This window comes from Streptomyces sp. NPDC101776, assembly GCF_044766845.1.
Classification (GTDB): Bacteria; Actinomycetota; Actinomycetes; order Streptomycetales; family Streptomycetaceae; genus Streptomyces.
On sequence record NZ_JBIWMV010000039.1, the window covers coordinates 1 to 44,420 of the forward strand.

The window sequence follows — 44,420 nt, forward strand, 5'->3', positions numbered from 1 at the left end:
ATGAATGCCTTCGACCTGGCCTTCGACGGCCGCCTCACCACAGGCCAACTCTAGCCACACCGAACCCAGTTACACCGCTCGCTTTACAGACCCCGACCCGGACGTGGGCAAGAGCAGCTACGGCTACGACGACGCCGGCAACCTCGTGTCCACCACCGACGATGCAAAGCAGATCGAACTCGACTACACCTACGACCTCCTGGGCCGCAAACTCACCGCCAGCGACAAGTCGAAGTCCAACTTCCAGTTCGCCTCCTGGCTGTACGACACGAAGCGCATCGGCCTGCCAACCTCATCGACCCGCTACGTCCAGGGCACCACTGGTGGCTACACGATCGCCGCCACCGGCTACACCGCCCTCGGCCAGCCCACCGGCACGACGGTCACCCTGCCGACCTCCGAGACGCCGCTGCCCTCGACCTACACGACGACCTACACCTACACCATCAACGACCAGTTGCCGGCGACACAGACCGATCCGTCGACCAAGGGGCTGAGCAGCGAGGTCATCGACTACGACCGCGACGCGCTGGGCAACCCCACGGCCAGCAGCAGCGGCAGCGTCAGCAGCTATGTCAGCTCGACCGTCTACACGGACTTCGGCGCACCGTCGCGGGTGGTCCAGGGTGCCTCGACCAACAGGCCCCGCCCGCCCGGCTCGCCCAACTTGTCCGCGGGCACTGGACGGTCGAGGCCCTGGACCACGTCAGAGACGTCACCTTCGCCGAGGACGCCTCCCAGTTACGGACCGGGAACGCACCTCAAGCGATGGCGACTTACAGAAACCTCGCGATCGGAGCCCTCCGTCTCGCCGGCGTCCGCAACATCGCCGCCGGCCTCCGCCGGACAGCCAGGGACCAAACCCGCATCCTCACCCATCTCGGGCTCACATGATCAAAAAGGACGAGGCCCGACTACGCCGAAGCCCTGGGTGCCGGCCCGTTCCGTTGCTCCCCGTTTCCCCTCACCCCAGGAGGCTGTTCGTGACGTCCCCGGAGATGACCGTCGGTGATCTCATCGACCTGTTGTCCGCCTGCGACCGGAGTGCTCCGGTCCGCCAGGCCATGAACCCCTTCTTTCCGATGGCACACCGCTTGGCGCAGGTCGTGCAGTCCGTGGACGAGACAGGCCGGACCGTCGTCTACCTCGCCGAAGGGCGGGAAGAGGACGCACAACTCGGCCATCTGCCGCCCGAGGTCGCCGTCGACCTGACGTGGCAGGGCCCCGTCCAGGCACCCCCGCGCCGCCCCCGCCGCCGTGCCGGCGGCAACTAGACCTGCACCGAGCCCTTGGAGGCGCCCCTGCACCCCGACTTCCCGCTCGACTCGTCCACTCCGCGCGGCGGCCAGCCCGCGTTCTGGGTCGGGCCCCGGCACCTGGCCGGCGACGATGGGCGCCTCTACGACGCCGTCGCCGACACGCTCTCCGGCCTGGGCTGGACGAGCCTGACGATCGTCCGCGGACGGCACGAGCCGGACGAAGCAGCGGGGACCGCCAGGTCCTGCGCAGCACCGTCCTGCACATCAGCCCCGACGCCCTCCGCTGGGCGCAGTGGAGTCTGCCGGACGAGCCGTTCCATCTGGGCGACCTACCGATCGCCTGGCAGATCTCAGCCCGCACGGACACGAGCAGCCCGCTCGCGTCGTGGTCGGCCTACTTCACCCCCGACGTCCCCGGCGAGGCCGTGGCCGACTTCCTCGTCGCGCTCGACGCCCGCGACCCACCCGCCGCGCCGCTCGCCGGCCCCGAGCTGGTCCTCGACGCCGTCGCAGCACACGGCTGGCTCCGCGACATTGACCAGCCGCAGGCGGCGGCAACGGACCCGACGTTCACCTCGCACGTCAGCCTTGGCGAGGTGCCGCCCCTCATCCAGGACGCCGACCCGCGCGCCCTGACCATCGAGGCCGACGAGGCGGGACCGGCCGGATGGCAGGCATGGGCCGAGCCCGCGCTCGGCGCCCCCTGCCTGTGGGCGGCCTCCTTCAGGGCCAGCGTCCCGCACGACCTCGTGGCCGCCTTCGCCGCATCCCTCAGCTCGACCGCACCTGTCCTGCGCCGAGTGCTGCCCAAGGCCACCCAGGAACGCCTCGTGCGCGCGCCGGCCATCTACCGGTAGTTCGTTAGATCCGGTGGTGGTGTGGGTTGACGGTAGGTCGGGTTGGTCGTAGGCCGGTGGTAGGAGTCAACTGGTTTGTTGGGGGCTGAAGATGACTGCTCGCCGTCCGTGTCCGCTTGCGCCGGGGCCGTTGGAGGAGTACGCGGTCCGGTTCGACGACCTGTTCTTCAGCCTGGCCCAGCGGCGGGGTTTTCGTGAGTATCTGACCGGGCTGCTGGCGCCGTGGGAGCGGAACAAGACGATCACTTGCCTGGCGGGGGCGGGGGCGGAGTCGGTGCGCGGTGCGGGGATGCCGGGGGTGCAGCGGTTGCAGTTCTTCCTGTCCGAGTCACCCTGGGAGGGCGAGCTGGTCAACGACCGGCGGCTTGAGCTGCTGCGTGCGGATTCGGCGACGGCTCCGCACAGCGGCGGGGTGATCGTGATCGACGATTCCGGGGACCGCAAGGCCGGCACGGCGACCGCCAACGTGGGCCGGCAGTGGCTGGGCCGGCTGGGCAAGACGGACAACGGCGTCGTGACGGTGACCACGGTGTGGACCGACGGCCGCCTGTACTACCCGCTGCACGCGACTCCCTACACGCCTGCCCACCACTTCGCGCGCGGCCGCTCCGATCCGGCCTTCCGTACGAAACCGCAGCTGTCCGCTGCTCTCGCGGCCCGCGGGAAGGAGGCGGGCTTCGGCTGCCGGGCGGTGGTCGCCGACTGCGCCTACTCCGTCAGCGACACCTGGTATCTCGCTCTGCGTGAGGCCGGCCTGGCCTATGTGGTCGCGCTCAAGCCGCACCGCGGCACCTGGGCACCGGCCGACCAGCCGCACACCCCCATCGCCGCCGCCCACGCCCTGACCTGGCGGAACACTGGTCATCCCGGCGACTGGACGCCCGTGGAGCGTCACTTCCGCGACGGGCACACCGAGACCTGGTGGGCCGCTGACGCCCGTCTCGGCGGCTACGGCCCAAACTCCCCGTGCCGGCTGGTCGTGGCCACCACCGACCCGGCCACTCTGCCGGAGAAGGCCACCTGGTACCTGGCCACCAACCTGCCCCACCCCGACGCACCCCACGCCACCACCGGCCCGCACCCGCCGGCCGACCTCGCCGAGATCGTCCGCCTCTACGGCCTGCGGCCGTGGATCGAGCAGAGCTACAAGCAGGTCAAGGACGAACTCGGCTGGGCCGACTTCCAGGTCCGCTCCGACCGCGCCATCCGCCGCCACCAGACCCTGGTCAACTGCGCCTTCTCCTTCTGCTGGGACCAGTGGTTCACCCCACCTGGACCCCTGGACGCCACCGCGCCGGACCCGTGCCCCGCCGAGGGGCCAGAGAGGGGGACCAGGCATACCCCACCAGGCCCAACAGCCCTGCTGGCCCAGGGCCTTACGCGCCATCCGGTCCTGGCTCACTCCCGCCATCACCCTCACCCGATGGTGGCAAGCATGGACAGACACGGATCCACCCCATGAGCTCCAGGCCCTGATCGACGAGGTCACCACCGGACACGACATCGACCTCTACCTCCGGATCTAACGAACTACCGGTAGACACTCCCCCCACAGACAACCCATCAGCGAAGTTCAAAGACGGGTTCTCAGGGGTGGGAATGTCGGGGTGGAGGGTGTGTCCTTCCTCGGCAGGTTGCGGCCGCAGATGACGGCCATCGTGAAGAGTCAGGGCATCGATGCGGCCGTACCGACGAACTGCCAGACCGAGCCAGGGCGCTGGAGCGCTCCGCAGAGGTACTGACTCATGGGCCGGGGAAGGAGCGGGCCGCGCTGGAGGCCGCGTACCTCACTGGCCAGAAGTGGAGTGCCACCGTGGACCGAACCACGCCGGCACGCGCCGTAGCACTCGTTGCGTCCCCCCACTGGCCCACCCTGCGCGCGCAGGCCCCGGCCTGCTGGCATTTCCCTCCGCCGCCCGACCCTCAGGTCCCGGCCTCCTGACCGGCCCACTGCTGGCTGATCTTGGCTGTGCCAGTGTCCGGGTTGCCGAGGTACAGCAGTGATCGAGGACGCGGCGGTTGGCTGGCGACGAAGGGCGCGTTGCCGTCGACAGCCACCGGATCGAGGGAGGCCGGTTCCGTGGCTGAGCTCGCTTCGCGTGCGGCACCGTGAACTCGCGTGGGCAGTGGAGAGCAGTAGCGGCTCTGAGTGCAGGTTGTTCACGGTCGCGACCTTGATCCGGCGGATCTCACAGCGGCCGTGGCCGACGCCCTTGATGCGGCCCTGCAGGGGCGCGCGCGGTCCGGCTCCTGGGCGTGACCGCGGTGACCGCCGCCTCCTGCCCGCTCGACCCGGTCGCCGACCTCGGCCTGGGGGTGCCGCATTTCCCCGAGCCCGAGGTCGTCGTCGGCGGCGGCGGGGGCGCGGGGGAGTCGGACCGGCTGCTGCGCGAGCGCTGCGAGGCCGGGCTCATCCAGCGCGGCCTTGAGCAAGATCCCGCCGTACGCCAGCGGTTGGAGGAGGAGCTCGCGGCCATCGGCCAACTCGGCGGCCGCACCGGTTGACACCGACGCCGCCCCGGACCCCGCGCCACACACAAGTGGCTGACCAGATCGGTCGACCTGGACCCCGAGAAGGTCAACGCCCAGGCGTTCGACCAGGCCATCGCCTGCGACCTCGCCTGCCAGCGCGACTGGATCGTCCTGGTCGACGGCGCACGCCACCAACTCGACCTTGTCCAGACCGAAGCAGCCCGTCGCGGCGTCGCGGTGCGCATCGTCCTGGACATCGTGCACGTGCTGGGGAAACTCTGGGCCGCCGGCCGCCTGCTGTCTCCACACCCCACCGCCCCGGACGCCGAAGACTGGGTCGCCGCCCACGCCGCCCACGCCGCCCACGCCGCCCACGCCGCCCACGCCGCCCACGCCGCCCACGCAGCCCACGCCGCCCGCCTCCTGGCCGGGGCCACCGACGACACGATCGCCGTCCTGCGCGACCAGGCCGACCACCGCGATCTGACCGGCGAAAAACGCACCGCCGTAGGCAAGGCCGTCAGCTACCTGGAGAACAGCCGCGACTTCCTCCACTACGACCAGGCCCTCGCCCAGGGCTGGCCGATCGGCAGCGGCGCGATCGAGGCGGCAGCCAGGCACCGCGTCGCCGACCGCCTCGCGATCACTGGCAGCCGATGGAGCGTCCCCGGCGCCGAAGCACTCCTCCAACTCCCGCGCGATCATCAGCAACGGCGATTTCGACACCTACTGGCAACACCGCGTCCGCCAGGAACACACACGCCTCCATCGCCACCCCGACCAGGCCACTTACCACTGACGCCCTGAACGATCTCGCTCCCGTCGTTCTTCGGCGAACGACGCGTCCGGCCCGCGCCTCGGGCGGTAGTCGGCTCGGAACCGCACCGCTGGCGCGCGCCGGCCGGATCCAGAGGATTCATCGCGGGAACAGTTGAGTGAATCCTCACCGCCCGCGTCGACAAGGGGTAGTTTCAGGCCAACTGCCTTAAGAAGTAAGATCGTTAAAGCAATGTTCTCGGAATGAACGCAGGGAGATTCCGCGGGCTGAAGGCTGGCCGCTTACCGTCTCGTCCGGGAGAGTGATGAAGCCATGAATGGCGCGAACGTCAGGGACCTGCGTGCGCCGCGCGTCGACGATGTCGCCATCGTCGGCCTCGCCTGTCGGCTGCCCGGCGGGATCTCGTCGCCCGAGGAGCTGTGGACGGCGCTGCTCGACGGACGGGACCTCGTGGGACAGGTGCCGGCCGACCGTTTCGACGTGGCACGGTTCGTCGATCCGAACCAGCACCGGCCGGGTAAGTCGTACACGGCCGCCGGTGGATTCCTCGACAACATCAGCGGGTTCGACGCGCCGTTCTTCGGGCTGTCGCCGCGTGAGGCGAGCCGCATGGATCCACAGCAGCGGCTCCTGCTGGAGATGACCCGCGAGGCGCTCGATGACGCGGGCGTCGACCCGGCCACGCTCGCGGGTTCCGACTGCGGAGTCTACGTCGGGGTGAGCAACGGCAATTACGGCCACCTCCAGTACGCCCGGGCCGAGACGATCAGCGCGTACACCATGGCCGGGGCAGCCCTCTGCAACACGGCCAACCGGATCTCGCACCTGTTCGACCTGCGCGGACCGTCCATGGCGGTGGACACCGCCTGCTCCTCCTCCCTCGTGGCCCTGCACCAGGCGTGCGAGCAACTGCGTACCCACAGCAGCCGTGTGACTCTGGCATGCGGCATCAACCTGCTGCTCAACCCGGGCGATTTCATCGGCTTCTCGAAGGCGTCCATGCTGTCCCCGACCGGCCGCTGCCGCGCCTTCTCCGCTGCGGCCGACGGATACGTGCGGGCCGAGGGAGGCGGGGTGGCTGTTCTCAAACGACTGGCGGACGCCATCGCGGACGGTGACACGGTGCACGCGGTGATCCTCGCGAGCGGTGTCGGAGCCGACGGCCGCACGCCGGGGTTGTCCCTGCCGAGCGCGGAGGCCCAGGAGGCGCTGGTGCGACAGGTACACCGGCGAGCGGGAGTGGGCGCCGAGGACGTGGCCTATGTCGAGGCGCACGGAACCGGCACCCAGGCCGGTGATCCCATCGAGTGCACGGCGCTGGGTCGGGCGCTGGGGACCGGAAGGCGCGACGGCTCCCCACTGCCGATCGGCTCGGTCAAGACGAACGTCGGGCATCTGGAGTCCGGCGCGGGCATGGCGGGGCTACTCAAGAGCGTGCTCGTGCTACGGCATGGTGTGATCCCGGAGTCCCTGCACGCCGAACCGCTCAACCCGGCCATCGACTTCGGCGCCCTCGGCTTGGAGCCGGTCACCGCCGCCAGACCGCTCGCGCCCGGTGGCCGCGGCGCCGTCGCGATCAACTCCTTCGGCTTCGGCGGAGCCAACGCCCACGCCGTACTCGGCCCGGCTCCGGCTGGTAGGACGCCGGAAGCGCGGCCGGGCGGTCGGCACGGCGCCCGGCCCGACCGTGAGGGGCTCCCGCTGGTCGTCTCGGCCGGCACCCCGAAGGCCCTCACCCATGCCACGACCCGCATGGCCCGACACCTTCGGACGCTTGAGGAGGGCTCCGGCGGCTACGACTTCCACGACGTTGCCTACACGTCCTGCCGACGGCGCGGTCATCATCATGAACGTGCGGCGGTGGTGGCGGCCACCGCCGCGGAGGCCGCGGCCATGCTGGAGGACCTGGGCGAAGGCCGCTCCGCGCCGGGCGCCGCGTTGCGGAAGGCAACGCCGGGGCCGGTTGCCTTCGTCTACTCCGGCAACGGCGCGCAGTGGGCCGGCATGGGCGCGGAACTCCTCCGGACCGAACCGGTGTTCCTGCGCGCGGTCAACGAGGTCGACACCGAACTCGCGGGGCGCCTCGGCTGGTCGGTCCTCGCAGCGTTGCGCGATCCGGCACCGCGGCTGGACCGGACCGAGATCGCCCAGCCGCTCCTTTTCGCCGTCCAGGTCGGTCTGACGGCAGTACTGCGGAGCTTCGGCATCCGGCCCGCAGCCGTGGCTGGCCACTCGGTCGGCGAGGTGGCCGCCGCTCACGCCTGCGGCGCCCTGGACCTGGCCGCCGCCTGCCGGGTGATCGCCGAGCGGAGCCGCGCCCAGGCCGCCACCGCGGGCCGGGGGCGTATGGCAGCCGTAGGTCTGCCGCGCGAGGAGGTGGAGGCGTTGCTCGCCGCACCGGGGTGCGGGCTGGAACTCGCCGGGGTCAACAGCCCGACCGATGTGACCGTGGCCGGGAATGCCGTCGAGTTGTCCGCACTCGGGGACAAGCTTGTCGGACGCGGTGTGTTCTTCCGCGAACTGAGCCTCGACTACGCCTTCCACACGCGCTCGATGGATACCATCCGGAGCGAACTGCGGCGGTCCCTGGACGGTTTGGCGCCCGCCGAGGGCACGACCGCATTCGTGTCCACCGTCACGGGCAAAACCGTGCGTGGCACGGAACTCGACGCCGACTACTGGTGGCGCAATGTCCGTGAGCCGGTGATGTTCGGGCCCGCCGTCGCCGCTTTGGTGGAGCAGCACGGCTGCGGCACCGTCGTGGAGGTCGGCCCCAGTCCGGTTCTCGCCGGCTACCTGCGGAGGCAGTGCGCGGACGCCAACCGGGACGTGGCCGTCGTCGTCTCCCTGTCCCGCGAGGCGGCCGGCTCGGACGCGCTACGCACCGCGTGCGCGGCGGTCGTAGCGGCGGGGGCGAGTATCGACTGGGAGTCCTGGTTCCCGAGCGCCGGGCGGGTGGCGCCCCTGCCGTCCTACCCGTGGCAACGCGAACGCCACTTCAACGGCTCCGCCGACTGGTGGTCGGCCGGGGCAGGGCGGTTCAGCGCGGGCCCGGCGGTCCGCCACCCGCTGCTCGGCGATCGACTGCCGTCCGCTCAGCCCGTCTGGCAGACACCCGTGGAGCCCACTCGCCTGGGCTGGGTCGGCGACCACGTCGTCGGGGGCGCGGTGGTGATGCCGGGTGCCGCGTATGTGGAGATGGCACTGGCTGCCGGGCGCGCCGTGCACACCACCGCGCTGGAGATCACCGGCCTGGACATCGCCAAGGCTCTGGTGCTGCCTTGGGACGATCCGGCGATGGACCTCACCGTGCAGACCTCTCTGTCCGACGATGTGGTGCGTATCGCTTCCCGCGGCGACGACCAGGAGGACTGGCAGCAGCACGCCGGCTGCCGGGTGCGCAGACTGATGGGCGAAGCGCCCGCCGCGCCGGACATCGACGTCCTGCGCGCCCAGGCCACGACCGCTGTGTCCGGCGAGCGGCACTACGAGCAGATGGCCCGGATCGGCTTCCAGTACGGCGCCGCGTTCCGTGGCGTGGAACACCTGTCGGTCCTCGACGGCACCGTGCTCGTGGACTACGTCAACCCGTGCGGCGGCGATGGTCTGCTGGCCCATCCGGCGCTGGTGGACTGTGCCCTGCAGTCCACCTGGCCCATCCTGGCGCAGGCGGCCGACGGACAAGCACGCCAGTTCCTGCCCGCGTCCTTCGAGCGGGTCCGCCTGTGGCGTACCCCGGCCGCCCGCGGAACGGCAGTGATACACGCGCGCACGGTGTCCCTGCGCGAGGCGGTCTTCGACGTCACTCTCGTCGACCCTGACGGAACCGTCGTCATGGAGCTGGAAGGTGTCACAGGACGCCGTTTCGAGGGCGCTACGACGGCCGTGTCGCGGCAGGTCACAACGTTGCGGGCCGCCCCGCTGCCGGGGACGCGGGGCGAACGGCTTGACCTGCCCGCCGCGGACGAACTGCTCGCCACGCGCACCACCCGTGTCGAGGGTCTGGTCGACGCGTTCCAGGACCACGACTGCCGGACCTTCATCGGCCACGTCAAGGAACTGCTCGCCCACTTCGTGGCCGACGCGTTGCGGGAACTGGCGCCGGAGCGGGACGCGTACACAGTGACGGCGCTCACGGCGGCCGGGGTGCGGCCACAGCAGCGAGCGCTGCTGTCCGGTCTCGTCGAAGCGGCGGTACGGCAGGGCGTCCTGCAAGAAGTACCCGGCAGCCGGTCCGGCGGTGAGCCGGCCTGGCGGACGACACGGGCGCCCGAACCGGATCGGCTGATGGCCGATCTGCTGGACCGCTTCCCTGCCCTGGCGCCCGAGCTGCTGATGTACGCGCGGTGCGGCCCGCGACTGGCGGGGGTGCTGAGCGGGACCGTGGATCCAATGCAGTTGCTGTTCTCCGACACCGAGCGCCTCGCCGAACTGCACTACACCGCGTCGGTGGCGAACCAGTTCCTGAACCGGCTGGCCCGGGAGATGGTGGAGGCCATCGTCGATGCCTGGCCGGAGGACCGGCCGCTGCGGATCCTCGAAGTCGGCGCCGGCACCGGAGCGACGACCGCCTGGCTGCTCCCGTCCTTGCCGCCCGACCGGACCGCCTATACCTACACCGACATCTCCAGTGCGTTCTTCCCCCGTGCCGCCGCCCTGTTCGCCGACTTTGGCTTCGTGGACTACCGAACGCTCGATCTCGACCAGGACCCCACCGAGCAGGGCTTCACCGCCGGGGCCTTCGATCTCGTCGTGGCCGCCGACGTCCTGCACGCCACGCGCGATGTGCGGGGCGCCCTGGGGCGCGTCGCCGATCTGCTCTGCGAAGGCGGCCGACTGCTCGCCGTCGAGTTCCACGACAACGACCTGTTCACCCCGTGCTACGGACTGCTGGACTCCGCGTCGGCATTCACCGACACCGACCTGCGCAGGAACATCCTGCTGTCCCGACAGCAGTGGCCCAAGGTGCTGCGCGAGTGCGGTTTCACCGACGTGGCGCAACTGGGCGACCGTGAGGGCCCCGTACTCGAGATGTGCTCTGTCATGCTGGCGGCCCGCGGTCCTGCCTCTTCGAACGCGCCGTATGACGCGGAACCGAGCGGGCAGGCGGCGGACGCCGCCGCTCCCGGTCACTTCGTCATCGCGGCCGACGGACCCGGCGAACTCGGCGACACGCTGGCAGTTGTACTGCGCGCCGCCGGACGCCGGGTCACCTGCATCGAAGCCGGAGCCGAGCCGCACCGCTGGGCCGAGGCACTGAGCCAGGGCGCCGCCCGCCGCACCGGCGTCGTAGTGATACTCGACCGCCCAGGGGATCCGACCGCACCGATCGTCGATCTCGTGGTGGCCCAGGCCGCCACGCTCCGGGCGCTGGCCACCGCGTGCCATCGACTGCCCGAGGACAGGGAGGTGACAGCATGGGTCGTCACCAGGGGCGATCTCCTCCCGGTACCCGGCAGTCCCGCACCGGCCGCCGCCTGGGCACAGGCCAGGACCCTCACCTGTGAGAACCCCCTCGTGCCGGTACGCCGTGTGTCCATCGCATCGCGGTCCCCGCAGGCAGACATCGCCCGCCGCCTCGCCGACGAACTGCTCACCGCCACCGACGAGGACGAGGTCGTCCTCACCGCCGGCGGGCGTTTCGTCCCACGGATCACCGACCTGCCCCCGGTGCCCAGCCGTGTCGTGGCCGGCCCCGGGCAGCCCTTCGCGCTGGCCGTACCCGACCCGGGGACCAGCCACCGACTGGCGTGGACGGCGATGAGGCGACCGGAGCCCGGCCCCGGCGACGTCGTCATCGAAGTCCACGCGGCCGCACTGAACTACGCGGACATCATGGTCTCTCTGGGACTGGTGCCGCCGATGGCGGAGGCCCCGACGACAGGGATACCGCTCCTCGGCAATGAATGCGCCGGTGTGGTGGTCGGCGTGGGCGAGACGGTGACCGATCGCGCCGTCGGCGACCGGGTCATGGTCTCCCATCCAGGCAGCCTGACGTCGCACCTGCGGGTGCGGGCCGACCTGACCATGAAGATCCCCAAGAACATGTCCTTCACCCAGGCCGCGACCCTGCCCACGGTCTTCTCCACCGTCCACTACAGCCTCGACCACCTGGCCCGCCTCCGCGGCGGAGAGACCGTCCTGGTCCACGGCGCCGCCGGCGGCGTGGGTCTTGCCGCGTTGCAGTACGCGAAGCACACCGGGGCGGCCGTCATCGCCACCGCCGGCAGCCCGGCCAAACGCCAACTGCTGCGTCTGCTCGGCTACGACCATGTCCTGGACTCCCGCAGCCTCGCCTTCGCCGACCAGGTCCGCGAGATCACCAACGGACGCGGGGTGGACGTCGTGCTCAACTCGGTGGCCGGCGAGGCGATGACACGCAGCCTCGAACTGCTGCGTCCGCACGGCAGGTTCATCGAACTCGGCAAGCGCGACATCCTTGCCGACAACTCCCTCACCCTGCGGCCGTTCTCCCGCAATCTGGCCTACTTCGGCGTCGACATCACCGCCCTGACCCACAGCGGCGGCGAGGTGACCGACGAGCTGGTGTCCGGGCTGGCAGCCCGGATCGACTCGGGCATCTACCGGCCCCTGCCGCACATGACCTACCCGGCAGGCCGGATCACCGAGGCGATGGCGCTGCTGCGCGAGTCACGCCACATCGGCAAGATCGTCATCACCTTCGACCCGCAGGAGCGGCTGCGCGTAGAATTCCCCGTCGCACCGACCGTCCTGGACCCGGACGCCAGCTACCTGGTCACCGGCGGCCTCGGCGGATTCGGCGCGGCCACGGCACTGTGGCTGGCGCAGCGCGGCGCACGCCACCTGGCCCTCGCCTCGCGCCGGGGCGCACAGCACCCCGAGGCCGCGGCCCTACTGGAACGCCTCGCCCGCGAGGGCGTCACCGCCACCCCGTATGCTACCGACATCACCGATGCCACGGCGGCTCGCGAACTGCTGGCGGCCATCCACGCCACCGGCCACGAGTTGCGCGGCGTCATCCACGCGGCCATGGTGCTCGACGACGTCCTCGATGACGCCTCGGTCATCGAACTCACCGACCAGCGCACCCGCGCGGTGGTAAGCCCGAAGCTCGTCGGAACCGCCCTGCTCGACGAGCTCACCCGGGATCGCCCCCTGGACTTCTTTGTCTTCTACAGCTCCATCTCCGCGCTCGTGGGCAATCTCAAGCAGAGCGTCTACGCGGCAGGCAACCTCGCCGGTGAAGCGTTGGTCCGCCGACGGAGGGCGGCCGGGTTTCCGGGACTCGCCGTGCAGTGGTGCGCCATCTCCGACACCGGCTACGCGGACCGTGCCGGCATGGTCGACACCATGCGGCGGGCGGGCTTCGGCGAACTCACCTCCGCCCACGCCACCCGCATACTGGGTGAGGTGATCGGCGATCACGGCCTCGACGTCGTCACCGTGGGCAACACGAACTGGACCCAGACGAAGAAGCTCCTGTCGACCGTGGCCGCACCCCGCTTCACCGAAATACTGCCGACCGAGTCCCCTGGCGTGTCCGCGGACTCCGCCGACAGCCTGGCGCGCACGCTGCGCTCCACCGATGAAGCCGAGTCGCTCGCGATTCTCCGCGACGTTCTCACCTCGGCGTTGGCGACCGTGCTGCATACCACGCCGGAACGCATCGCCCCCGACCGCCGGTTCGACCAACTGGGCCTGGAATCACTGATGGCCGCCGAGCTGAGCGCGATCCTCCAACGCCGCCTGGACTGCGTGATCCCCGCCATGGAGCTGGCCACCGCGGCAGGTGTCGACCAACTCGCACCCCGTGTCCTCGGACGCATCAGGCGCACAGCATGACGACGACACCGGCTCCGTCCACCGCCCCGGGAGTCGACAGCCGCCGATGGCCGACCGTGAGGCTGACCCGCCTCACCGACCGACCCGAGCGGCGGGTCCTCTTGTACTGCGTTCCTCCCACCGGGGCCGGCCCCGAGTTCTTCCGACCGTGGGTCCCGCTCTGCGCCGGCTTCATCGATCTGACCGCCGCCGAGCTGCCCGGCCGAGGCGCCCGCACCGGCGAGCCCTCCATCACCGACATACAGGTGGGGGCAGCCGCACTCGCGGACGCCATAGCGGCCGACCTACGCCGCGACCCCGATGGCCTCTACGCCCTGTTCGGCCACAGCTTCGGCGGTCTCCTGGCCTTCGAGACCATCCGTCGGCTACGCCGCTTCCACCACACCGCGCCGAAGCTGCTAGCCATATCGGCCAGCCCGGCTCCCCAACTGAACGCACTGCGGCAATACGTCGCCACCCATCTGGGCAGCGGCATCGGGACGCTGGCCACTGTCATGGGCTGGACCGATCCCGTCGACGGCGAGTGGGATCCTTCACTCGTCGAGACCGTCTACACGCCCTTCCTGGCCGACGCTCTGGCGCTGCTGCAGCACACCCACCGCGACGAGCCGCCCCTCGACACACGCATCAGAGCCTTCGGAGGCCGTGACGACCCGATCGTCCCACCCGAATCACTGACTGGTTGGGACGTCCATTCCACCACCGAGGTGTCGGTCCGCCCCTTCCCGGGCGGACACCACTATCTGCACACCCAGCTTCCGGCGTTCCTCTCACAGCTGACCCACGACCTCTTGCAGGCATGTCGTGGGGCATAGGAGACCAGCTGGATGCTGATCGGACCGGCATCAGGACGGGTGAGTTCAGAGGACGTTAAGTCCGTTTCTCGTATTGGCCGCGTCCGGGCTGGGTGAGGATGCCTTGGCGGACGAGTTGTCCGAGGCGGGAGCGGGTGACGTTCACCGTGGCCTCGTCGGTGGGCAGGCCGAGCAGTTCGTGGAGCTCGCGGGCGCGAAATGACTGTTCGTGGTGCTCGTGGAGGAGTTCGAGGAGGTCGGTGACGTTCACGCGGCTACCTCGAAGTCGTTCCGCCAGGCGGGGGCGGGGATGGTGAGACGGCGGAGCATGCCGGCGGTGGAGGCCCAGTAGACGCGGGAGGCGGAGTTGTCGGGCCGGTGGTCGTATTCGCGGGCGAGGCGGCGGTGCAGCATGAGGGTGCCGTTGACCTGTTCGACCCGCCACCGGATGGGCTGTGGCACGAAGCCTCTGCCCTGGTCGTCGGGGTTGCGTCGGACCGCTTCGACGGTGATGTCGTTCACGACGCCGTGGATGATCACGGCGTCCTTGAATCCCTGGTCGACCAGGGCCTTCTCCAGGCGCATCCCGCACCGTTCGGCCGCCTGGTCGAGCAGGGCGATGCCTGCCTCGTTGTCGTGCGCACTGGCCGGCAGGACGACCACGCCGATGATCAGGCCCAGCACGTCTACGGCGAGTTCCCGCTTCCTGCCGGCGTTTTCTTGTTCGCGTCCAGTCCCGTCGTCGCCTTCGGCACCCCGGCCGCCGCGCGGACGGACTGGGTGTCGATGATCACCAGGGACGGGTCCTCTACTGACCTTTTCGAATTGGTTTCGGGTGGTCTGCAGTGAGGGCCAGTCCGGTCTCGGCGAGGCAGTTGTCGATGAGCTCGGGATGGCGCTGAAGCTGGGCGAGTCCTTGGCGGAGGGTGCTGGTGAGGTGGTCAGCAGGGCTTCGGCGTAGTCGCAGGATGTCCGGTTCGCGATGAAGTGTCAGTTCGGTGGGTTCCGGGAACGTGACAGGCGCGGGCTTCCAAGATCATGGAGTTCTACGCCCCGTAACCTGTGTGGAAGACTGTGCCTGTCGATGCATCACCGCCGACGGGCACGCTACGAGGACCGCATCCGAGGCGCCCGCGACACCGGTCTGCGCAATCTGCCCCTGCACGACGCGGCTCAGAACCGGATCTTGCTGGAGATCGTCTCGCTCACACTCGACCTCCTCGTCGGGATGTCGATGCTCGCCCTGACCGGCAAGACCCGCCGCTGGGAACCCAAACGGCTTCGCCTGCGGCTGTTCTCCGCAGCCGCTCAGCTGGTGCACACCGGCCGCCGCCACTGGCTGCGCTTCACGGCCCGATGGCCCTGGACTGACGTCATCGCTCACGCGATCGCCAGGCTCCACATCCTCGCTAAACGGACTGCGCGCAGCGCGGTCAAGTAGTTAGACATATGTTCCAGGTGCCGAAGAGCGATACGCATCTCATGCCTGGGAAGGGGCAGCAGCACATGTTGTCCACGCTGCAGAATCCTTCGCCCGGACCACAGCAGTGTGTGCCGTCCGGGCATGTTGTGCCGCCGCATCTGTCGCCGCAACAGGTGCTGCCAGCTGGGCAACATCCGTTACCGCAGCATGTGCTGCCCGGTGCGCAACAGGTGCCATTGCAGCAGGCGCTGCCCGGTGGACAAGTGGTTCCGCAACCACCGCAGTGGTTTGGATCGCTGCTCGTGTCAACACATGTCGTGCCGCACAGCCGCTCGCCGGGTGCGCACGTGGGGTTGCAGCCAGGGCCTCCACACTTCATGTCATATTGATCGCAATCGCCTTCAGGCCCGCGTCGTGTCCAACAGGTCTTGGAACAGCCGGTCGGTGAGGTCTCGTCCGGCAGACATAGGCCACAGCTGCCGCAAGGATGCCCCGCGAGCGACGTGGTCTGAGTAGTCCGGCCGGCAGCGACGTTCAATGCCGGCCATGGGCCGGTCGCCGCCGTCGAGTAAGAGAAGTGTGGCATTTGCACAGCTGCGCCCGCTTGAGCCCAGCCGGGAAGCACAGTTAGCATTACCGCTCCACTTGTCAGTAAACGCGCTCGATTCCGGCGAGGAGAAAGGGAAACGAGGGCTCGGTGACGTCATCCAACACTTGCAGCCGCTCGGTGATGTGTGTATGTGGATCGCGGAAAGTAGCGCGTACCGCCACGACCATTCGATCGGTGGAATGGGTGTGGTGGGCGTCGATGGCCATCAGAAGCTTGCCGTCACGTCGCTGTTGCCACACCATACGGTGAAATGCAGGATATTCAACCGCGATGTGATTGCAGGCGATATCCTCGGGTGAAAGACCGCGGTTTCCCGCTCGGCGTGTCAGCCGTAAGAATACGTCATGAACCACCGATTCGAAACCGCCCCGATCGCCACGGTCGTTTTCCGTGCCTGGTTGCTCATCAACGGACTGCTCGCCTTCGGGCATGGCTGCGGCAAGCTCCGCGAGCGTAAACGCCAGTACCCGATCAGCCTGCACGACGGGCAACCCAGGAGTGACGTGCTGCCCGTCGCTGGGGAACGGGACTGTCTTACCCACGACGACATGCACCACATCACCGACCGCTGGCGGCAGCACCTCAGCCAGTCGCGCCACCTCGGCGTCGTTCTGCGGTATCACGGTGAAGGCTTCCAGCCCACCGGTGGAGAAGTTCCAGCACAGATAACGACCGAGATAGGCGGTGTCCGGGTTACGCAGAACGCTCTGCAGCAACTCGGCATCAACTCGATCGCCATAGTGCGGTCGTCCCGTCAGTTGAGCGAACCCTGCAGCGACACCGATCGTGGGGATCTGCGGGCTTAGCACGCCTACCGCATACACGGCGCTACTCGGTGTGCTAGGCACCGGATTCGTCCCGCCGCAGGTCTGGCAGTCGGCAGACCCGGACAGGTCCGCGATGCTCCGGCCGATCACGGCGGTACTACTGCCCAGCGGATCTTTTTTATCGCCATTGTCATGAACTATTTCATCAACCACACTTCCTCCTTTACGGACCAATCATCGGACCCTTCACTGACGCGGCTCGATCCGCATCCAGTGATCCAATCGGGCTGCACGTTGCTCGCATGCGGCACAGGGTTTCAGGCCGATTGCTCGGGTCATACGCTTTACCATCTGGCCCGCACCTACCGGGGTGTGCACGATAAAGTGCGGAAGACTAAGGCGGTGCCGAGTGTCGAAATCCTCGCCAATTACCCCGTTCGCGCCGTCAGCCTCATTTTCGGTTCCTTCTCCCCATACCATGCCTTCCACTATGGGCGATGCCGCAGGCCTAGCGCTAGTAGGGGAGGCCAAGCTTTCGAATGGATCATGCTATCCGGGCGTGAGAGGTTGGACGCATGCTGAGCTATACGGTGATCTTCGCTCCGATTGTTATTGCTGTGCTACTCGTTCGTGCGATCATTAGGGCCGCGCGGTACGACGGACAGCCAAGTTCATCGTAGATTCGCAGACATCCTGATGGTCATCAATTCTGTTGGTTGTGGATATCGTTTTGGCGGGCGAGTCCCAGGGCTTCGGCGTAGTCGTGTGGCAGGGCTGATGCGTTCTCATGTTGTGGACAGCAGCGGCGGGACCTGTCAACGTGATCAAGGCAGGTAGTTCGATCTATTGCTGTGCCGGGATCGTTTGATCGTCGTGTCGGAGGTCGACCGGCTTGTTGATCCAGGCAGCCTCGGGCAGTTTCGGGGGCTCGGGTGGTCTGCGGACGAACCGTTCGGGGTGTTGTTGGTAGACGCTCGCGAGGACGTCGGCGCGCATCTCCCGGAGCTGGTCAGCGAGACCGAAGTGCACGTCGAAGGGGGCGTGCATCGCTATCCCGGAGTGTCGGTGGGTGAGGTTGTACCAGTCGAAGAAGCCGGTGCACCAGGTGCGGGCGTCCTCGATGCAGCCGAACCGGTCGGGGAAATCGTGCCGGTATTTTAGGGTTTTGTACTGACTTTCCGAGTACGGGTTGTCATTCGACGTCTTCGGTCTCGAATGAGACTTGGTGACGCCCATATTGCTGAGCATCTGCGCGACGTTGTGGGCGATCATCGGCGATCCCCGGTCGGAGTGGATCGTCAACTGCCCCTGTTCAACGGGGTACTTGGAGATAGTGGAGGACAGAAACTGCTCGGCGAGCTCCTTGTTCTCGGATGCAGCGATCATCCAGCCGACGGTGTAGCGGCTGTAGATATCAATGATCGTGTAGAGGCAGAAATAGCTGCCCGGATACGGGCCCTTCAACTTCGTGATGTCCCACGACCACACCCGGTTCGGCGCGGTCGCGATCAACTCGGGCTTCTTGCGCGGCGGATGGACGGCCTGGCGCCGACGCTCACGGACCTCGCCGTGCCGGCGCAGGATCCGGTACATCGTCGACTCCGAACACAGATAGGTGCCCCGGTCCAGCAGGACCGCGTAGATCTCGGCCGGTGCCATGTCGACGAACTCCCCCGACCGCAACACCGCCCGTACCTCCGCTTCCTCGGCCTCGCTCAGGGCCCGCGGATCGCGCTTGCGCTCCCGCGTCGGCTTCACCGGCGGCGGGGACTTGCGGTGGTGGCGGTACCAGGTCGCCCGGCTCAGGCCGAGCGCCGCGCACGCCTTGACCCGGCCGACCAGGTGGGACAGCTTGTCCAGGGCAGCCGCGCGGGCCGCCTCGAAGACCGACTCGCCCTGGTCGCCGGGCACCTCAGCCGCCGCCGCTTCCACCGGGGTCACTTGTTCTCGCCGTTGTTCGTCGTGGCGCTGTCCGTGGCGAACTGGTCGAGCAGCGCGGAGAGTTTTGACTGCACCTCGATGACGGTGCGGGCCTTGCCCAACTCGGCTTGCAGCTTGGCGTTTTCGGCCTCGAGCCGGGCGATCTCCTTGTCCCGCGGATCGGCCTTCGGCCGGCCCGTCGGCGCGGCCAGCGCCGCCTTCGCGCCCTTGTCCCGCTGCTGGCGCCAGGTTGTGATCAGTGACGAGTACAGGCCCTCGCGCCGCAGCAATGCGCCCTTGGCCTGCTTGTCGAGCCCCTCATACTCGGCCAGGATCCTCGCCTTGTACGCCGCCGAGTACCGGCGATGACCAGCCGAGCGGGGTGTCACCTGCGGATCCGGGGTCCCGTGGTCGTTGGTGCTGGCCACCAGGCACTTCTCCTTCTCCACCCTCGACTCAATGAATCATCCAGTATGGCTGACTCGACCTACGTTGCCAGAGAGGGCTTCTCCTGGGTGGGATTCTCCTGCGACGGCAGGAGCGTGGCGGCTCAGAGCGAGATCTGCGGGCAGAGTTCGGCCATGCAGCCGAACAGTTGTGGGCCGTCCAGCGGCGGAAGACCGGGGTCGAGCTCGCGATAGACCGTGTGGACGTTCACGGCGAGTCGTTCGTGCTCGGCGAGACTCGCGAACCGGCCGAGGTTGATGTCGTGAGCCGCCTCCTGCGGTGTCATTCCGCGGGCGTGGCGGATGCTCGCCTGGTCGTGCACGTACTCCAGGTAGGCGCGGGTCGCATGCAGCATGGTTTGGGTGGTCACCGGCCCGTGGCCGGGGACGATGGTCTCGACGCCGAGGCCGAAGATCAGCTCGCAGGCGGCGATCCAGTTGTCGAAAGGCCCGTGCCAGACGACCGGTGTCGCTCCGGCGAAGACGATGTCCCCGGTGTAGACGACCCGGGCGTCCGGCACGTGCACGATGGTGTCTCCCGCAGTGTGCGCGGGGCCCACGTCGATGAGCCGGACGCAGACGCCGCCGATGTCGAGAGTGAGGTCTCCGGTGAAGGTCCGGCCGGGGAGAGCGGGGCGGATGCCCGTGAAGTCGAAGCGGCCGAAGATCTGCCGGGCGAACTGCCCGGCTGGTGTGCCCGCGGACAGGAGGCGGGTCATGTCCCGCGGCTGAACCGCCCGCATATCGGCGAGTGACGCCTGCGCGGCGATGATCTCGGCGTCGCCGACGAGTTGGTTGCCGAACCAGTGGTCGCCGTTGCCGTGGGTGTTGACCACTGTCGACACCGGGGCGCGTGCCGTCACGGGGGCGAACCCGTCGAGCATGCGGCGGGTGAGGCGGAGATCGTAGAGCGTGTCGATCAGCAGGGATTCGCCGCGGCCGGAGACGAGTCCCGCGTTGCTCATCCTCCAGCCGCCGGGTTGCTGCCACACATGGCAGCCGTGCCGCAGGCGTAGGTACTGGGCGGGCGAAGAGCTGATGTCGGAAGCCACACTGCCTCCTTCTGCGAGCGCACAGCGAATGTGCGACTTGAATTCAAAGTTATACTGGAGTCCATGTATGGTCTGGAATCTAGTGAGCGACCCGTCCGAGGGTCAAGGCCTGTGCGGAGCGTGATATCTCTGAAGTCATGACGAACTCGGACGTGGACTCCGCGGGCCTTGGGCGCAGGGAACGGAAGCGGAGGCAGGTCCGTGACCAGCTCTACGTCGCTGCCATCGATCTGTTTGCCGCGCAGGGCTACGAGGCGACGACGATGGACCACATCGCGGAGCGTGCCGACGTGGCGCGGGCCACGGTGTTCAACTACTTCGCGCAGAAGACGGGTTTCCTGGAGGAGTGGGGGGCGCGGCGGCGGGCGAAGGTGCTGGGGATCCTCAGGCAGGAGCACGCCGAAGAACTGACGGTGGGGGAGCGGCTGAGGCGCTATGTCGGCGAACTGGCCTGCCTCAACATCGAGTCACGGGCCGAGACCGCCGTTCTGATCGAGGCGTCCGCGCGGTTCGGGCAGCTGCTCCGCGACCCCATGCCCGAGAAGGAGCTCGCCGACATCATCGACGAAGGGATCCGCCGGGGTGAAGTGCGCACGACCGTGGATCCAGGTGAGGCCGGATCACTGATCGCGGCCGGCTACTTCGCGGCCCTCATGCGCTGGACGGGGGAGGAGCCCGAGCCGTTCGATCTTCGGCAGAGACTGGAACGGATGCTGGACATCGTGCTGGAGGGCATCCTGCTCCGATGACGTGCCACCGGGGATGCCGGCCCGGACAAGAAGGCTGTCAATCCGCTCGTGGCGTGGAGACGATCTATGCGGGCCAGTCCCTCGGTGAGGGGATCCCGGGCGCCGCAGGGCTCGCGTGCGACGGCCCAGGAAAACGAGGCGGATCCGCCGGGCGGCCGTGGCCGTCAGGGTCTCGGCTCTGGTGCAGCGACCGCCGGACCGGCCCCACCACGGGGGGCCGTTGTCCGCGCTGAGGCAGTGGCGCCTGTGCCGCGCAGAACGCGTGGCGCGGCGCCCAGTTCGCGGCGGCAGGCTTTGTTGAAGCCCTGGAGGTCGGGGATTCCGACCGAGGCGGCGATCGCGGGGATGGACAGCGTGGAGGCGCGCAGAAGGTGGTGCGCGCGCTCCATCCTGCGGCCACGGATGTGGGCGACGACGGTGGTCCCGGTCTCGCTCCGGAAGAGCCTGGTCAGGTGGTTGTGGGACACACCGACGACGCGAGCGATGTCGGGCACCACCAGTGGGGCGGCCAGGTGCGCCTCAATATAGGCGATCGCATCCTCCACCGCCGGGTGCCGGTCCCGGTGCGGGGCCGGTCCCAGCTGCGAGATGCGCCACAGAGCCGTCCACAACTCGGCACGGGTGTGATCGGGTTCCCTCGGAGCCACGGCGATTCCCTGTGACAGTAGGCCGGTCAGCACAGGGAATTCGGGGCCGGCGTCCTGTACGACGGCGACCTTGCGCGCCGGTCCGACGACCTCGATGCGCAGGTGGGCGTAGAGATGCTCGGAGCGGCCCTGGTAGCGGTAGCGGACCGTCGCGCCCGGCGGGACCAGGCTCACGCGGCCGGGTCTGACGAGGTGCGACGTGCCCTCGACCGTCAGCTCCGCCTCGTACCGGTAGAGATGCAGCTGCCACAGCTGCGGGAGCCTGAAGACATCCGTCCGTGAGGCGACTCCGTGTACCCCTACTCCGATGTTGACCACGACGGGCGGTTGGCCGAGATGGATCTCGGTATCGTGCATGGTGAGAAATTACCAGTAGTGGTGAGCGGTGCCAACGCCGTGATGGCGGGCCCGGTCCTACGTTGGGATCCATGACCGAAACGAAGCTCCTGAGTTCCGTGCAGATGGCGCACTTCGTCGCGCACGGCTCATTGCGGCTGGACGCCGTGGTGCCGCCCGACCTGAACGCCGTGGGTATCGAGACACTGCGCGAGGGCATCCCCGGTGTCCCTTACGGCAGTGCCGTGCCGGACGCCTACCCGGAGGGGTCCTTCGCCCGCCGCCTGCTGGAGATACCCGATGTGGCAGGGGCGTTGTACAGCCTCGTCGGACCGGACCCCGGTGTCGATCACCATGCCGTGCACATCAGGGAACCGCGCGAGGGCCACGCCCAGCCGCTGCACGGCGACGCGATCATCGACGTACGCACCGACGCGTTCGACGTGCAGTTGATGTACTACCCGCAGGACGTCACGCTCGACATGGGCGGGACGCTCAGTGTGCCGGGCAGTCATCTGCGCCGCACGAACGAGTCGGACACCGGCCGTTACCAGAACCTTCTGGGGCAGAGCCGACTGGTGTGCCCCGCCGGCACGGTGGTGATTCTGCACCATGGTCTGTGGCACGGGGGACGGCGCAACGACAGCGATGCCGTCCGCTACATGTTCAAGATCCGTTTCAATCCCACCGTGCGTCAGCTCCGGCTGTGGGACACGTCCGACCTGACGGATCCCCGCGTGCACGCGGAACTGTCGACGACGTTTCCGTGGTTCGAACACGCCACCGGGCGGCTGGAGATCTACAACCGCGTTCTGCTGTGGCGCTCGCTCACCGGGGACGACTCCTTCGATCTCGACCACTGGGTGTCCCGCGTCTCCAACCGCCCCGAGAGGAAAGCCGCATGAGCGTGCGTCAGCAGGTTCTGGTGCTCTACCTGGCCACTTCGGCGCTGGACTCGGACGTCGTGGGCTGGTCCGTGTACGACGGCACGGGTCGCACGGCACCCACGACAGGTGACAGCGACAAACCCCCCTACACGTCGGGCGTCCACGCTCTGGAGGACGGCTGGCGACTGTTCCAGGCGGCTCAGCTCATCCCGCCGTATCCGGGGCACGAGTACGACGTCTCGTTCCTCAAGCACGAGTTCTTCTTCGAGAAACTCACCGACGAGTGCGTCGCCTGAGCCCCTGGGTCCGGGGTGACCAGGCGACGGGGCCTGCCGGAGGGCAGAGACCTGTGGCTGCGGACCGCGGTGGACGCGTCGGGACGGTCGAGCTTCGAGCTTCGGCTGAGCCTCTCGGTAGGCGTGGCAGGCGTGGTGGTGTCCTTCGCTGACGACCGGAACACCCGCTTGTGCAGTCGGGCACATGCGAGGCGTTCCGGCCGTCGGAGGTCCAGGGAGTTCAGCTCGGCGTGCAGGAGAGCGACGGCACGCTGAGGGCACCGGTCGCGCCGGCCTGGAACCCGAAGGCGGTTACTGCGTAGGCGGCCAGGGAACCGTTATACGACAGGTTGCCGGCTGTCACGGCGGAGCCGTTCTGAACGACGGTCGCGTTCCAGCCCGTGGTCACCTGCTGACTGCCCGGCCAGGCCCAGTGGATCGTCCAGCCGGTGATGCCGGACGGTCAGGCGGTCACAGTCACGGTCGCCGTGAAGCCGGTGCTCCACTGGCTGTCGACGCGCATGGTGGCCGTGCAGGTTCGCGTGGTCGGTGTTCCCGCGTACTGCGCGGCGACGTTCGCCAGGTCCGTTCCCGTACCCCGCATGTAGGCCTGGTTGACCCAGGAGGTGAAGGCGGCCCGGGTGGGGGTCGACGAGGTGCCCGACCACTGCTCCTCCTTGTCCTGGTCGAAGTAGACGACGAGTTTCAGGTCGGGGTAGCGCCCGGATTGAAGGTCGGTGGACATGGCGTTGATCCACTGGGCCTTGTTCCCGCCGTCCTCGCTGGATCCGATCTCGCCGATCATCACCGGACGGTTCGGCGCGATGGCGCGGGCCTTGGCGTAGGCGTTCGCGAACATCGAGTCGAAGGTTGTCCAGTGGTTGCCCGTGGGATCCCAGGAGGGTCCCTGGCCCGATGCGAGCCGTGAGGTGGTTGGCGACCAGGTCCAGGCGTTTCGCGCACTCTGCGGCCGTGGAACCGGTGACGACCCAGTGGGCAAGGCGGTCGTCGATGCTGGCGTGCGGTGGCGCGGCAACCTGCGTACCGACGTCGCGCGTGAGGACAAGCCGTTCCAGCCACAGCTGGTCGCGTACAGAACCGAGCACGTCGAGCTGTTGGATGTGGCCAGCGTGCTGGGGGTAGAGGAAGCCGATCGCGGCGGCCTCCGCGCGGGTCGGGGCCAGGTCGGGCTTCTCGCCGGCGGCGAGGGCTGCCAGTGCCTGGGGCAGGTTGACGCCGGTCGCGCGCTCGACAAGAAGCGGGATGAGGTCTCCCGCGGGCCGGCCGTTGACCTCGATCACCCGCGGACCGGTAGCTGTCAGCCGCAGTTCGACGTGCATCACACCCCAGGTGACTCCGAGAGCCTTTGCTGCCGCGGCCACCACATCGGCGAGGGCGGGGTCGGTGAGCAGTGGGTCCCCTGCATCGACTATGTGGGCGATCTCCTGGAATTGCGGTTCGGGGCCGAGGGTCTTGCGGGTGACCGCCACGATCTGCACCTGCTCGGGGCCGAGGACAACGGTCTCCGCACTGATTTCGGGTCCTCGTAGGTACTCCTCGACCAGGACGCCGGGCACGGACCAGTCCTCCAGGCCCAGGACGCTGTCGACCAAGGCCCGGTGGAACGCCGCGCGTACATCCCCGTCGCTGTCGGCCCGCAGGACCCCCGCGCTTCCTGCCCGGCCTCGCGGCTTGACGACGACGGGGTAACCCAGCCCGCGACCGATCTCCACCGCCCCCTCGGCGTTCTGCGCAAGATAGGAGCGCGCCGAGGGAACATAGTGCTCGGACAGGAGGCGCCTCGTGATGGCTTTGTTGTGCAAGACTCACTGTCAGTTCGAGGCTACCCATCGCGACGCGAGGGGGTACCGGTCCGTGGAACGATCGGTGCACTCGATTCGACCCCGTAAGTACCGCCAGAGCGTTTCAGTGCTCTGACCAGGGAAGATGGGGTGCAGTAGAGGCTACTGGCCTTTATCGCCAGTAGTCGGAGGTAGCCTCGATCACGACCAGGGTGACTCCGGCGGCGAGCAGGTGCTCGCGCAGGGCGAGCACCGCGTTCGTCGTCGATCCCCAGGTCGTTGTCCCGGTGGTGAACGACTCCCGTCGTTTGGTGTTCGGGGTGCGGACGCACGCCTTGGCGTCCTTCTTGCTGATGTCCAGACCCGCGCAGCGTTCGTGCAGCACGTCCATGGTCCCGCTCCCTCCCGGACGGACGGCCGAGCAGTACGCCGTTCCGGGAGGACCAAGGTGAATCAGGAATTCTGACACACATGCTCGCAGCAACACTCCATGGTTCCCGTGGACGGCCCTCGGCACCATGCTGACCTGCGAGCTCACCGGCATCACAGAGCTATCGGTTTCGGCTGGAACGAACATCTCCAGCGTCCCGGACCGGCATCAATCCCGTCAGGGCAGACAGAAGCACCCCTGGCGCGCGCTACGAGATTTACCACGCCCCCGGCGCGCACCGAAGGTGCGCTGGATCGCTGACCTGCATGGACGCGGGTGGGCGTGCTGTCCCAGTGGTGTTCTGCCCGGCTCTGCCGGAGCAGGAGCGTGCACTGAGGCCGTCCGGAGGCCGGGGGTACCGGTGGAGCGCCACGGAGGACTCCCCGACGAGTCGTCCAACTATGGCACAGGGCGGTTCAGGTGAGTGCCGACTGGGGTCGCAGCTCCATGAGGAGTGGGTCTGGCGAGGGTCCCGAGGAGCTCAGGAAACTGTCCCAACAGAAAACGTCCCTGAGGACGCTCGACCTCTCTTGTAACGCCTGAGTTCGATTCGGTCGGTGCGCCGTTGAGGCGCTCGATGTTCAGGGCGATGCCATGGAGCGTGACAGCAGTTCTGCATGACGGTGCCGTAGGGATCTGCACGGCGGTTCCGACCGATGCAGGATGCTGAGTCTGTAGCCTGGCCCCGCACCGCCGTCACCGACTTCGAGAGGGAAGCCCCGGTACTCCGCCAGACAGCTTCCGGGCCCCGAAGGCTGCCGTGCGTGATCCACCCGGGCAGGAGCCGCTACCAGCTCGCGGACCCGACTCCGGATCGTCGCCCTCATGAATCGAATTGCGGACCAAGGAAACGGCACTCTCACCCGTTGAAGTTGGTCCGGCTGCGCCGCAGTTCCTCGGCAGCCTCGTTCTGCCGGCGCTTGTCGGTGCCTTCGTCGACCGCGGCGGAGAAACCAGGTGTGTGTGAGGCGAAGTGGTTGTATGCCTCCGGGCCGAAGATGGCGTAGGCGGCCGCCGCCTCACCGGGAGCGTACGGCTCGGTCCGCTTCGCCGGGTCCAGATGCGTGTGACGTGCCCGTGCCTGACGGACCGCCTGATCGCCGCGCTCCGTCAGCACGGGCAGCCGCAGCGCGGCGGGCTCTCCGTCCAGCATGGTGAGTCCCCAGGCGACCACCACCATCGCGATCGCCGTCCACATCGCCACTATCGCGTACCGCCAGTGCAGGAAGAGGAACATCATCAGCGCGGCGAGCGGCAGGGTCAGTGCGGCAACCGTCCAGCACCACACCGGGCGAGGCGCCTTGAAGTCGATGAACGCTCCTCTGCCCCGTAAGTACCCCTCCGCGAGCAGGCTTTGGGCTATCGGGTACGTGACGCTATGCGGGGCCACGGAAGCGGGGTTCCGGTAGCTCGCGAGGGACGAGATCTTCCGCTCCGTGTCCGAGGCGTCGGGCGCGGGTGTCCGAGGCGTCGGGCGCGGGTGTCCGATGGGCGGCCGAGTGCCGCAGGGTCGCCTTCCCGTCGTACGTCGTGCCCGGCTCCAGGACCCCGCGTGCCACCATGTCGATGATCACTGTCCAGAACGCGCGATGGGTGTCGCCGTCCCCCTGGAGGAGGACGGCGACACCGGCGATCCCCAGCCGGAGGTCGTCGTCCGGTACGGCGTCGGCGGGATCCGGTTTCGCAGCCTCGTAGCGGGCCAGCGCCTCCGCGACGGCCTTGGTCCTGACCCTGTTGTCGCGCGCCATGGCTCCCGCCACGAGGGCCGCATAGCCCAGGACGTAACCGGCCCACGCAAACCAAGCGATCATCCCGACAGTCTCAAGCACATGACCGGGGAGCGGCAAGAGACAGGCACCGCGCCTCGTTTGCGGCCCGGGCGGTGGGCGACACGGTCCGGGGCGTCGGCCACTGGAACTGCGGCCGACGGTCTGCGCCGACAGCCATGCCCGCCTGCCGGTATGACGGCAAGTACCCGCTTCAGGCTCGGTTCCAGATGTGCGAGACCCGTACGTCATGCAGCGTGCGCAGTCGCCGCAGTTCCCACCGGGCGAGCAGCATCAGGCTTACCGGGCCCGTGAGTTGGACCAGCAGGCGCACCGCGAGGGGGACCCGGTCGTACGTGGGGTCCACGAAGGCGAGCGGGAGGGTCATGGGCAGGATCGGCACGAGGGACACAAGCGTCGGCAGAGCGTCATTGACGTCGGCGGTGCGGCATCCGTTGGAGAGGAGCAGAAGTCCGCCGGACCCGCAGAAGAGCAGGAGCCACAGTGCGCAGGCGGCGCTCAGGGGTGAGGTCGGTGGCCAGTGGGAGCCGGTGTTCCGGAACAGCACGACGGCGGCTTCGACCAGGACGAAGGCAAGGAAGGCGCCGCGCCACCGGGACGTCGCCGCCCGTCTGCGTCCCCTGGGTGCCATGGAGACAGCTGCGAGGGCCAACAGGAAGAGCAGTTCGAGGATGAGGAGGCCGAGGGAGAAACTCTCGTACAGCTGTCCGGGTATCTCGCGCAGGGGAACTAGGCGGAGGGCCAGCCAGACGCAGACGGTCAGCGTGATCGCCAGCACCGTGCGCCAGAAACGGACTCGCTCGATCAGGGGGTCGACGACCCGGCCTGGACGGGTCGGTGTGCACAGCCGGTGGGCGGCGATCACCGGAATGAGCCAGCCGAGCCACCACCGCACCCCGCGCCCTGCTGGCGGGACTGGCCCGAACAGGGTCGGCGGTGCCGTCGGTGCGACGCTTGGCCGCCCTGTGCCCTGAGACATCACATCGACCTCGCTGTCGCACCGACGGAATCCACGATCATGGCGGTTAGCAGGCCTGCGCGTCGGCGGAACCAGTGGTTCCGATCCGGGACAACGTCACGACCACCCGGCGAGACGCCCGACAGGCGGTCCTGCGGCGGGCCCAGCAACTCCGCGGCCGCGTAGTCGGAGAGATGCCACTCGCGGTGACGGGAGAAGCCGTGACCGACCAGCGCGCCGAGCATGATCCGGTGTACCTGGGGCTGGTAGCCGGGCCCGCTCGGACGGTTCCTGCTCCTGTGCGGCGGCAGGCGGCAGCACCCGTGTCCGGCATACCTGGCGATGGCGGTGATCCGAGTCCAGCAGGGCGAGTGCCGGCAGCCGCTCGGTCTCCTCGGAGGACCATCCGCAGGTGTGCTGAGTCGGAGCCGCCTTCGGACAGATGTTCTTCGTCCCGTGGGGATCGGTGAGCAACGCCAGGCCCAGCCGTCGGCGGTCACGGGTTCGAGAGCGGCGGCAGAACGGTGGCTGTGGCTCCGGCGGACGGGGTTCCGGGGTGCCTTCAAGAAGACACTGAGCGGAACACCCGAGTCGAGCGACGGGACAATCCCGAAGCCGCGCCGACGGGCCCGGGCCGCGGCTCTGCGCAGGGCCGCGGGCAGCGGTCGCACCACCGTACCCGGTCGCCTCCGACAGGGAAGACGATCCCCCCGCCCACCAATGCCGCATTCGCCCCAGCCCCACACCGGATCCATCCCCAACTCGCCCCTCCCTAGAACCAATTGCGGCGGCAGGCAGACGGGTTGACGGCACAATGGTCGTGTGCGGCACGTTGACGTCACACTTGCCGGGAGGCTCCGATGAGCTGGTCGATGTTCGTTTTCCGTGATCACTGGGCAGACGCCCACGACCGGCAGCAAGCGGCGTTCATGGCCTTCAGCACGTTGTACGCCGAGGCCGCCCCGGCCTACCGGGAGACCGAGTGGCTACGGCACTGGCAGTCTTCCTGGCCGGAGACCGCCGACACCCAGGCGAACGGGCTCAGTGACCTGAACCCCGAGGAACATCTCACCGACGACGAACGCGTCGCATGGTTCAGGGAGTTCCTTCGCGACTACCGGTTGTGGGTGGCATCCACCGCGGACACGATCCGCCTGCTCACTGGGTACGAGCCGGACAACCTCGTCGCCTTCGCGATGACGATGGAGGCAGTGATCACCGGGGACGTCAGCCATCCGAACGTCCGGAGAAGGGGTTCCGAGATACGCGCCAAAGGGGCAACGGGATGATCTTGAAGCCCTGATCCGCTCGGATTTATGTGCCGCGCCGCGCGACGCGGTTGGAGGCGGCACTCAAGAACGGCGGCAACACCCTTACGACGAAGGGGAAACCGCGCACGGCCATTGACCGGGTGGGAGGCGCCTAACGGGCGGCCCGCAGCGCGGAGCGACGCCCTCGTCGTACGGTCAGTCGACGCGGTCGGCTTCCTGGTGGCGTCCCTGGTCGCGGAGCAGGCCTGTCAGAGTGTCGCGGCTGGCGGCGGTGTCGGGGTGCGCAGTGCCCAGGACGCGGGTGCGGCTCTCCAGTGCGATGCGCGCCTGGGTCTCCGCTTCCTCGAACAGGTCCATTTCCCCGAGCGAAACGGCGAGATTGGCATGGCTGCGGAGCGTCTCGGGGTGGTCGGGGCCCTGTAGCCGGCTTCGGGCCTCGAGTACGTGGCGGTGTTCGGCTACTGCCTCTTCGAAGCGGCCCATGCCGGACAGCGCGACGGCCCGGTTGTTGCGGCTGGACAGGGTGAGCGTGTGGTCGGGACCCAGCAGGCGTGAGCGGAACTCCAGCACTGCGGCGTGCTCCGCCTCCGCCTCCTCGTAACGTCCCAGTCTGCGCAGCAGAATGCCCAGGTCGCTGCGGCTTTCAAGGTTGTCGGCGTCGTCGAGTCCCAGGGCTCGAGTCTGGATGTCGAGTGCGGCGCGCGCCTGCGTCTCCGCCTCCTCCAGCCTCCCCAGGCTGACGAGTACATCGGCGTGCTGACTGCGGGCGGCGTTGGTGCTCGGATGCTCGGGGCCCCAGGCGCGGGCGTAGCCCTCAAGCGCTACGCGGAGTTCGGCCTCGGCCTCTTCGTATCGGCCCATGGCTTCGAGGGCCGAGCCGAGGTTGCGACGGCTGATCAAGATGCCGGTTTGGTCGGCGCCCAGCACCCTGATACGGGCCTCCAGCGTGGCGCGGCCCTCCGTCTTGGCCTCTTCGTACCGGCCCTGCAGGTGCAGGACGGTCGCCAGGTTGCTGCGGGTCGTGAGGGTGTTGACGTGGTCCGGGCCCAAGACCCGGGTGAAGGCCTCCAGAGCGGCGCGCCCTTCGGCCTCGGCCTGTGCGTAGTCGCCCCGGTGTTGTAGCGCGCTGGCCAGGATCGAGCGGCTGGCCAGGGTATCGGGGTGCTCGGGGCCCAGAATCCGGGTGCGTACCTCCAGTACGGCACGGGCCTCGGCCTCGGCCTCCTCGATGCGGCCGAGCTCGCCGAGCATTACTATCCGGTTGCTGCGGCTGGTCAGGGTCTCGGGGTGCTCGGGGCCAAGGCTGGCGCCGTTCATCGTGTGGGCGTTCTCGAAGGCTCGTGCGGCAAGTTCGTAGTGGCCGTAGGCATAGGCGATGGCGCCGATCTGGCTGGCCTCGGTGGCGTCGCCCACAGCGAGTGCACTGACGAGGGTCTGCTCGGGAACACGGTTGTCGGGCGTCGTGTCCCGCTGGGCGACGTCGACCAGGTAGTCGAAGACCTCCACGGCCGTCGGCCCGTTGTTCGGATCGGCGCACGGCCTGATGAGCGCGGTCGTGGCGCGTCGCGGCAGGATGGCCCAGACCCAGGCCTCTTCGAGGGACTCCAGGCCGAGCCTATGACTGCCGTGCCGAGCCAGGTAGTCATCGTGCAGGGACTCCAGCAGACTGCGCGGCAGCGGCCGGGTGAGTCCGGCGCGGCGGACGTCGACCGCGGCCGCGATCAGGGCAGCGGCCCGTGGGTGTCCAGCCTCCCAGGCGTTCTCCCAGTCGTTGAGGAGTTCGGGGCCTGCGGCCAGGTACTCGGCGAGGCCGTACTCGTCGGCATGGTCGAGTGCATCGGCGATCCGCTGGTCCCAGGAGCGGGTCAGGGCGCGTTCGCGCTCTGCGGCCGTCAGTTGGCGCCGGAGCCGCAGTTGCGTGGCCTGCTCCAGGACTTGTCGGGTCTCCGCCTCGTCCGCGGCGTCGGGATGGGCGATGTCGGTGTAGCGGGCCATCTCGGCCGAGCGGATCGTGGCGAGCACGACCCGGTGGTGGCCGCCCCCGCCGGTCAGCCGGGCGGCACTGGTGCGCGTCAGTCCGTCGGGTCCGAGGAAGCGTTCCGCGTTGTCGAGCCACAGCACACAGCGGGGCAGCATCGCGGCCCGTTCGATGGCGTCGGGCAGGACGGACTTGCTGCGTGGGGCGATGACAGTGTGGTCGGGGAGTGCGGCCCGCATCGCTTCGTACGCGGCCCGGGACTTCCCGGCCGTCGACTCCCCGATCAACAGAACGAAACCGCCGCCGGCCAACAGCTCGACCAGCCGTTCATGGATGTCCCGCGGCACATAGGGCGGGACGCGGTGGTTGCTCCCGGCCGTATCTGCAGGCCCAGCCGCGGTGCCCTGGGGATTTGCGTGCCGAGCGGGGTGCACGCCCAGGTGCACCGGGTCCGTAACATCCCGGACTCTGCGCAGAAGGGAGTCCTTGGCCAGCGCGAGACCGCTGTCCTCGCCCCGTTCCCGGGCGCGCCGGTAACTGTCCGCGAGGCCCGGCGCGAACACTCCGCCCACCGCGGCCACTGCGACGCCAGTGCCCAGCAGCCACCACAGGCGGACCCCAGCTGCGGCGAGCACTGCAGGTACCGCGACCGCGAGAGCGGCGGTGATCGCCGCCGCCACCATGCGCGGCGGTGTCCAGGTACGGCCCGACCAGATCATGACGCCCCCCGATCCGTATTATCCAGCGGCATCTGCATCGACTGCTAGGCCGAGCTCCGGTTCTGCGAAGGTGATGGACTCGTCGCGGACGCGCGCGGCCTCAGCGGCGAGGGAGTCGTGGAGCGTTGGCAGGGCACCAGGTCGTCCAAGTAGCACCGAGAACGAGATCGACCGAGCCTCTGCATACCTGGAGCACCACGGACTGATCAAAAGCGGCGGCATATTCGATCAGATGGCCGGCCCGGTCCTGGTAGAGATCACTCCGGCCGGTGAGGACTGCGTGGAAAGCTACAGCGGTGACGTCGGCGGATACGTCCACCGCAGGGAAAACGGTGCCGTCACCGACCACATCGCTACGAACAACGGCAACATCGCGGCCAACAGCACGCCGAGATCACGGGTACGGAACTGCACCAGGCACTCTCCTACCTGGCAGAGCACGACCTCATCGAAGCCATTAACACCGACCCCGCCACGGTCGCTATCACACCCCGGGGCGCCAGCTGCGCCCTGGCAGGAGGAAGCCTGCAAGACCATATCAACCAGGCGAAAACTGGTGACAACATCACTTTCCACATCGGTGAGAACACAGGCAACATCGCCGCGAACAGCCGCGACTTCACTATGAACGCCACCACCAACAAGGACGGGATCGACCCCGCGGCGGTCGTCATGCTCGCCCGCGCCCTGCGCCAGGCCGCACCGATCCTGCAGCTGCCGGAAGACGACGTCATTGAGTTCACCCAACTCGCCACACGTATCGAAGCCGAGGCCGCCAGCGGCTCGCCCGACCCAGGCAGGCTCCAGCGGTGGGGGAGCTCCATCATGGGCATCCTCAACTCGCCCGTGGTCAGCGGAGCGTTGGGAAGCGTACTCGCCGCGTACACCGGGATCGTTCTACCGGGCCTGCCTCCCGCCTAAATCGCATGCCACGAAGCACGCGGCGGACTCTCAGGAACTCTTCCTGGGAGTCCGCCGCGTTTCGTTATGTCTGCTGCCGCCCACTCCACCCCCGCAAGTGCGGCGAGTGCCTGGAATTTGGCGGTGGTGAGCTCGCGCGCCGCCTGCTGAGCCTTTCGTCCTGTTCTGGTTGTCAGTGGTGCCCCATAGCTTGAAAGCTGTGGACGACCACCCCTACGGGCCGGATTCCTGGCGCAGGTCCAGGAAGCAGCACAGCCGTACACCGGGCTTGCCGGGCTCCCGGGTCGTACGGTCTGCCGGTGCGATCGCGCACCGCGCGGCGAGCAACTCCTGGACCGCGAGCGCGGTGGCGTCGTCGGCGGCCGCGACCTCCACGACGGCCAGGGCCCGGCTCCGCCACATGTGCCTCGTTGATCGGCTTCATGCACGGCATGACGTGCCGGTGCCCGCGAAGGTTTTCCCCTCTCGTCGTCTTCACCCGGCGGGCGGGAATCGGCGCCGTTCTTCGAGAGGGGGCACTGATCCAGCCGTGGGCGGTCCGCCGTGGAACTGCGGGAGCGACGCTGTTCCGCCGCGTGCATCCGTACGACGAGGTGGAGTGGGAGCGTCGTGACCTCGTTATGACCAACCGGCGCGACAGCTCGGTCGATTTCGAGCAGCGCGGCATCGAGTTCCCCGACCTCTGATCGGTGAACACGGTCAACATCGCCAAGATGGGCGTCCTCGACGTCGACCGCCTCGACAGTGGTGGCCATGCTGTACCTGCTCGATGGTCTCCCAGATGGACAACGGTAGTTGCTTTCGAGAGGTCGCGCCAAACGCGCGTTCGAGTGAAGGGCGCGAACTGCTGGCCTCAGTCACGTGTCTGGGTGTATGGCCACGCGACACCTTGCGGACAAGAAGATCAGGTCCAGGCCTTATCCGTGCGGGAGTTCCCTGCGGATGTGCCATGTGGCGCCCACGGTATCTCCGCTTCCTGTGGCGGTTGGTGCCCGGTTATACAGGAAGCTCAGAGCGCGGCGATGACGGTATCTGGCAAAACGGGCAGTTCGGTCAGGGTTTTCCTGCCCTGCTGAGGGTCTTTCGGGCGCTGTGAGCGGCGAACGGGTGTCACGGGGGACAGTTCGTCCCCGCTCTGCTGCTCCTGTGCCTCGCTCAGGAGCCGTGACCCACTATCGTTGTCCCATGGATGCGTACGGTCCCGGGCACCAGCACACCGCAGAGCGTGAGGCGTCCGCGCCTTCCCGTTGGGGCCCGGCATCCGGCCAGTTGCCGTCGAGCCTCGTCGAGCTGGCCGGCCCCACCTGCGGCCTTGTGGATCTGCCTTTGCATCTCGCCTGGTCCGGGCTGCGCACCTTCGATCTGGGCGATGACAAGTTGCTCCTTGGCATGTACCGCATCGTCCTGAGCACGGGCCTGCGCGACGACTACCTCCAGTTCCTGGACGGTGACCTCCTGGCCTCGCACTGGCCCCGGCTGCGGAAAATGGTCGGCCGCGGCGTCCGCACGGCATGGGAGGACGCCTTTCCTCCGTTGCGCCCGCGCGCTGGCCAGGCTGCCGCGTGAACCACCAGGGGCTGCCGGATCTCCCCGCGCACCACCGTCGGCTCCTCATCGACACCCTCGACCTGGGCCGCCCCTACGGGCTCGCCCTCATGGGCGGCTACGCAGTCCAGGCGCACGGCATCGTCCATCGCCCCAGCCAGGATCTCGACTTTGCAACCACCCACCCCACCGCGCTGCCGCAGATCGCCGACCATCTGACGCAAGGACTGAGTGCACGCGGCTGGCAGGTCTCTGCGCTGCATGCCGCGCCTCTCAAGGCACGCTTCCTGGCCACCGACCCCGACAGCGGACAGTCCTGCGAAGTCGACCTCCTCAAGGAGGTGCTCTGGCAGCCACCGGTGGTGCTGGGACTCGGCCCGGTCATCGCCCTGGAGGACCTCATCGGGACCAAGGTGCGGGCGCTGGGAGACCGCGGACTGCCACGCGATGTGATCGATGTGCATGCGGCGTCCGAGCAGTTCAGCAGTGGCGAACTGGAGGCGCTGGGGGCGCGCCGCCCTGAGGAGTTCGACCTCCAGGAACTGCACGATCGCCTGGAATCGGTGGCATGGGTGAGCGATGCCGAGTTCGAAGCCTACGGTCTGAACCCCGCACGTATCGCGGAGCTCCGGCACTGGGCCCAACACTGGCAGAACGACCTCGCCCAGCGTCTCGCTGAGCCGTTTACCGACAGCGACGACGTCGGCGGGTACTGATCCGCCGACGGCCTGGCGGCCCGCCTTCTCGAAGGAGTCGCGTAGTGCTGGTGGCGGCCGTTTCGTCGTCCGGTGGTGTGCTGGCCGGTGGGGAACGCCTCAGAACCTCACCATGGCACGACTCCGTTGTCGTCGAACATCTGGCCAGTGGGCCCGTCGTCGGGAAGAGCGGCCAACCGGACGGCGATCGCCGCGCCCTGTTCAGGGGTTTGCGTACCGCTGAACCCGTTGAGGTCGGTGGCCACGTAGCCGGGGCAGACGTTGTTGATCAGAATGTTGGTGCCGCTCAGTTCCTTGGCGTACTGGATGGTGACGGCGTTGAGGAAGGTCTTCGTCGGCGCGTAGGCCGCGCTGATCCCTCCGAGGTCGACACCGGGCGTGGTCTGCAGGGCCAGCGAGCCGACATGACTGGACTGGTTGACGATCCGCGGGCGCGCCGAGCGGCGCAGCAGTGGCAGCATCGCGTTGGTGACCCGCATGACGCCGATGACGTTGGTCTCCACCAGCCGCCGCACGGTCTCCAGGCCGATGGTGGTCGGCTCCTCCGGCCAACCGCCCGCCACGCCCGCATTGTTGACCAAGACGTCAAGGCGTCCCGCCTGCTCCTCGATCAGCCGCGCCGCGGCAGTCACGCTCGCGTCGTCGGTCACATCCAAGGGCACGCCGAACGCGTCAGCACCCGCCGCGCGCAGTTTCGCCACGGCGTCCCCCCTGCGCAGCTCGTCCCGGGCGCCGACACCGACACTCCATCCCAATGCGCCAAGCCCGGCCGCGATCTCGTACCCGATTCCTTTGTTCGCGCCGGTGACCAGCGCAATCATCTTCTCGCTCATGACAACGAGCATGGCCGCGCTTCGACCGTGCACCAACACCCCCTCGGTAACGCACCAATACCCGAGCGACATAAATCGACCATCCTCGAAGTACGGTGTGCGCATGGAGATACGCGAGCTGCGGTACTTCGTCGCCCTCGCCGAGGAACTGCACTTCGGCAGGGCCGCCGAGCGTCTGGAGATGGCCCAGCCGCCCCTGTCCCGAGCGATCGCCCGGCTCGAACGACAGCTCGGGGTCACCCTGCTGGAGCGCACCACCCGCAAGGTCACGCTCACTGAGGCCGGAGCCGTACTGCTGTCCGAGGGCCGCACGATCCTCAGCGCGGTGACCGCGGCCGAGCGGCGTACGCAGCAGGCCGCGCACAACCGCCCCCGCCTCGTCCTCGCCGTCAAATCCGGCACAGCCGACGAGTTCCTGGCCAAACTGCTCGACGCCTACCGCGCGGAGCCCGGCGCGGCCACCGTCGATCTGCTGCTCTGCGAGACGCACCAGCAACAGACCCTGCTGCAGAACGGGCAGGCAGATGTGGCGCTGCTGCATCTGCCCTTCGATTCGGCGGCCGGACTCGACACCGAGATTCTGCACACCGAGGGGCAGGTCGCGATCCTGCCCACCTCACACTCACTCGCCGGCCGCTCACGGATTCGGACGGCCGACGTCACCGCATTGCCGGAACTCCCCATGGCGCGCTGGCCAGGCCCTGGCGGCAGTTACCCGGAGGGACCGGGCGCAGAAGTACGGAACCTGACACAGCTCTTCCAACTGATCGCGCTCGGCCGCACCACCGCGATCATGCCCGAGTCCGCCGCTGCCGATCTGCGTCGGGATCTCACCGCCGTACCGGTCCTCGACGCACCACCCGTGACAACGGTGATCGCATGGCCGTCGCAGAGCCGACTTCGCGCAGTCGCCGACCTGATCCGCGTGGCAACACGTCTTTGACCGGCTGCTCTGTATCTGCTCGAGTGGAAAGCGGCCGACTGTTCAAGGTCGGTGGCCTGCGCTCGCAGCCGCGCCTGCAAAGGGTTTGAGGCCCTGGCCCGTCTGACCGAAGAAGTCGGCTCCCTCGTCCCGCAGGCGATGACGCCCGTGCGTTCCAGGCCGTGTGGGAGTTGCTCGCCGCCGTGCACCGGCAGGATCCCGGGCTGCCGGGGGGTCACTCTCCGTGGTAGGGACGAGGCAGGCCGATCAGTTGAATCGTAGGGTCGTTCTTTGCGAGATGACTGAGTTCGTCGGTGAAGCCGGTGCCGCTGAAGCAGTACAGCCGTGTTGCCTCGGTGGCGGTGGCCGCGCGTGGGCCGCGGCGCACCGACGGCTGGTGGATCGTTCGAAGCCCGCCGACCAAGACGTTCACCGACCCCAGGTTCTGCACGGCGATCGTCGACCGGCTCACCTTCGGCGGCAACATCATCGGGACCGGCAGTGACTCCTGCCGCCTCGCCCGCACCGAAGCCAGGCAGCGCGCCACCGCAGACTTCTGACCACGATGGCCTGCGGTGCCACCGCTGTCACCGTTCCCGGACGCGCCACCACCAGCGCCCTGCCGTCCACTCGCTCGCCTAACCCGGGTTCGGAAGAGTACGACGCTGGAACTCGGCATCGATCTGCTCCATCAGGCGCCCCAGGTCGGCTCGGGCTCCCCTCGGAAGGTGCCTCAGAGCCACGGCCAGTGCATCGCGGCCGTCTTCTGCCTCGATACTGGGACTCTCACCGGGGCCGGTCAGATAACGTCCCGGCTGCCCGACGGCCCACTCGAATCGGCTGAGCGCGTCAGCAACGGCGTTCGGTCACAGGTACTCGGCCTCAACACGGCGAACAGCGGCCCGTGTTCGGGCAGATGCCCCCGGAATCCGGGGGACCGGCACATGTGCGGGGGCCGCCACCGCTCCGCGCGGACGGCCTTCGGGCGCCTACGTGGCATCGCCCTTTCGGAGGGGAACCATGCCGGCATACTGCCGGGGCCCACACCTTCGAGGTCGGGCCGACCGGCTCGGTCACGCTCCCCGTCGAAGATCCCGGCCGGGGCCATCAGGCTCGTTGCCCTGTGGCCATCGAAGTCGTTCGAAGCCGGCCGTGCTGCGTGAGGAAGAGGGCTGCGCGGTCCAGTGCCTGGTCGGCCTCGTCGAGAATGCCGGCGAAAGCCTGGAATACGTGCGGCACGTCGGCGGTGATGTCCAGGATGACGTCCACTCCGGCTGCCCTCGCGCGCGTGGCCAGGCGCGTGGAGTCGTCCAGCATGATCTCGTTGGTGCCCGCCTGGATGAGCATCGGGGGGAAGCCGGTCAGGTCGGCGAGGACGGCCGGGCTGAGCATGGGCTGGTGCGGGTCCTGTCCGGCGAGATACATGGCTCCGGTGTGTTCCACGGACTCGCGGGTGAGGATCGGGTCGATGCCTTCCTTGGTGTCCATGCTCTCGCCTGTGCGGGTGGCGTCGAGGCCCGGCGAGAACGTCACGATGGCGGCGGGCAGCGGGAGGCCCGCGTCGCGGGCGGCCAGGCAGGTCGTGACGGTGAGGCCGCCGCCGGCCGAGTCCCCGGCGAACACGATGGCCGAAGGGTCCTGACCGCTGTCGAGGAGGGCGCGGTAGGCGCTCAGTGTGTCTTCGATCGCGGCCGGGAAGGGGTGCTCGGGGGCAAGCCGGTAGTCCACCGAGTACGCCCCGAAGCCGGTCCTGGCGACGAGGTGTCCCGTCAGCGACAGTGCGCTTTCGGGGGAGCCGTACACCCAGCCGCCACCGTGGAAGTACAGGATCGTCCCCGCGTGCCGCCCGGCGTACGGGCCGTTGTCCGGCTCGATATGCAGTGCCGGCCGGTTGCCGAGAGCTGTCCGCGTGGTGCGGATGCCGTCGGGCACGATCATCCGGGCCATCAGCGCCTCGAATCCGGCTCGGATCGCCTCGACCGACCGGGGGCTCTCGGGGCGCGGCTGCCGCAGCATCGCGTCGATCTGCGTGCGCTGTTCCTTGCTCATTCTCTTCCCTTGCTCGTAAGTGCCTTCCATGGAACTAGATTCCACGGCATGTAAAGTAGACTATATGCCGTGGCATCCAAAGTGAGCAGTGAGACGGTCGACCTCCCGGGCTTCTTCGCCGACCTGGTCCGGTGCGAGACGCGTCTGTACAACGCCCTCAACGACCGTCTCCGTGAGCGGCACGGGATCGTCACCTCGCAGTTCGAGGCTCTGCGTCACCTGCGCGACCACCCCGGGGCCCGCGTGGCGGACCTTGCCGCCGAATTCGCCATCGGTATCGGGGCGGCCAGCAAGACCGTCGACCGTCTGGAGAAGCAGGGCTGGGCCGTTCGGCAGCCGAATCCGTCCGATCGTCGGTCCTCACTGCTGGCCCTGACCGACGACGGCCTGCAGTTGGTCGACGCGGCAGAAGGGACCTTCACCGAGCGGCTGTCCGAGCTGATCGCGGATGTGCTCAAGGTGTCCCCCGTGACGGCCGCCGCGCAGGCTCTCTCGGAGCTGCGTTCCGTCCTGGAGCGCGACCAGATCGGTACGCCCACAGGCTGACGCGTTGCGCAGCCCGGCCGGAACGGCAACGGCTGGGCATGGTCGCCTCGGCGCATCATGCCCAGGTCCGCGACCTCCTGCGCCCGGTCCAAGGGCCACTTCATCTGCGGGACCGACGCCCGCACCGGCCCGTGCCCTATACGGTCCAGCTCCGAGACCCGCGCAGCGGAGGTGGAGCCTGCGGCCCGCGGAGCCCATGGGGTGTGGGGTGTGGGGTGTGCGTTGGGGTGGGCGTGTTGGTGTGGGGCGGGTTCAGTTCCAGCGGGGGGATTTTGACGGTCATGTCGAGGAGGTGGCGGGCGGCCGGGGCCGTGTCCGCGTTGCTGAGGTCGTTCTGCATGCTGCCTTGAGGGCGTACTGGTTTTTGCTGTCGTGCTTTGCAGGGGCTTGGTTTCCTCCCCCGGCTGAAGTCGGGGTTCTCCTTCATGGATACCCTCCCCGGCTTCAGCTGGGGGTATCCATGAAGGGGGCCCCTGGTGAACGCGTTCACCGGGGTGGTGTGCCGTGTCCACGGCACCTGTGCTTTCGGCTTTTCCGGCTGGCTCGGCCTGGTGTCTGCCCCGCACCTGCCCGAACTGGAGCAATTGGAGAACTGGCCGAGCTGGCCGAGCTGGCCGAGCTGGCCGAGCTGGCCGAACTGGAGGAACTGGCCGAACTGGAGGAGTTGGGGGAACTGGGGGAGAGGTCGGCCGGGGACGCGGGCTTGTTGCTCTATTGCATTCTGGGGGTGTTCCTCATCTGTGAGGCCGTGGGTATCTTCAACGGGTTCAGCGGGAGGGTTCCGGAGCCGGCCGAGGGGGATCCTGGCCCGTCACGCGTGCGTCCCCGCGCAGGTCGACCACCTCATCCGCGTCGGCGGTGTGACCCGTGTGTCGTCGTTCTTCCGGCTGGTGTCCTCCTGCGGCGAAGGGCACTTCGTGCCGTGGCTGTTCTCCGACGTGACACGCGCCGGCTTCGAGACTGCCTTCGCGGGCCTGCGGGGCCGGGAGGGCTGCTTCGGCGGCTGCCCGTACTGAGCGGTCCCGCCCCGCCGGGATCCCGGGCACGCCCGCGCCCCGTCCGGATTCCGGGTACGCCCGCGCCCCGCGCCGCCGGGATCTCGGGCAGGCCCGCGCGCCGCCGGGATCTCGGGCACATCCGTGCCCCGTCCGGATCCGGTGACTGCACACAGTGGCCGCCGGGTTGTGCGTCTGTCCCCTGCCGGCGGGCTGCGGTCCCGCCGCGGGCGCACCGCCGGGCGATCCTTGCCTCTGCTGCCGGGCCGGTTCCCATCTAGGGAGGTACCCCGCCATGACCACTCATCAGACCTCGTCGCTGCTCCTGGGGCTCGCCGCCGTCGTGTTCCTGGCGCGGGTGCTGGGCGTCGTGGCCCGGCGTCTGAACCAGCCGGCGGTGATCGGTGAGGTCCTCGCCGGTATCGTGCTGGGGCCGAGTCTCTTCCATGGGGCGCTGGCCGGTGCCCTCTTCCCGGCCGGTATCCGGCCGCTGCTGGCCGCCCTGGCCGCGGTGGGTGTCGCGGCTTTCATGTTCCTGGTCGGTCTGGAGTGGGACGCGGCGGTGTTCCGCGGCGGCGGAGGCCTCGCCGCCGGTGTGTCCCTCGGTTCCGTCCTGGTGCCGTTCGGTCTGGGCGTGCTGCTGGCGCTGTATCTGATGGACGACTACGGCACGGGTGACAGGACGGCGTTCATGCTGTTCGTGGGCATTGCCGTGTCCGTCACGGCGTTCCCGGTGCTGGCCCGGATCCTCACCGACCGGGGCATGTCCCGTTCCCCGCTGGGTGTGGTGGCGTTGGCGTGTGCCTGCGTCGATGACGTCCTGGCCTGGTCGCTGCTGGCCGTCGTGGTCGCGGTGAGCGGTTCGGCGGGCCCCGGCCGGTGGCGCATTCTGCTGGCTGTCCCCTATCTGCTGGGCATGCTCTTCGTCGTGCGGCCGCTGCTGCGCCGCTTGGTGGGCTGCCGCCCGGCTCTCCTGCTGAGCCCGGCGGTGTTCGCGGCGGTTGTGGTGGGTCTGCTGCTGTCGGCCGCCGCCACCGAGTGGGTGGGCCTGCACTACATCTTCGGGGCGTTCCTTTTCGGTGTGGTTCTGCCGCGCGGTGGCAGCGAGCGGCTGCGCGGGGAGGTGCGCGAGCGGCTGGGCCATTTGAGCGGCACGCTGCTGCTGCCGGTGTTCTTCCTGGTCGCGGGTCTGCAGGTCGACCTCTCGCAGTTGGACGCGGGCGGGCTGGGCGCGTTGGGGCTGATCCTGCTGGTGGCGGTCGGCGGCAAGTTCACCGGCGTGTTCGCCGCGGCCCGTCTCAGCCGGATGCCGCTGCGGCAGTCGGCCGCGCTCGCGACGCTGATGAACATCCGCGGCCTGACCGAGCTCATCGTCTTGAACGTGGGCCTGCAACGGGGTTTCCTGGGCCGGGATTTGTACTCGCTGATGGTCGTCATGGCGGTGGTGACCACCGCGATGGCGGGCCCGCTGCTGGGCTGGATCATCGGCCGCCCCCCCGGACCCCGGCCAGTCCCGCCCCGCCGCGGCTGCGGCCGCCGCTCCCGGGGCCGCGGCCGAGCACTCGGCGGGAAGCGTGGGCACCCCCGCCGGGGGCCTGTCCGGCGGATCGGGCGGCAGGAGACCGTCGGGATCTGGCGGGCGCCGGTGAGCGGGGTGCGGGCGCGACCCGCCTGCGGCGTTGTCGCCGGTCGCTGGCGCTCCGCGCCGGACCTTCTTCGCGTCGGGCCCCCTCCGTCTTAGCGGTGGGCGTGCCGCATCCCGCGCCCGCGGCACGATCCGCCCGACAGGCCCTGGACCCGGCCCGCCGGACCCCGCTCCGGCCGTGGACCCCGGCACGCACTTCGCTGCCTCAAGGCTGCGGGTCCCGCCGCTTTGCGCCGCCCCCGGCGGCAGCCCTGGACGCCGGTGTCCTCCGCGGCACAGGCCCGCCCGCCGGCGTCGGTCAGGCCACAGGTCGGGGTCTTCGTGCCGGGGTCTGGCACGGCACCCTGTGCACCACCAGATCTCACCGCTGCTGCTGAAGGTGTTCACCTCCCACGCCGCTCCGTGCGGCCCGCCTCACCCGCGCCACCCCCGGCAACCCCTTGTTCCGCCGGCTCCGGGCAGCGGCCGCCCGCGGCCATGTCACAGCGCCACCCCCGTGTCTCGTCCTAAGGGGAGAGGCCCCAAGGCCCGTTCGCCAACAACGCCGGAACACGGAACAAGGAGAAGACGATCATGGCAGCACAGAGCGCAGCCGCCACGGCCGGGCCGAGCACGGGGGCGGCCGCGGACGCCCGGCGGCGGTGGCTGATCGGCGCCGTCATCTGCACCGCCTACCTGATGGTCGGCCTCGACCTGACCGTCATGAACATCGCGCTCCCCTCCGCGCAGCGGGCACTGGACTTCAGCAACGCCGACCGGCAGTGGATCGTGACCGCCTACGCCCTGCCCTTCGGCGGTCTGCTGCTGTTCTGCGGGCGGCTGTCGGACCTGGTCGGCCGCAAGCGGGCCTTCCTGATCGGCCTGCTGGGCTTCGCGGCCGCCTCCGCGGTCGGCGGCGCCGCGACCGACTTCGAGATGCTGGTGACCGCCCGCGCCTGCCAGGGCGCGTTCGCCGCTCTGCTCTCGCCCTCCTGCCTGGCCCTGCTGGCCACCACGTTCGCTGACCCCGAGGAACGCGCCAAGGCCTTCGGCGTCTTCAGCGGGGTCGTGGCCAGCGGCTCGGGAGTGGGCCTGATCATCGGCGGCGCGCTGACCTCCGGCCTGAGCTGGCGCTGGTGCATGTACGTCAACCTGCTGCTCGCCGCCGTCGCGTTCTTCGGCGGCACCGCGCTGCTTCAGGACCAGCCCAAGTCGGGCGCCCGGATGGACATCCCCGGTGTGCTGCTCGCGTCGGCCGGCATGTTCGCCGTGGTGCTGGGCTTCTCCAACGCGCACAACGGCTGGGGCGAGACCCCGGCCTGGGGCTTCCTGGCGCTGGGCGCCGCCCTGCTGGTCGCCTTCGCGATCTGGCAGACCCGCGCCGCGCACCCGCTGCTGCCGCCCCGGATCGTGCTCAGCCGCACCCGCGGCGCCGCCTACTTCACCGTGCTTCTCGTCGGCATCGGCTTCTTCGGCATCCTGATGTTCCTCGTCTACTACATGCAGACCATCCTGGGCTACTCGCCGATCACCTCCGGCTGCGCACTGCTCCCGATGATCGCGATCATCCCGGTGGGCACAAGCGTGGGCGCCATCAAGCTGCTGCCCGGGTTCGGCCCGCGGCCCCTGATCACCGGCGGCCTCCTGATCAGCGCCGCCGGCATGGCCGGCCTGACCCGCATCGACGCGAACTCCGCCTTCGCCAGTCACGTCCTGGGCCCCGTCCTCCTCGTCGGCATCGGCATGGGCCTCATCTACGGCGCCGCCCTGAGCACGGGCACCTCCGGTGTCGCACCCCAGGACGCCGGCATCGCCTCCGCGGTCATCAGCACCGGCCAGCAGCTCGGCGGCGCGATCGGCACCGCCCTGCTCAACACGATCGCCGCCACCGCCGCCACCGACTGGCTCGCCACCCACGCAGCAGGCCGGCCGACGGTGCAGGAGCTGCACCTGGCGTCGATCCACGGCGACATCCGGGTGTTCTGGTGGTGCACCGCCCTCCTCGTCCTCGGCGCCGCCGTCGCCGCCCTGTTGCTGCGCGGCGGCCCCCTGCCCGCACCGGCCGGCGCCTCCGCCGCCAAGCCGTCCGAACAGACCGAGGCGGCCCGCTCCTGACCACCAGCCCACCACCCGCGGGCACCCGCTGCCCGCCTGGCCGGCTGCACCCCGGGCACCCCCGGGGCCGCCGGCCCCGGTGGGGGGTTGCCGGTTGCCACGCAAGGCCCCCG

General features: G+C 68.9%; 36 protein-coding genes and 5 pseudogenes. 23 read left to right on the top strand and 18 right to left on the bottom strand.

Annotation, left to right across the window (positions count from 1 at the left end; translation table 11 throughout):
* Positions 1–103 precede the first annotated feature (103 nt).
* From ACIRRY_RS50050 to ACIRRY_RS50085, 8 genes and pseudogenes are all read left to right on the top strand, one after another.
* Entirely contained in the window at positions 104–1,012 is a 909-nt protein-coding gene (locus ACIRRY_RS50050) for a hypothetical protein (protein ID WP_403987279.1), read from the top strand.
* Positions 984–1,274 (top strand): hypothetical protein, encoded by a 291-nt coding sequence (locus tag ACIRRY_RS50055; protein ID WP_403987282.1) that lies wholly within the window; start codon positions 984–986, stop codon positions 1,272–1,274. The genes ACIRRY_RS50050 and ACIRRY_RS50055 overlap by 29 nt, the downstream gene beginning before the upstream one ends.
* A 15-nt stretch (positions 1,275–1,289) precedes the next feature.
* A pseudogene (locus ACIRRY_RS50060) lies at positions 1,290–2,116 on the top strand (DUF317 domain-containing protein).
* Positions 2,117–2,207: 91 nt separating this feature from the next.
* Positions 2,208–3,578: an IS701 family transposase gene (locus ACIRRY_RS50065; RefSeq protein ID WP_403987285.1), complete on the top strand. Its 1,371-nt coding sequence runs from the start codon at positions 2,208–2,210 to the stop codon at positions 3,576–3,578.
* A gap of 794 nt (positions 3,579–4,372) precedes the next feature.
* Complete coding sequence (locus ACIRRY_RS50070) at positions 4,373–4,621, top strand: hypothetical protein (protein WP_403987288.1); 249 nt, start codon at positions 4,373–4,375, stop codon at positions 4,619–4,621.
* A gap of 204 nt (positions 4,622–4,825) precedes the next feature.
* Positions 4,826–5,395: a hypothetical protein gene (locus tag ACIRRY_RS50075; RefSeq protein WP_403987290.1), complete on the top strand. Its 570-nt coding sequence runs from the start codon at positions 4,826–4,828 to the stop codon at positions 5,393–5,395.
* A 283-nt stretch (positions 5,396–5,678) separates the two neighbouring features.
* Positions 5,679–13,190 (top strand): SDR family NAD(P)-dependent oxidoreductase, encoded by a 7,512-nt coding sequence (locus ACIRRY_RS50080; RefSeq protein WP_403987293.1) that lies wholly within the window; start codon positions 5,679–5,681, stop codon positions 13,188–13,190.
* On the top strand, positions 13,187–14,005 hold the full coding sequence (locus ACIRRY_RS50085) for a thioesterase II family protein (RefSeq protein ID WP_403987296.1): 819 nt from the start codon (positions 13,187–13,189) through the stop codon (positions 14,003–14,005). The genes ACIRRY_RS50080 and ACIRRY_RS50085 overlap by 4 nt, the downstream gene beginning before the upstream one ends.
* Before the next feature lie 55 nt (positions 14,006–14,060).
* Here ACIRRY_RS50085 and ACIRRY_RS50090 read toward each other — a convergent pair whose 3' ends face one another.
* Together ACIRRY_RS50090 and ACIRRY_RS50095 are read right to left on the bottom strand one after the other, a co-directional pair.
* Entirely contained in the window at positions 14,061–14,255 is a 195-nt protein-coding gene (locus ACIRRY_RS50090) for a hypothetical protein (protein WP_403987299.1), read from the bottom strand.
* Positions 14,252–14,802 (bottom strand): annotated as a pseudogene (locus tag ACIRRY_RS50095) (transposase); the annotation flags it as partial. The gene ACIRRY_RS50090 and the pseudogene ACIRRY_RS50095, both read right to left, overlap by 4 nt.
* Positions 14,803–15,062: 260 nt before the next feature.
* Here ACIRRY_RS50095 and ACIRRY_RS50100 point away from each other — a divergent pair.
* Positions 15,063–15,425 (top strand): annotated as a pseudogene (locus tag ACIRRY_RS50100) (transposase); the annotation flags it as partial.
* Positions 15,426–16,055: 630 nt separating this feature from the next.
* Here ACIRRY_RS50100 and ACIRRY_RS50105 read toward each other — a convergent pair.
* The 4 genes from ACIRRY_RS50105 to ACIRRY_RS50120 form a co-directional block, all read right to left on the bottom strand.
* Complete coding sequence (locus tag ACIRRY_RS50105; RefSeq protein WP_403987301.1) at positions 16,056–16,997, bottom strand: hypothetical protein; 942 nt, start codon at positions 16,995–16,997, stop codon at positions 16,056–16,058.
* Positions 16,998–17,627: 630 nt separating this feature from the next.
* Positions 17,628–18,725: an IS3 family transposase gene (locus ACIRRY_RS50110; RefSeq protein ID WP_403987303.1), complete on the bottom strand. Its 1,098-nt coding sequence runs from the start codon at positions 18,723–18,725 to the stop codon at positions 17,628–17,630.
* Entirely contained in the window at positions 18,722–19,132 is a 411-nt protein-coding gene (locus ACIRRY_RS50115; RefSeq protein WP_403987306.1) for a transposase, read from the bottom strand. The genes ACIRRY_RS50110 and ACIRRY_RS50115 overlap by 4 nt, the downstream gene beginning before the upstream one ends.
* Before the next feature lie 122 nt (positions 19,133–19,254).
* On the bottom strand, positions 19,255–20,202 hold the full coding sequence (locus tag ACIRRY_RS50120) for an MBL fold metallo-hydrolase (protein ID WP_403987308.1): 948 nt from the start codon (positions 20,200–20,202) through the stop codon (positions 19,255–19,257).
* Positions 20,203–20,339: 137 nt separating this feature from the next.
* Here ACIRRY_RS50120 and ACIRRY_RS50125 point away from each other — a divergent pair, with 137 nt between their 5' ends.
* On the top strand, positions 20,340–20,951 hold the full coding sequence (locus ACIRRY_RS50125; RefSeq protein WP_403987311.1) for a TetR/AcrR family transcriptional regulator: 612 nt from the start codon (positions 20,340–20,342) through the stop codon (positions 20,949–20,951).
* A gap of 164 nt (positions 20,952–21,115) precedes the next feature.
* On the opposite strand, the gene ACIRRY_RS50130 is transcribed toward ACIRRY_RS50125, so the two are convergent.
* Positions 21,116–21,955, bottom strand: coding sequence for a helix-turn-helix domain-containing protein (locus ACIRRY_RS50130; protein WP_403987314.1), 840 nt, complete (start codon positions 21,953–21,955; stop codon positions 21,116–21,118).
* A gap of 71 nt (positions 21,956–22,026) precedes the next feature.
* On the opposite strand from ACIRRY_RS50130, the gene ACIRRY_RS50135 reads away from it, so the two are divergent.
* Both ACIRRY_RS50135 and ACIRRY_RS50140 read left to right on the top strand, forming a co-directional pair.
* On the top strand, positions 22,027–22,839 hold the full coding sequence (locus ACIRRY_RS50135; protein WP_403987317.1) for a phytanoyl-CoA dioxygenase family protein: 813 nt from the start codon (positions 22,027–22,029) through the stop codon (positions 22,837–22,839).
* 2 nt (positions 22,840–22,841) lie between these two features.
* Entirely contained in the window at positions 22,842–23,117 is a 276-nt protein-coding gene (locus ACIRRY_RS50140; protein ID WP_403987369.1) for a hypothetical protein, read from the top strand.
* A gap of 220 nt (positions 23,118–23,337) precedes the next feature.
* Here the strand turns inward: ACIRRY_RS50140 and ACIRRY_RS50145 are convergent, their stop codons facing one another.
* The 7 genes and pseudogenes from ACIRRY_RS50145 to ACIRRY_RS50175 form a co-directional block, all read right to left on the bottom strand.
* Positions 23,338–23,550, bottom strand: coding sequence for a cellulose binding domain-containing protein (locus ACIRRY_RS50145; RefSeq protein ID WP_403987372.1), 213 nt, complete (start codon positions 23,548–23,550; stop codon positions 23,338–23,340).
* 9 nt (positions 23,551–23,559) lie between these two features.
* Complete coding sequence (locus ACIRRY_RS50150) at positions 23,560–23,955, bottom strand: hypothetical protein (protein WP_403987378.1); 396 nt, start codon at positions 23,953–23,955, stop codon at positions 23,560–23,562.
* A gap of 118 nt (positions 23,956–24,073) precedes the next feature.
* A pseudogene (locus ACIRRY_RS50155) lies at positions 24,074–24,919 on the bottom strand (acetyl-CoA carboxylase biotin carboxylase subunit family protein); the annotation flags it as partial.
* A 154-nt stretch (positions 24,920–25,073) separates the two neighbouring features.
* A pseudogene (locus ACIRRY_RS50160) lies at positions 25,074–25,289 on the bottom strand (IS110 family transposase); the annotation flags it as partial.
* An 898-nt stretch (positions 25,290–26,187) separates the two neighbouring features.
* Positions 26,188–26,718 (bottom strand): hypothetical protein, encoded by a 531-nt coding sequence (locus ACIRRY_RS50165; protein ID WP_403987320.1) that lies wholly within the window; start codon positions 26,716–26,718, stop codon positions 26,188–26,190.
* Positions 26,705–27,139, bottom strand: a complete 435-nt coding sequence (locus ACIRRY_RS50170; protein WP_403987323.1) for a hypothetical protein — start codon at positions 27,137–27,139, stop codon at positions 26,705–26,707. The genes ACIRRY_RS50165 and ACIRRY_RS50170 overlap by 14 nt, the downstream gene beginning before the upstream one ends.
* 169 nt (positions 27,140–27,308) lie before the next feature.
* The gene (locus tag ACIRRY_RS50175; protein WP_403987326.1) at positions 27,309–28,010 is read right to left on the bottom strand and encodes a hypothetical protein; all 702 of its coding nucleotides are present in this window, start codon (positions 28,008–28,010) and stop codon (positions 27,309–27,311) included.
* 923 nt (positions 28,011–28,933) lie between these two features.
* On the opposite strand from ACIRRY_RS50175, the gene ACIRRY_RS50180 reads away from it, so the two are divergent.
* Positions 28,934–29,362 (top strand): hypothetical protein, encoded by a 429-nt coding sequence (locus ACIRRY_RS50180; protein WP_403987330.1) that lies wholly within the window; start codon positions 28,934–28,936, stop codon positions 29,360–29,362.
* Between the two features lie 177 nt (positions 29,363–29,539).
* On the opposite strand, the gene ACIRRY_RS50185 is transcribed toward ACIRRY_RS50180, so the two are convergent.
* Complete coding sequence (locus ACIRRY_RS50185) at positions 29,540–32,041, bottom strand: tetratricopeptide repeat protein (RefSeq protein WP_403987333.1); 2,502 nt, start codon at positions 32,039–32,041, stop codon at positions 29,540–29,542.
* Positions 32,042–32,665: 624 nt separating this feature from the next.
* On the opposite strand from ACIRRY_RS50185, the gene ACIRRY_RS50190 reads away from it, so the two are divergent.
* Positions 32,666–32,962: a hypothetical protein gene (locus ACIRRY_RS50190; RefSeq protein WP_403987336.1), complete on the top strand. Its 297-nt coding sequence runs from the start codon at positions 32,666–32,668 to the stop codon at positions 32,960–32,962.
* A 213-nt stretch (positions 32,963–33,175) separates the two neighbouring features.
* Here ACIRRY_RS50190 and ACIRRY_RS50195 read toward each other — a convergent pair whose 3' ends face one another.
* The gene (locus tag ACIRRY_RS50195) at positions 33,176–33,364 is read right to left on the bottom strand and encodes a DUF6207 family protein (protein ID WP_403987339.1); all 189 of its coding nucleotides are present in this window, start codon (positions 33,362–33,364) and stop codon (positions 33,176–33,178) included.
* 8 nt (positions 33,365–33,372) lie between these two features.
* Between ACIRRY_RS50195 and ACIRRY_RS50200 the strand changes: the two genes are divergently transcribed.
* The 3 genes from ACIRRY_RS50200 (at position 33,373) to ACIRRY_RS50210 (ending at position 35,223) form a co-directional block, all read left to right on the top strand.
* Complete coding sequence (locus tag ACIRRY_RS50200; protein ID WP_403987381.1) at positions 33,373–33,648, top strand: hypothetical protein; 276 nt, start codon at positions 33,373–33,375, stop codon at positions 33,646–33,648.
* Between the two features lie 499 nt (positions 33,649–34,147).
* On the top strand, positions 34,148–34,528 hold the full coding sequence (locus tag ACIRRY_RS50205; RefSeq protein ID WP_403987342.1) for a hypothetical protein: 381 nt from the start codon (positions 34,148–34,150) through the stop codon (positions 34,526–34,528).
* Entirely contained in the window at positions 34,525–35,223 is a 699-nt protein-coding gene (locus ACIRRY_RS50210) for a nucleotidyl transferase AbiEii/AbiGii toxin family protein (protein WP_403987345.1), read from the top strand. Before ACIRRY_RS50205 ends, ACIRRY_RS50210 begins: the two co-directional genes overlap by 4 nt.
* Positions 35,224–35,330: 107 nt before the next feature.
* On the opposite strand, the gene ACIRRY_RS50215 is transcribed toward ACIRRY_RS50210, so the two are convergent.
* Positions 35,331–36,068, bottom strand: a complete 738-nt coding sequence (locus ACIRRY_RS50215; protein WP_403987375.1) for an SDR family oxidoreductase — start codon at positions 36,066–36,068, stop codon at positions 35,331–35,333.
* Positions 36,069–36,159: 91 nt separating this feature from the next.
* On the opposite strand from ACIRRY_RS50215, the gene ACIRRY_RS50220 reads away from it, so the two are divergent.
* Positions 36,160–36,999, top strand: coding sequence for a LysR family transcriptional regulator (locus ACIRRY_RS50220; RefSeq protein WP_403987348.1), 840 nt, complete (start codon positions 36,160–36,162; stop codon positions 36,997–36,999).
* 293 nt (positions 37,000–37,292) lie between these two features.
* Positions 37,293–37,538 (top strand): hypothetical protein, encoded by a 246-nt coding sequence (locus tag ACIRRY_RS50225; protein ID WP_403987351.1) that lies wholly within the window; start codon positions 37,293–37,295, stop codon positions 37,536–37,538.
* A 547-nt stretch (positions 37,539–38,085) separates the two neighbouring features.
* On the opposite strand, the gene ACIRRY_RS50230 is transcribed toward ACIRRY_RS50225, so the two are convergent.
* Positions 38,086–39,027, bottom strand: coding sequence for an alpha/beta hydrolase (locus ACIRRY_RS50230; RefSeq protein ID WP_403987354.1), 942 nt, complete (start codon positions 39,025–39,027; stop codon positions 38,086–38,088).
* A 69-nt stretch (positions 39,028–39,096) separates the two neighbouring features.
* Here ACIRRY_RS50230 and ACIRRY_RS50235 point away from each other — a divergent pair, with 69 nt between their 5' ends.
* The 4 genes from ACIRRY_RS50235 to ACIRRY_RS50250 all read left to right on the top strand — a co-directional run bounded on the left by ACIRRY_RS50235 (position 39,097) and on the right by ACIRRY_RS50250 (position 44,307).
* Positions 39,097–39,573 (top strand): MarR family winged helix-turn-helix transcriptional regulator, encoded by a 477-nt coding sequence (locus ACIRRY_RS50235; protein WP_403987357.1) that lies wholly within the window; start codon positions 39,097–39,099, stop codon positions 39,571–39,573.
* Positions 39,574–40,433: 860 nt separating this feature from the next.
* Entirely contained in the window at positions 40,434–40,589 is a 156-nt protein-coding gene (locus ACIRRY_RS50240) for a hypothetical protein (protein WP_403987360.1), read from the top strand.
* Positions 40,590–40,863: 274 nt separating this feature from the next.
* The gene (locus tag ACIRRY_RS50245) at positions 40,864–42,309 is read left to right on the top strand and encodes a cation:proton antiporter (RefSeq protein ID WP_403987363.1); all 1,446 of its coding nucleotides are present in this window, start codon (positions 40,864–40,866) and stop codon (positions 42,307–42,309) included.
* 477 nt (positions 42,310–42,786) lie between these two features.
* Positions 42,787–44,307 (top strand): MFS transporter, encoded by a 1,521-nt coding sequence (locus tag ACIRRY_RS50250; protein WP_403987366.1) that lies wholly within the window; start codon positions 42,787–42,789, stop codon positions 44,305–44,307.
* Positions 44,308–44,420 lie beyond the last annotated feature (113 nt).

What these genes read in the sequence shown, in the direction of transcription:
- ACIRRY_RS50150 (WP_403987378.1), bottom strand. Translation starts at nt 23,955, where the DNA reads ATGTTCGCGAACGCCTACGCCAAGGCCCGCGCCATCGCGCCGAACCGT.
- ACIRRY_RS50215 (WP_403987375.1), bottom strand. Translation starts at nt 36,068, where the DNA reads ATGCTCGTTGTCATGAGCGAGAAGATGATTGCGCTGGTCACCGGCGCG.
- ACIRRY_RS50195 (WP_403987339.1), bottom strand. Translation starts at nt 33,364, where the DNA reads ATGTGGCGGAGCCGGGCCCTGGCCGTCGTGGAGGTCGCGGCCGCCGAC.
- ACIRRY_RS50085 (WP_403987296.1), top strand. Translation starts at nt 13,187, where the DNA reads ATGACGACGACACCGGCTCCGTCCACCGCCCCGGGAGTCGACAGCCGC.
- ACIRRY_RS50250 (WP_403987366.1), top strand. Translation starts at nt 42,787, where the DNA reads ATGGCAGCACAGAGCGCAGCCGCCACGGCCGGGCCGAGCACGGGGGCG.
- ACIRRY_RS50135 (WP_403987317.1), top strand. Translation starts at nt 22,027, where the DNA reads ATGACCGAAACGAAGCTCCTGAGTTCCGTGCAGATGGCGCACTTCGTC.
- ACIRRY_RS50205 (WP_403987342.1), top strand. Translation starts at nt 34,148, where the DNA reads ATGGATGCGTACGGTCCCGGGCACCAGCACACCGCAGAGCGTGAGGCG.
- ACIRRY_RS50245 (WP_403987363.1), top strand. Translation starts at nt 40,864, where the DNA reads ATGACCACTCATCAGACCTCGTCGCTGCTCCTGGGGCTCGCCGCCGTC.
- ACIRRY_RS50230 (WP_403987354.1), bottom strand. Translation starts at nt 39,027, where the DNA reads ATGAGCAAGGAACAGCGCACGCAGATCGACGCGATGCTGCGGCAGCCG.
- ACIRRY_RS50190 (WP_403987336.1), top strand. Translation starts at nt 32,666, where the DNA reads ATGAACGCCACCACCAACAAGGACGGGATCGACCCCGCGGCGGTCGTC.
- ACIRRY_RS50185 (WP_403987333.1), bottom strand. Translation starts at nt 32,041, where the DNA reads ATGATCTGGTCGGGCCGTACCTGGACACCGCCGCGCATGGTGGCGGCG.
- ACIRRY_RS50080 (WP_403987293.1), top strand. Translation starts at nt 5,679, where the DNA reads ATGAATGGCGCGAACGTCAGGGACCTGCGTGCGCCGCGCGTCGACGAT.
- ACIRRY_RS50220 (WP_403987348.1), top strand. Translation starts at nt 36,160, where the DNA reads ATGGAGATACGCGAGCTGCGGTACTTCGTCGCCCTCGCCGAGGAACTG.
- ACIRRY_RS50180 (WP_403987330.1), top strand. Translation starts at nt 28,934, where the DNA reads ATGAGCTGGTCGATGTTCGTTTTCCGTGATCACTGGGCAGACGCCCAC.
- ACIRRY_RS50170 (WP_403987323.1), bottom strand. Translation starts at nt 27,139, where the DNA reads ATGATCGCTTGGTTTGCGTGGGCCGGTTACGTCCTGGGCTATGCGGCC.
- ACIRRY_RS50130 (WP_403987314.1), bottom strand. Translation starts at nt 21,955, where the DNA reads ATGCACGATACCGAGATCCATCTCGGCCAACCGCCCGTCGTGGTCAAC.
- ACIRRY_RS50125 (WP_403987311.1), top strand. Translation starts at nt 20,340, where the DNA reads ATGACGAACTCGGACGTGGACTCCGCGGGCCTTGGGCGCAGGGAACGG.
- ACIRRY_RS50065 (WP_403987285.1), top strand. Translation starts at nt 2,208, where the DNA reads ATGACTGCTCGCCGTCCGTGTCCGCTTGCGCCGGGGCCGTTGGAGGAG.